Annotated in this window: 51 protein-coding genes and 1 pseudogene (2 of these 52 cut by a window edge); 26 read left to right on the top strand and 26 right to left on the bottom strand. The window is 62.1% G+C overall.

Annotated features, from left to right (window positions below; translation table 11 throughout):
• Positions 1–541, top strand: partial view of an IS630 family transposase gene (locus H2170_15705; GenBank protein ID MCS6301515.1) — the 3' portion only. Its footprint begins 527 nt before the window's first position; only the last 541 of its 1,068 coding nucleotides appear in the window; the start codon falls outside the window, past its left edge; its stop codon occupies positions 539–541.
• An 89-nt stretch (positions 542–630) separates the two neighbouring features.
• Positions 631–1,818, top strand: a complete 1,188-nt coding sequence (locus H2170_15700) for an MFS transporter (protein MCS6301514.1) — start codon at positions 631–633, stop codon at positions 1,816–1,818.
• A 14-nt stretch (positions 1,819–1,832) separates the two neighbouring features.
• On the opposite strand, the gene H2170_15695 is transcribed toward H2170_15700, so the two are convergent.
• The gene (locus H2170_15695) at positions 1,833–3,659 is read right to left on the bottom strand and encodes an IS1634 family transposase (GenBank protein ID MCS6301513.1); all 1,827 of its coding nucleotides are present in this window, start codon (positions 3,657–3,659) and stop codon (positions 1,833–1,835) included.
• A 537-nt stretch (positions 3,660–4,196) separates the two neighbouring features.
• Positions 4,197–5,252: a 3-deoxy-7-phosphoheptulonate synthase gene (locus tag H2170_15690; protein ID MCS6301512.1), complete on the bottom strand. Its 1,056-nt coding sequence runs from the start codon at positions 5,250–5,252 to the stop codon at positions 4,197–4,199.
• 445 nt (positions 5,253–5,697) lie between these two features.
• On the opposite strand from H2170_15690, the gene H2170_15685 reads away from it, so the two are divergent.
• From H2170_15685 to galK, 3 genes are all read left to right on the top strand, one after another.
• The gene (locus H2170_15685; GenBank protein MCS6301511.1) at positions 5,698–6,522 is read left to right on the top strand and encodes a folate-binding protein; all 825 of its coding nucleotides are present in this window, start codon (positions 5,698–5,700) and stop codon (positions 6,520–6,522) included.
• Positions 6,519–6,749 (top strand): hypothetical protein, encoded by a 231-nt coding sequence (locus H2170_15680; GenBank protein ID MCS6301510.1) that lies wholly within the window; start codon positions 6,519–6,521, stop codon positions 6,747–6,749. The genes H2170_15685 and H2170_15680 overlap by 4 nt, the downstream gene beginning before the upstream one ends.
• Before the next feature lie 153 nt (positions 6,750–6,902).
• Complete coding sequence (galK, locus tag H2170_15675) at positions 6,903–8,042, top strand: galactokinase (GenBank protein MCS6301509.1); 1,140 nt, start codon at positions 6,903–6,905, stop codon at positions 8,040–8,042.
• 197 nt (positions 8,043–8,239) lie between these two features.
• On the opposite strand, the gene H2170_15670 is transcribed toward galK, so the two are convergent.
• The gene (locus H2170_15670; protein ID MCS6301508.1) at positions 8,240–9,088 is read right to left on the bottom strand and encodes a hypothetical protein; all 849 of its coding nucleotides are present in this window, start codon (positions 9,086–9,088) and stop codon (positions 8,240–8,242) included.
• Between the two features lie 88 nt (positions 9,089–9,176).
• A complete protein-coding gene (locus H2170_15665; GenBank protein MCS6301507.1) occupies positions 9,177–10,046 on the bottom strand; it encodes a DUF475 domain-containing protein in 870 nt (289 codons plus the stop codon).
• Positions 10,047–10,201: 155 nt separating this feature from the next.
• On the opposite strand from H2170_15665, the gene ribB reads away from it, so the two are divergent.
• From ribB to H2170_15640, 5 genes are all read left to right on the top strand, one after another.
• Positions 10,202–11,317 carry a 3,4-dihydroxy-2-butanone-4-phosphate synthase gene (ribB, locus tag H2170_15660; protein MCS6301506.1) on the top strand — a complete coding sequence of 372 codons (1,116 nt, stop codon included), beginning with the start codon at positions 10,202–10,204 and terminating at the stop codon, positions 11,315–11,317.
• 68 nt (positions 11,318–11,385) lie between these two features.
• On the top strand, positions 11,386–11,916 hold the full coding sequence (gene msrA, locus H2170_15655) for a peptide-methionine (S)-S-oxide reductase MsrA (GenBank protein ID MCS6301505.1): 531 nt from the start codon (positions 11,386–11,388) through the stop codon (positions 11,914–11,916).
• Positions 11,917–12,815: 899 nt separating this feature from the next.
• A complete protein-coding gene (locus tag H2170_15650) occupies positions 12,816–13,175 on the top strand; it encodes a hypothetical protein (protein MCS6301504.1) in 360 nt (119 codons plus the stop codon).
• On the top strand, positions 13,172–14,638 hold the full coding sequence (locus H2170_15645; GenBank protein MCS6301503.1) for an IS21 family transposase: 1,467 nt from the start codon (positions 13,172–13,174) through the stop codon (positions 14,636–14,638). The genes H2170_15650 and H2170_15645 overlap by 4 nt, the downstream gene beginning before the upstream one ends.
• Positions 14,635–15,402, top strand: a complete 768-nt coding sequence (locus H2170_15640; protein ID MCS6301502.1) for an ATP-binding protein — start codon at positions 14,635–14,637, stop codon at positions 15,400–15,402. The genes H2170_15645 and H2170_15640 overlap by 4 nt, the downstream gene beginning before the upstream one ends.
• A gap of 293 nt (positions 15,403–15,695) precedes the next feature.
• Here H2170_15640 and gluQRS read toward each other — a convergent pair whose 3' ends face one another.
• Positions 15,696–16,526, bottom strand: coding sequence for a tRNA glutamyl-Q(34) synthetase GluQRS (gluQRS, locus tag H2170_15635; GenBank protein ID MCS6301501.1), 831 nt, complete (start codon positions 16,524–16,526; stop codon positions 15,696–15,698).
• 85 nt (positions 16,527–16,611) lie between these two features.
• Between gluQRS and H2170_15630 the strand changes: the two genes are divergently transcribed.
• Positions 16,612–17,184 carry a TIGR00730 family Rossman fold protein gene (locus H2170_15630; GenBank protein MCS6301500.1) on the top strand — a complete coding sequence of 191 codons (573 nt, stop codon included), beginning with the start codon at positions 16,612–16,614 and terminating at the stop codon, positions 17,182–17,184.
• 176 nt (positions 17,185–17,360) lie between these two features.
• Here H2170_15630 and H2170_15625 read toward each other — a convergent pair whose 3' ends face one another.
• The gene (locus H2170_15625) at positions 17,361–17,807 is read right to left on the bottom strand and encodes a creatininase family protein (protein ID MCS6301499.1); all 447 of its coding nucleotides are present in this window, start codon (positions 17,805–17,807) and stop codon (positions 17,361–17,363) included.
• 474 nt (positions 17,808–18,281) lie between these two features.
• On the opposite strand from H2170_15625, the gene H2170_15620 reads away from it, so the two are divergent.
• From H2170_15620 to H2170_15610, 3 genes are all read left to right on the top strand, one after another.
• A complete protein-coding gene (locus H2170_15620; GenBank protein MCS6301498.1) occupies positions 18,282–18,509 on the top strand; it encodes an addiction module antitoxin RelB in 228 nt (75 codons plus the stop codon).
• Entirely contained in the window at positions 18,506–18,802 is a 297-nt protein-coding gene (locus H2170_15615; protein ID MCS6301497.1) for a type II toxin-antitoxin system RelE/ParE family toxin, read from the top strand. The genes H2170_15620 and H2170_15615 overlap by 4 nt, the downstream gene beginning before the upstream one ends.
• 212 nt (positions 18,803–19,014) lie before the next feature.
• Complete coding sequence (locus tag H2170_15610; protein ID MCS6301496.1) at positions 19,015–19,266, top strand: PIN domain-containing protein; 252 nt, start codon at positions 19,015–19,017, stop codon at positions 19,264–19,266.
• Positions 19,267–19,546: 280 nt separating this feature from the next.
• Here H2170_15610 and H2170_15605 read toward each other — a convergent pair whose 3' ends face one another.
• Both H2170_15605 and H2170_15600 read right to left on the bottom strand, forming a co-directional pair.
• Positions 19,547–20,119: a GDYXXLXY domain-containing protein gene (locus tag H2170_15605; protein MCS6301495.1), complete on the bottom strand. Its 573-nt coding sequence runs from the start codon at positions 20,117–20,119 to the stop codon at positions 19,547–19,549.
• On the bottom strand, positions 20,116–21,444 hold the full coding sequence (locus H2170_15600; GenBank protein ID MCS6301494.1) for a DUF2157 domain-containing protein: 1,329 nt from the start codon (positions 21,442–21,444) through the stop codon (positions 20,116–20,118). The genes H2170_15605 and H2170_15600 overlap by 4 nt, the downstream gene beginning before the upstream one ends.
• A gap of 483 nt (positions 21,445–21,927) precedes the next feature.
• Between H2170_15600 and H2170_15595 the strand changes: the two genes are divergently transcribed.
• Complete coding sequence (locus H2170_15595) at positions 21,928–24,057, top strand: DNA gyrase/topoisomerase IV subunit A (GenBank protein MCS6301493.1); 2,130 nt, start codon at positions 21,928–21,930, stop codon at positions 24,055–24,057.
• Between the two features lie 205 nt (positions 24,058–24,262).
• On the opposite strand, the gene H2170_15590 is transcribed toward H2170_15595, so the two are convergent.
• The 5 genes from H2170_15590 to H2170_15570 form a co-directional block, all read right to left on the bottom strand.
• Positions 24,263–25,045: a tRNA threonylcarbamoyladenosine dehydratase gene (locus H2170_15590; GenBank protein MCS6301492.1), complete on the bottom strand. Its 783-nt coding sequence runs from the start codon at positions 25,043–25,045 to the stop codon at positions 24,263–24,265.
• Complete coding sequence (locus H2170_15585) at positions 25,042–25,845, bottom strand: Hsp33 family molecular chaperone HslO (protein MCS6301491.1); 804 nt, start codon at positions 25,843–25,845, stop codon at positions 25,042–25,044. The genes H2170_15590 and H2170_15585 overlap by 4 nt, the downstream gene beginning before the upstream one ends.
• A 136-nt stretch (positions 25,846–25,981) precedes the next feature.
• Positions 25,982–26,749, bottom strand: a complete 768-nt coding sequence (locus H2170_15580; GenBank protein MCS6301490.1) for an ATP-binding protein — start codon at positions 26,747–26,749, stop codon at positions 25,982–25,984.
• On the bottom strand, positions 26,746–28,212 hold the full coding sequence (locus H2170_15575) for an IS21 family transposase (protein ID MCS6301489.1): 1,467 nt from the start codon (positions 28,210–28,212) through the stop codon (positions 26,746–26,748). Before H2170_15575 ends, H2170_15580 begins: the two co-directional genes overlap by 4 nt.
• Positions 28,209–28,568 (bottom strand): hypothetical protein, encoded by a 360-nt coding sequence (locus H2170_15570; protein ID MCS6301488.1) that lies wholly within the window; start codon positions 28,566–28,568, stop codon positions 28,209–28,211. The genes H2170_15575 and H2170_15570 overlap by 4 nt, the downstream gene beginning before the upstream one ends.
• 1,954 nt (positions 28,569–30,522) lie before the next feature.
• On the opposite strand from H2170_15570, the gene H2170_15565 reads away from it, so the two are divergent.
• The 3 genes from H2170_15565 to H2170_15555 are packed head-to-tail and all read left to right on the top strand — an operon-like array spanning position 30,523 to position 33,109.
• The gene (locus H2170_15565; protein MCS6301487.1) at positions 30,523–30,882 is read left to right on the top strand and encodes a hypothetical protein; all 360 of its coding nucleotides are present in this window, start codon (positions 30,523–30,525) and stop codon (positions 30,880–30,882) included.
• Positions 30,879–32,345: an IS21 family transposase gene (locus H2170_15560; GenBank protein MCS6301486.1), complete on the top strand. Its 1,467-nt coding sequence runs from the start codon at positions 30,879–30,881 to the stop codon at positions 32,343–32,345. The genes H2170_15565 and H2170_15560 overlap by 4 nt, the downstream gene beginning before the upstream one ends.
• Positions 32,342–33,109 (top strand): ATP-binding protein, encoded by a 768-nt coding sequence (locus H2170_15555; GenBank protein MCS6301485.1) that lies wholly within the window; start codon positions 32,342–32,344, stop codon positions 33,107–33,109. Before H2170_15560 ends, H2170_15555 begins: the two co-directional genes overlap by 4 nt.
• Before the next feature lie 405 nt (positions 33,110–33,514).
• Here H2170_15555 and H2170_15550 read toward each other — a convergent pair whose 3' ends face one another.
• From H2170_15550 to H2170_15535, 4 genes are all read right to left on the bottom strand, one after another.
• On the bottom strand, positions 33,515–35,356 hold the full coding sequence (locus H2170_15550; GenBank protein ID MCS6301484.1) for a type IIA DNA topoisomerase subunit B: 1,842 nt from the start codon (positions 35,354–35,356) through the stop codon (positions 33,515–33,517).
• Positions 35,357–35,990: 634 nt separating this feature from the next.
• Entirely contained in the window at positions 35,991–37,343 is a 1,353-nt protein-coding gene (locus tag H2170_15545) for a cyclic nucleotide-binding domain-containing protein (protein MCS6301483.1), read from the bottom strand.
• Entirely contained in the window at positions 37,280–37,984 is a 705-nt protein-coding gene (locus H2170_15540) for a hypothetical protein (protein MCS6301482.1), read from the bottom strand. The genes H2170_15545 and H2170_15540 overlap by 64 nt, the downstream gene beginning before the upstream one ends.
• Before the next feature lie 327 nt (positions 37,985–38,311).
• On the bottom strand, positions 38,312–39,802 hold the full coding sequence (locus H2170_15535) for a succinate CoA transferase (GenBank protein ID MCS6301481.1): 1,491 nt from the start codon (positions 39,800–39,802) through the stop codon (positions 38,312–38,314).
• A gap of 142 nt (positions 39,803–39,944) precedes the next feature.
• Between H2170_15535 and H2170_15530 the strand changes: the two genes are divergently transcribed.
• The 3 genes from H2170_15530 to H2170_15520 all read left to right on the top strand — a co-directional run bounded on the left by H2170_15530 (position 39,945) and on the right by H2170_15520 (position 41,533).
• The gene (locus tag H2170_15530; GenBank protein MCS6301480.1) at positions 39,945–40,703 is read left to right on the top strand and encodes a hypothetical protein; all 759 of its coding nucleotides are present in this window, start codon (positions 39,945–39,947) and stop codon (positions 40,701–40,703) included.
• A gap of 303 nt (positions 40,704–41,006) precedes the next feature.
• Entirely contained in the window at positions 41,007–41,240 is a 234-nt protein-coding gene (locus H2170_15525; GenBank protein MCS6301479.1) for an addiction module protein, read from the top strand.
• A complete protein-coding gene (locus tag H2170_15520; protein MCS6301478.1) occupies positions 41,237–41,533 on the top strand; it encodes a type II toxin-antitoxin system RelE/ParE family toxin in 297 nt (98 codons plus the stop codon). The genes H2170_15525 and H2170_15520 overlap by 4 nt, the downstream gene beginning before the upstream one ends.
• Positions 41,534–41,975: 442 nt before the next feature.
• On the opposite strand, the pseudogene H2170_15515 reads toward H2170_15520, so the two are convergent.
• Positions 41,976–42,227 (bottom strand): annotated as a pseudogene (locus H2170_15515) (prepilin-type N-terminal cleavage/methylation domain-containing protein).
• 604 nt (positions 42,228–42,831) lie between these two features.
• Between H2170_15515 and ltrA the strand changes: the two are divergent.
• Complete coding sequence (ltrA, locus tag H2170_15510; protein MCS6301477.1) at positions 42,832–44,532, top strand: group II intron reverse transcriptase/maturase; 1,701 nt, start codon at positions 42,832–42,834, stop codon at positions 44,530–44,532.
• 523 nt (positions 44,533–45,055) lie between these two features.
• On the opposite strand, the gene rapA is transcribed toward ltrA, so the two are convergent.
• Both rapA and H2170_15500 read right to left on the bottom strand, forming a co-directional pair.
• Positions 45,056–47,911 (bottom strand): RNA polymerase-associated protein RapA, encoded by a 2,856-nt coding sequence (gene rapA, locus H2170_15505; GenBank protein MCS6301476.1) that lies wholly within the window; start codon positions 47,909–47,911, stop codon positions 45,056–45,058.
• A gap of 384 nt (positions 47,912–48,295) precedes the next feature.
• A complete protein-coding gene (locus H2170_15500) occupies positions 48,296–49,396 on the bottom strand; it encodes an ROK family protein (protein MCS6301475.1) in 1,101 nt (366 codons plus the stop codon).
• Between the two features lie 197 nt (positions 49,397–49,593).
• Between H2170_15500 and H2170_15495 the strand changes: the two genes are divergently transcribed.
• The 3 genes from H2170_15495 to H2170_15485 all read left to right on the top strand — a co-directional run bounded on the left by H2170_15495 (position 49,594) and on the right by H2170_15485 (position 53,363).
• A complete protein-coding gene (locus H2170_15495; protein ID MCS6301474.1) occupies positions 49,594–52,257 on the top strand; it encodes an ankyrin repeat domain-containing protein in 2,664 nt (887 codons plus the stop codon).
• A 25-nt stretch (positions 52,258–52,282) separates the two neighbouring features.
• On the top strand, positions 52,283–52,942 hold the full coding sequence (locus tag H2170_15490) for a hypothetical protein (GenBank protein ID MCS6301473.1): 660 nt from the start codon (positions 52,283–52,285) through the stop codon (positions 52,940–52,942).
• Between the two features lie 79 nt (positions 52,943–53,021).
• Positions 53,022–53,363 (top strand): hypothetical protein, encoded by a 342-nt coding sequence (locus H2170_15485; GenBank protein MCS6301472.1) that lies wholly within the window; start codon positions 53,022–53,024, stop codon positions 53,361–53,363.
• A 118-nt stretch (positions 53,364–53,481) separates the two neighbouring features.
• Here the strand turns inward: H2170_15485 and H2170_15480 are convergent, their stop codons facing one another.
• Positions 53,482–54,735, bottom strand: coding sequence for a type II toxin-antitoxin system HipA family toxin (locus tag H2170_15480; protein ID MCS6301471.1), 1,254 nt, complete (start codon positions 54,733–54,735; stop codon positions 53,482–53,484).
• Entirely contained in the window at positions 54,732–55,055 is a 324-nt protein-coding gene (locus H2170_15475) for a helix-turn-helix transcriptional regulator (protein MCS6301470.1), read from the bottom strand. Before H2170_15475 ends, H2170_15480 begins: the two co-directional genes overlap by 4 nt.
• A 210-nt stretch (positions 55,056–55,265) precedes the next feature.
• On the opposite strand from H2170_15475, the gene H2170_15470 reads away from it, so the two are divergent.
• Positions 55,266–56,063 carry an endonuclease/exonuclease/phosphatase family protein gene (locus H2170_15470; GenBank protein ID MCS6301469.1) on the top strand — a complete coding sequence of 266 codons (798 nt, stop codon included), beginning with the start codon at positions 55,266–55,268 and terminating at the stop codon, positions 56,061–56,063.
• A 453-nt stretch (positions 56,064–56,516) separates the two neighbouring features.
• Here H2170_15470 and H2170_15465 read toward each other — a convergent pair whose 3' ends face one another.
• The 4 genes from H2170_15465 to H2170_15450 form a co-directional block, all read right to left on the bottom strand.
• Positions 56,517–56,777 (bottom strand): hypothetical protein, encoded by a 261-nt coding sequence (locus tag H2170_15465; GenBank protein ID MCS6301468.1) that lies wholly within the window; start codon positions 56,775–56,777, stop codon positions 56,517–56,519.
• On the bottom strand, positions 56,761–57,057 hold the full coding sequence (locus H2170_15460) for a BrnT family toxin (protein ID MCS6301467.1): 297 nt from the start codon (positions 57,055–57,057) through the stop codon (positions 56,761–56,763). Before H2170_15460 ends, H2170_15465 begins: the two co-directional genes overlap by 17 nt.
• Positions 57,058–57,150: 93 nt before the next feature.
• Positions 57,151–57,396, bottom strand: coding sequence for a hypothetical protein (locus H2170_15455; GenBank protein ID MCS6301466.1), 246 nt, complete (start codon positions 57,394–57,396; stop codon positions 57,151–57,153).
• Positions 57,397–57,521: 125 nt separating this feature from the next.
• Positions 57,522–57,671, bottom strand: the 3' end of a protein-coding gene (locus tag H2170_15450; GenBank protein MCS6301465.1) for a site-specific integrase. 1,083 nt of this gene lie beyond the right edge of the window; only the last 150 of its 1,233 coding nucleotides appear in the window; the start codon falls outside the window, past its right edge; it ends in the stop codon at positions 57,522–57,524.

Raw genomic sequence — 57,671 nt, 5'->3', positions numbered from 1 at the left:
TGAAAAGCCTGGCATCCAAGCCCTAGAGCGCGCCACCGGTTACGTGGAGACCGACAATGGTAAAATCGTCCAGGGACTCAAAAGCACCTACAAGCGCCACGGTACACTCAACTTGTTCGCTGCCCTTGATGTGGCCACGGGCTTGATCAAGACGCAGAAAACCACCCTTAAGCGCCGGGAGGAGTTCCTGCTGTTCATGGACCAAGTGGTGGCGGATCACCCGCCCGAGAGAGAACTCCACGTGATTTTGGATAATTATTGCACCCACAAAAAGTGCGACGCTTGGCTCGCTCGGCACCCCAATGTCCACTTCCACTTTACCCCAACCTCGGCGAGTTGGCTCAATCAAGTTGAAATCTGGTTCGGCATACTAACAAGGAAGGCGCTACGGGGCGCGAACTTCAGAAGCGTCGCCGAACTTAGTCAGGCCATTGACGCTTTCGTCGCCGCCTACCTGCCCAATGCCAAGCCGTTCAAGTGGCGCAAGCGCGAGGTCAAGGGAAGCCAACTCAGAAATACTATCATTAATCTACGCAATTAAGCACTAGCAGCGCTCACCTTAACGCACCCAAAACGGACCGGCGACGGGTCCTGATTTGCGGCATCATCCTACTCGCCAGCTTGGGATCGGTGTATGCGTGGAGTTTTTTCACCAAGCCGCTGTGCGAAAGCTTCGGCTGGTCCAAGATGCAGGTCTCGTGGGTGTTTAGCCTCGCGGTCGCCGGCCTTGGTCTTTCCGCCGCGTACACCGGCCCCAAGGTGTCCAAACTGGGTTCGCGTAAACTCATGTTCCGCTCGGCCGCCTTTTTTGCCGGCGGCTATCTGGTTTCCGCCCTCGCGCTGTACCTCAAAAACCTGCCGCTGCTGTATGTCGGCTACGGCCTGATCGGCGGCATCGGCCTGGGCACCGGGTACGTCACCGGAGTGACGACCATCGCCGGCTGGTTTCCCGACAAAAAGGGGTTTGCGACCGGCTTGGTGGTAATGGGCTTCGGCATCGGCGCCCTGCTCATGAGCAAAGTCATCGCCCCCTTCGCGCTGAGCGCCGCCAACAACTCCCTGCCGCACACCTTCCTGTTCATCGGCCTGGCCTTCTGCTTGATCATGCCGCTGGCCTGCCTCGGTATCCAAAGTCCCCCCACCGCCACCGGCAACGGTAAGCCAGCCACCGTCGCTGAGACGATTCAACACGGCCCCGGCGTGCAGATTAAGCTCTGGGCGGTCTGCTTCCTCTACAGTCTGGCCGGCCTCGGCATCATCAGCCTGCAATCGCCACTGTTCCAAAAGATCGCCGGTGACGCCGACGCCTCCTTGGACAAAACGATGCTCGCCGCACTTGGCGCGACCCTCATTGGCTGGACCTCCTTTAGTAACAGCGTTGGCCGCCTATTCTGGGCGTCGATTTCCGACAAGATCGGCCGGGTCAACGCCTTCATTGTTCTGCTGGCCACGGCCAGCGCGGTGTTCCTCGTGTTGCCGCATGTCTCCTCGCCGCTGCTCTATGGAGTGCTACTGGCCTACACCATCGCCTCGTATGGCGGCGGCTTCGGCACGATTCCCTCGCTCATCAGCGACCTTTACGGCCCGAAGCGCATGTCGGCGGTGCACGGCAAAATCCTCACCGGCTGGGCGACCGCCGGGTTGATCGCCCCGCCTACCTTCGGCTGGCTGATGGACAAATACCCCAACGACGCGGCCAATTACGCCTTCTACGCCTGCGCCACGGTGCTGTTTTTAGCGGCAATCCTGGCGTCCACCTTTGCTTCGCTGCATTTAACCCGAGTTCCGCAGTTCGAAAGATGGTTTTGTTGTATTTGAGGCACTTGCGTAATTTAAGGGGCGATTTTCGGCACTACATTGCTGATTTCGCGGGTGCCTTTGGGCAGACGCAGGCCGAGGTGGGTGAGAAGCTGGGCGGTGGCCGGTTCTGGCTTGGTGACTACACGCAAGCGTAGTTCGGTCGTGATTTCGGCCCGGCGCACGGGCACGACAACATCGACGCTTTTGATTCCGCCCATTTCCTTGACCAATTGCCGTGCACAGGTGCCCAGCCCCTTCGAGTGCATCCACTGCTCAAGCGTGCGCCACAGCGCCAACGCTAGGAAGCAAACCAGGATATGCGCCTGGACGCGGTCCTCTTTATGGTGAAACACCGGTCGCAGTCCCAGGTCGCTTTTGGCTGTGCGGAACGCCGCCTCGGCCTGCGTGAGCTGGATATACCACTTCCACAACAAGACCGGATCGGTCTCCTCGCAGTTGGTGCGCAACAGATACGCGCCTTTTTGGCGGTGCGCCTTTTGTCCGGCGTCGAGCCGGCTGCTGATGCACAGGGCGCCGGCACGGCCTTCCCCATCGCGTAATACCTCCGCCATTACAATCGCGGCGGCGGCGGGATATTTACCCAGGTGCCGGCCGATCCGCCGGCCCACGGCTTCCTGATCGGCCTGCGGCGTGCGGCTGAGCCAGGCGTCGATCTTGATCAACTCTGCCGTCAGTCGCTCGCTCTGACGTTGGAGCATCGCGCGCTCCTTCTCGGCCCGCGCGCCGCTGCGACATAACACGTAACGCTCGCCCGGCTCGCCGTCGGGCTGTTCGACCAGGCGCACCTCCAGCCCGTCTTGCACGGTTTTCCAGTCGGATTGTTCGAGCAAAGTCTGCTCGTGGGCGCGCAGCCAGCTTTTCGGCGTGCCGACCAGGTAGCGCGCCTTGCGTTCGCGCAGGAAAGTAATGTTCGCCTCGGAGACCATGCCCCGGTCCATCACCCAGATCCGTTCGGCCTGGCCGTATTTGGTTTCCATTGCACGCACGATGTCCTCGACCGTGCTCACATCGGCGCGGTTGCCCGCAAACACCTCGAAGCTCAGCGGCAGGCCCTCGGGGGTGCAGACCAGGCCGATGCAAACCTGTTTATTGCCGCTGCGTTGATCTCGCGAGTAACCGCGTTGGGCCTGCGGATTGCGCTCCGCCTCGCCCTCGAAGTAGGTGCTCGTCACATCGTAGAGCAAAAACTCGAAGCGCACGCCAAACCACTCCCGGTAACGCGTCATCAGGTGGGCGCACAGAGCGTCCTTGTGCTCGCCGAGCTGATCGAGCGCGCGGTAGAGCCGGTCATCGTTGACCAGCCGGTTGTCCACACCGAGCAGATCATCGAGCGCGGTGGTGTCATACCAGTGCTCGGCCACTCCGAGTTCAGAGCGTTGCGCGCAAAACCGCGCGACGGTAAGCAGAGCGGCGGTATGCGCCCAGCCCACCGACTCGCGGCCCTCGGGCAAAAGCTCGCCGAGCAGCTCATTGAGCTTGAGACGGTGCCAAAGCGAGAGGGCGAGGTAACACTCGCCGAAGTCGCGGCTGCGTTCTACTCTCAGAGCGCGCAGATCAGCCGGCTCCCAACGCGGTGCGGTGTCACCTTCGGTCTGGCCCGGCAAACCGAGCCCGGGCAGAGGTGCGGTGTCCGGCTTGGGGATCGGAGTTTCCCCGCGCAACAATGCGGGTAAATCATCCCAGCCCCCGCGCAAGCCCGCCAGTTGCGCGTCGTCGAGTTTGCCCAGCGAGGCGACGACCTGCTGACGCGGCCCACGCGCGGTGCGCACCGTCCGGCACAAGTGCCAATAACTGTAACCGACCCCGCGCGCCGACTTGGTCTTACGTCGTAGGAACATGCCCGGCAGTATCGCAGAAATCCGAGCGCTCCTCAACGGGGTGTTCGGCACTACATGCCTCCAAAACCTCGTCTTCCCTCGTAGGCGCCCGCCGCCAAAAATCTGCTCTCCTCTGAAACTTTTTTTGCCGACTACGCCAACTGCGGAACTCGGGTTAAAAACCACGGCCCTTCCGGCCATCGACCACGCCGCCGACGATCCGGCTTAATGCGTTTTTTGCAAAGCCCGCGCTGAGGGCTGTCATCAACGATAGTCTGCTTTAGCGATCAGGACGAAGCTGAGGCTGAGCAGACTGGAAGTCTGCGCTACTTCTCGGCTCGGACGACACGGAGCTCGTCCCCTCCGCAATCGTTCTCGTTCTCCTACTCCTACTCCTACTCCTACTCCTACTCCTACTCCTACTCCTACTCCTACTCCTACTCCTACTCGTTCTCTCGTCCGCTACCTTTTCCCTCTGTCCGAGGGGGAGGGCCCACCGCCGTATGGGCTGGGTCGGAAAAGGTAGCGCCGGCTTACCGGCTTACCGGCGCTACCTCGTTAGGCGAAGTGCGGGGCTAAGGCGGCGTGGATTTCGCGCACCATTTTTTCGGTCGTGTCCCAGCCGATACAGCCGTCGGTGATGCTCACGCCGAAGCGGAGGCTTTCCTTGGGTTGCGGGAAGGATTGGCTGCCGCTCTCTAGGTTGCTCTCCACCATGGCACCCATGATGGAGGTGTTGCCCGCGGCGATCTGCTCAAGAAGGACGCGGATGACGTCGGGTTGCAGCTCGGGTTTCTTGGCCGAGTTGTCGTGGGAGGCATCGACCAAAATCGAGGGCGTGAGGCCGCCTTTGACGAGGGCTTGCTCGGTCTTGGTGATGTGCTCGGCGGAGTAGTTCGGGCCGGCCGAACCGCCACGCAGCACGATGTGGCAATTGGGGTTGCCGCGGGTGACGATCGCCGAGGCCGCGCCGTCCAGGCTCACGCCTAGGAAGGTCTGCGGCTGGCCGGCGGCCTTGATCGCGTTGACCGCAGTCTGCAGGTTGCCGTCGGTACCATTCTTGAAGCCGATGGCCATGGACAGGCCGGAGGCAAGCTGGCGGTGGGTCTGCGACTCGGTGGTGCGAGCGCCGATCGCGCCCCAGCAGACCAGGTCGGCGATGTATTGGGGGGTGATGGGGTCGAGAAACTCGGTGGCGGTGGGCAGGCCGAGGTCGAGGACTTCTCCCAGAAACGAGCGGCCGAGGCGCAGGCCGGCGGCGATGTCGTGGCTGCCGTCGAGATGCGGGTCCATGACCAGGCCCTTCCAGCCCACGGTGGTGCGCGGTTTTTCGAAGTAGACGCGCATGACGACCATGATCCGGTCGGAGACTTCGCTGGCGAGGGCGGCCAGGCGGCGAGCGTATTGGCGGCCGGCTTCGACGTCATGAATCGAGCATGGGCCGATGATGAGCAGGAAGCGGCGATCGCTGGTGAAAATGAGTCGGTTGATCTCGTCGCGGGAGCGGGTGATGAAGTCGGCTTGAGCCTCGTTCTTGGGCAGCGCGGCCAGCAGCTGGGCAGGCGAGGGGAGAGGGCGGGTCTCCACGACATTGATGTCGGAGGTCTTGTGCATAAAGGTAAGAACTTGGGGTAACGTTTGGCCGGAGCGCAAGCATCCAGCGCAGATGAGGCGGAGAGCAGCCTCATCTCCCTCGCAGGCGGGCAATAAAAAACCGCGTCAGGAAAAACGCGGTGTCGTCGTAAGGTCGGGGTGAGTAGTGCAGGTTTTTAAAATAAGTTGGCCGGTCGCCTACCCCTAAGCGACCGGCCATTTGCTTTCTTAGTTACCCCAAAAACTCCTGCTAATCAGGAGAAGTGTTTAAATCGAACGAGGTGAGAAGTAGCCGCCGATCGTCGGCCGTCAATAAAAAGTTATTGGAATTCCCTGCGCCCAATCTCAAACCACTCGCGTGCATTTGGATAAGAATAACAAAAACTTTAGCCCCGTTGCGGGGTGGCAACATCGCTATCAGCCGAGCGCCTGTTTACGGGTGAGCGGCGAAGATGCGTTAAGCTTTTTGCAGGGGCAGTTTACGCAGGAGTTGCGCCCCGCCGTGGCGCCTGCGGTGGCCTACGGGCTGTGGCTCAATCAAAAGGGCAAGGTTTTGGCCGACAGTTTTGTCCTGCGGGAAGCCGCTGATCTGCTTTGGGTTATCAGTTTTTCGTCGAGCGCGGCGGTGATCCGGGAGCGGTTGGAAGCGTACATTATCGCCGACGATGTGGTCATCGACGATGAGACCGCGGCCTGGCAAGGGCTGGCGCTGGGTGGCGACGGTGCGGAGGCGTGGCTCGGTGAAACCGCAGGAGCGGTGCCGGCGGCGGGCGAATTTACGCGAGCGGGCGAGGGCTGGGTGTTTCGCGGACGACGCGGCGGCGGCACGAGCTTTGAATGGCTCCGACCCACGCAGGCGCCTGCGCTTGGCGGGTTGGCCGAGATCGGGGCGGGCGAAGTGGAGCGGTTGCGGATCGCGGCGGGGATTCCGCTGGTGCCGCGTGATATCGGGCCGGGCGAGCTGCCCAACGAGGGCGGTTTGGACGCGGTGGCGGTTTCCTACACCAAGGGCTGTTATTTGGGGCAAGAGGTGATGGCGCGTCTCAAAGCTATGGGTACGGTGCGCCGGCGCTTGGTGCGGGTGAGGGCCGGCGCACGCCTGGCTCCGGCGGTGCCGACGGCGCTGTTGCAGGGAGAGAAGCGCGTGGGCGAGCTGCGTTCGGCGGTCGCCGACGGGGCGGGCGGCTTTATCGGGCTGGCACTGGTGAACAAGCTCGGGCTAGACCCGGCGCTGCCGCTTGCGCCCGAGCCCGGCGGCGATGGATATGTTGAGCTTATTGACCTGCCATGACCGAACACGAACAACTCAGCCAACTGTGTTTGAAATGGGGCGCGCCCACACCGGCAGCGGCCGCGATCATGGCCGAGCAGTTGAGCAAACGCTGTGACCAACTGGTGACGAAGCGCGGCCTGGGCCGGGTGGAGGCGATGGCCTACCTGTTGCAACTCGTGGCCAAGGGCGCGCAAGGCGAGGCACCTGCGGGTTTCGAGGGCGTCCCCAAGCCTAGTGGCGAATAAGGTGAGACTAATTGGCCGGGGACGGCCAACGCTACACGGAACCGGGCGTTATGGCCGGTTTAAGCCGCGCTGGCTAATTCTCCCGCAGGCTCGCGGGGCGACGAAGACCGTTGACGGCGCACAGCGTTTTGAGGCATTCCGGCAGGCTTCAATATGAAGCAAAAGATCGCCGCCCTCTTTCAACAAGTCCACGGCCGCGAGCCGTCTACCATCACTCGTGCGCCGGGTCGCATCGAGTTCATCGGTAACCACACCGACTACAACGGTGGCACCGTTCTGGGTGCATCCATTGACCGCGGTGTGGCCGTGGCCATCGCGCCACGCACCGACGGCAAGCGGGTGTTTTACAGCGAGTTCACCGGCAAGACCGTCACCCTCGACGCCTCGGTCAGTGAGAAGCAAACCGGCGAGGCCAGCTGGATCAATTACCCGCTCGGCGTGATTGCCGCGCTGCCTGCTTTCGGGCTGAAGGCGCCCCAGGGTTTTGACTATGTGGCCATTTCCGACCTGCCCACGGGCGCCGGCCTTTCCAGCAGTGCGGCCATCGAGTTGGCTTCCGGTTTGGCTTTTCTCGCGATCACCGGCCAGCACACCGACCGCGAGACCTTGGTGAAGATCGGTAAACACGCGGAAAATAACTTCGTGGGCGTGCCCTGTGGCATCCTTGACCAAGGTGTTTCCGGCTTCGGCAAGGGCGATCACCTGGTGTTCATCGACTGCCGCGGACCGCGCTTCGACACCGTGCCGCTGCCCAAAGGCGCCCATTTCTGGATTTTCAACACGCACCATAAGCATGCGCTGGTCGATGGGTTGTTTGCTGCCCGCCACCGTGAATGCATGGAAGTCGCCAAGGTGCTGGGCGTTTCCTTGCTGGTCGAGGCAACCTCCGAACAGGTCGAGGCCGCCAAAGACCGCACGAGCGCCGATGCGTATCAACGCGCCAAACACGTGGTCGAGGAGATCGCCCGGGTGGGGCAGACGGTCACGGCGCTAAATCAGGACGATCTGCCCGAGGTGGGGCGCCTGCTGACGGCCTCGCACCGCAGCTCGCAGCACCTGTTTGGCAACAGCACCGGCGAACTGGATTTTCTGGTGGATACGCTCACGGCGACCGACCACGTGTTCGGCGCACGTTTGACCGGCGGCGGTTTTGGCGGGGCGGTCATGTCGCTGACGAGTTCTGCGTTTGGCAAAGAGCAGGCCGACGCGGTTGCGGCGGCCTACGAGAAGAAATACGGCGCGCGCCCCGACGTCCTGCACATGCGCACCGGCGCAGGCGCCCAGCAGCTCTGAGCGGAAACGGAGCGCGGGGGCGAGAGAACGAGTAGGAGTAAGAGAACGAGAACGATTACGGCGGCACGACCTCCGAGTCGTCCAAAAGTAGCGCAGACTTCCAGTCTGCCTCCGTGGCTCAAACCCGCCGACCAACCCACGTGCCCGGAGCAGACTGGAAGTCTGCGCTACTTTCCGAGACCGAGCCCGCGCCAGCGTTAACGCAGAATCGGGTGGTCGGCCAGGGCCAGGAACTCGCGAATCCGGTCCTGCTGCGCTCGGCTGATGGTCTGCCCCACGGCGAGATCGCGGATGTTGGCGATGGCCTCGGTGAGGCGGTGGTCGAGCGTTTGGAGCGTGGGATCGTTGGCCAAAAGCCGTTTGGGCGGCAGGCTGGCGCGGATGCGCTCGAGGCCCTGGGCGGCCTCTTCGAGCAGGCGGGGGTTAACCTTGTTGAGTTCGAATAGCGCGCGGCGGTCGGAGGCGAGAACGCCTTCGGAGCGCGAGAGTTGGGTGAGCACACGGCGGGGAGTCGTGGTGATCTCGTCGGGCGTGAGTTGGCGCGTCTCAGTCGAGGTTTTGCTGCTCTGGTTGATCGTATTGACGGGTTGCGCCAGTACTAGGCCGTCCCAGACGGTCGGATACAAGGTGACCAACTGCGCCTGTACCACGGTTTCAGTGGTGGTGCGAAAGGCGAGCGGTACCTTAACGGTCGAGGGCACGTCGAGCATGCGGCGGATCTCGGTACCGACTTGGCTGGCGGTGAGGATTTCAGCGAACAGGCCGAGGTTGACCGGTTGGGTGCTGCGCAGGAACACAGCGCGCTGCCGGGCCGCTTCCAGCGCGGGCTGTTCCACCTTGAGTTTGGCCAAGTCGAACTTGTCCCAAGTGACGACGATGGGGTCGCTTTCGGCGGTGGTCACGACCACCAGGCCCTCAGGGCGCGCCTCCCAAATACCGACAAATTCAACCGATCTGCCGTTGGCGCCGGTGAGTTGGACCGAGGCGACCGTAAGCGTGGACAGGGCAATGGCGAGCAGCGGGGTAACGAGCAGCCGGAGGTTCATGGGGGGGGATTTAGGGGTTCCGGCTTTGGGACTGAACGCCCATGCCTGCTGCGGAGCGGTGGGGGAAGAATTAGGGAGCGGTAGAACCCTAGCTGCGCTCGCTGCCGGAGGAGGCGAAGGCGCGGAATCCTGCTTTGAATGGCCAGCAGACGGCGGCGAGGAGTGTGCCGACGATCGCGGAGACCGCACGCATCGGCCAGCGCAACCCGCCGATGATCGGTGCGAGGCCGCGTTGCAGGCCGGGGCGCGAAGAATAAGCCAGCGAAGCGGCGGTGATCAGCACGATGCCGATGAACTTTTGAAACGCGTTGATGTGGATCGGCTGGCCGTACTGCTGCGAGACGATCTCCACCACGAGGATCGCGCCCACGTAGCCGATGAGCAGGAAGGCGGTGTGTTCGAGCACGGGATGTTTTTCGAGCAGTTTGAGGCAGGCTCCGGCCACAAAGCGCAGCGCGAGAATGCCGATGAACACCCCGAGGCACACCACCCATATTTTTGGGCTCATGGCGACGGCGGCCACCACGTTGTCCACACTCAGGCTCAGATCCATTAACTCGATACTGGCGACCGTGGCCCAGAAGCCGCGCGCGGCAACGCGAGATGGGTTCAGCTTGTCGTCGTCGGCAGCGTGGCCTGCCGCGGTGAAGTGCGCGCACATCAGGTAAACGAGGTAGGCGGCGCCGAGGATTTTAAGCCACGGGTTGGCGATGATGTAGGCGGCACCGGCCAGGGCGATGCCGCGAAAGGCGTAGGCGCCGATGATTCCCCAACGTAGCGCCTTGCGCTTCTGGTTCTCCGGCAGGTGGTTGGCCATTGCGGCGATGGCCAGGGCGTTGTCCACGCTCAGCAGCCCCTCGATCAAGATGAGCGAAAGGATGATCGGAATCGCCTCCAGCCACTCGGCGGAGGTGGGCATCGCGAAGGCGAGAAGCGGGCAGAGTAGGGGACTAATCATGCGGGGAACCTTTCATGCTGATAAGCCCGAGGGCAATGCTGCAAGCGCGCCAACGTCGTAGGCGGCGCACTCTCTAAATGAGCCGCGTGGAGTTTTTTCGGCGAGCTTGCCCGGGTGGTCCTCGTCGCATAACAACCTGCCTCACTTAAATTTTTATGAACTCCCCTGCTTCCCCGTTTGATTCCGTCGAAGACGCCCTTGCAGCCATCGCGGCTGGTCAGATGGTCATCGTGGCCGACGACGAGGATCGCGAAAACGAGGGTGATCTCATCATGGCCGCCTCCAAAGCCACGCCCGAGGCCATCAACATGATGGTGCGCTATGGTAGCGGCATCGTCTGTGTGCCGATGCTCGGAACAAGCCTCGACCGACTCGGGCTGGGCCAAATGGTGACGCAGAACCGCGAGGTGCATCGCACCGCGTTTACGATCACCGTGGATGCCAGCGAGGGCGTGACGACCGGGGTGAGCGCTTCTGACCGTGCGGTGGCCATTAAACTTTTGGCAGATCCGCACACCACACCCGATAAGCTGGTGCAACCAGGCCACATTTTCCCGCTGCGGGCCCGCCCGGGCGGAGTGTTGGAGCGCGCCGGCCACACCGAGGCCGCAGTCGACCTTGCAGCCCTCGCCGGGCTCGAACCGGCCGGGGTTATTTGCGAATTGGTCAACGACGACGGCACCATGAAGCGGTTGCCGCAGCTCATCGAGTTTAAGGAGAAATTCGGGCTCAAAATCATCTCCATCGAGCAACTGATCGCCTACCGCCTGAAAGCGGAAAAGCTGGTCGAGAAGGTCGGTGAGAGCCCCTTCAGCTCGGCGTACGGCGAGTTCACGGTTCACGTTTTCCGCAGCCGGTTGGACAACCGCCATCACCTCGCGTTGACGATGGGCACGTTGGACGCGGTCACACCTGCGTTGGTGCGCGTGCACAGTGCGAACGTCTTGGCCGACGTGTTTCGCGGCCGCGACTGCGGCACGGCCAACGACATGCTCGACACCTGCCTCAAGGCCATCGCCAAGGAAGGGCGCGGGGCGATCCTCTACATGGAGCCGCTCGAAGCGGGCGCGAGCCTCTTGCAGAAATTAACCCCAGGGAAAGTCAGCGAGGCGGTTCCCGTCATGGGGCTGCGCGACTATGGCATCGGTGCTCAGATTTTGAATGCAATCGGGCTTAAGAAAATCCGCCTGCTGTCCAATAGCCGCCGCAAAGTGGTGGGCCTGGAGGCCTACGGCATCGAGCTGGTCGAGCAGGTCATCGTGCGCGGCTAAGGGTAAACCAAGCTCGCGATCACCCCGCCCACATTCGGCAACTCAATGCATCAGACCGTCGTTATTTTATGCCTAAACTTGAATCCCTAGTTGTTGGCGGTGGTTGTTTCTGGTGCGTGGAGGCAGCCTTTGAATTGTTGGCCGGTGTCGAGGCCGTGGTGAGCGGATACGCGGGTGGAGTGCGGCCGAATCCGACCTACGAACAGGTTTGCGCCGGCGTATCTGGCCACGCCGAGGTGGTACGTATCGATTACGATCCGGCGCTCATTACTCTGGATACGTTGCTCGACTATTTTTGGGTGATCCACGATCCGACGACGCTTAACCGCCAAGGCGCCGACGAGGGCACGCAGTATCGCTCGGTGGTTTTTTATGCGGATGCCGCGCAGAAGGCTGCCGCCGAGGCCGCGCTGGCCCGCGCCAACCCTGGCTGGGGCGGGCGGATAGTCACCCAGCTCGCGCCGCTGGAGACGTTTTACGAAGCCGAGGTTTATCATCAGGACTATTTTCGGCTCAACCCCCACGGGGGGTATTGCCAGGCGGTGATCCGGCCCAAGATCGACAAGCTGCGCCAGGCGCTCGGCGGGAGTAAGATTTAACGTGCTCGGGCTTGGTGGGGTTAAGGTCCCCTCAGAATCCGCGAGCCTCGATCCATTGGCCGCGAAAGAACGCAGAGAACGCATAGAAATGCAGGGGTTGTTCTTTGCGCTCCTTACGTTCTTTTGCGGCTAAACGGTCTTGGTTTCATCCGGCAACGCGCTTCTCCGCCGCCCAACTCGCCCACCGCTGATCCCTGTTCTTTACTGTGAGCGGCGAGCGGGAAAGCGTCTATTTCTGGCGGTTAGGAATGCACTTCTTCTTCGGTGGATCTTCTTCCCCTTAAAAAGAGTAATACTCTTCTTCCGTGGGTGGGTTTTCTTCCCTGTCCGGCTGGGGATATGAGGGGTGCGAATGGGTGGAGATTGAACCGGCGGGACGCTTGGCGGATGCACAGCGATGCATCCAACCGGTTCACGCAAGTGTTTGCACTGTGTCGATTTCTTTCTGCCCGACGCGCATAACCGCGAGCGTCAGCGCTACTGCGGGAAGCCGGGATGCCGACGGGCGAGCCGGGCGGCCAGTCAGGCCAAATGGTTGGCGAAGCCGGAGAACCTCGACCACTGGAAAGGCCCAGAAAATGTCCAACGGGTGCAGGAGTGGCGGAAGGCCAATCCGGGGTACTCAAGGCGGAGGGGGCCGCGACGGCGGGTGGCGTTACAAGACATCCCAACTACGCAATCCGTTGTGCACCAGCCTAAAGCCGAGCCGGTCGCCGAGGTGGCGTTACCGAATCCCTGCGTGCCGTTACAAGACAGATGGGAGTCGCAAAACCCTGTGCTCGTGGGGCTTATCGCGCAGTTCGCCGGAGTGACGTTACAAGAGGACCTCGAACCCATGCTGCGACACCTGCAATCCCGGGGGCGGGTGATCCTGGGCATCGACGTCCAGCCGCCCGATTATGCAAAAACAACCGATCGATCGCGAACAACTCCGGCGCACGCCGGCCCAGTTTAGCTGGCTGGACCACCGGCTGGTGCGGGGCAATTACCTGGGGCGGGCCAGTGCCCCCGCCTGGGGCCTCTATCTGGTCCTGGTCACCGTGGGCGACGCCGACGGGCTGAGTTACTACGCCACGCGCACCCTGGCCCGGCTGCTCACGCTCAGCGAGGACGGCCTGGTCGAGGCGCGCCGGCAGTTAATCGAGGCCGGGGTGATCGCCTACGCCGCGCCACTTTACCAGGTGCTCTCCTTGGACCGGGGCAGGCCAACGCACACGCTGGCGGCAACGCCGCCGCCGAGCCGGGAGGTGGGCGCGTGATCGATTACGAACTGTATTGCCGGATAAAACAGGCGGAGGCGGCCGGTCACAGTGCGCCGCAAATCGCCCGCTCGCTCCAGTTGCACGTGCAGACGGTGAGGCGCTGGCAGGCGCAGGAAAAGTACGTGCGCAGCCAGGCCGCGCAGGTGCCTAGGCCAAGCAAGCTCGACGTGCACAAGCCGGCGATCGCGCGCTGGCTGGAGGCCCATCCGTTCACCGCCATGCAGCTCTGGCAAAAGGTGCGCGAGCGGGGGTACACGGGCGGGTATTCAATTTTGAAAGACTACGTGCGGCGGGTGCGGCCGAGGAACCTGGAGGCGTTTCTTACCCTCAAGTTTGCCCCCGGCCAGACCGCGCAGGTGGACTGGGGCAGTTTTGGCGCGGTGGAGGTGGACGGCACCCGGCGGGCTTTAAGTTTTTTCGTCATGGTTTTGGGGTACAGCCGGTTCCTGCATGTGGAATTTACCCTCGGGCAGGGCCAGGAGTGGTGGCTGGGCTGTCACCGGCGCGCCTTTGAAAAACTCGGCGGGGTGCCGCGCGAGGTGATGGTGGACAACTGCAAGACGGCCGTCCTCTCGCATGTGCCCGGGACCGACCCGGTGTACAACGCCCAGTACCTGGACTTTGCCCGGCACTACGGGTTTACGATAAAAGCGTGCGGGCCGGGGCATCCGCAGTCCAAGGGCATGGTGGAAAACGCGGTGGGTTACGTGAAAAAAAGCTTCCTTGGCGGGCGGCAGATGAACGGGTTTACCGAGCTGGGGCCGGCCGCCAGCTTGTGGCTGGAAACGGTGGCCAACGTGCGCGTTCACGCTGAAACCCAGGGCCGGCCGGTGGACCGGCTGCCCGAGGAGCGCGCTGCGCTCCTGCCGCTTAACCCGGTGGCCAGTCCGGCGGTGCGCACCTTAAGCGTGCGGGCGTCGCGGCGGTGCCGGGTGAGTATCGAAACGAACCGCTACTCGGTGCCCACGAAGTTTGCCGGGGCGCTACTCACCGCGCAGATCGAGGGGGCGCAGGTGAGGTTTTATGCGGACCGCACCCTGGTGGCCGAGCATGCCCGCAGTTTTGCCCGCCGCGCCGATGTGGAAAACCCCGAGCATGTGCGCGAACTCGAGGAGCGCAAACGGCAGGGGGCGCGGCAGCGCCTGCGGCTACGGTTTTTGGAACTGAGCCCGGCGGCACCCGCCTACCAACGGGGGCTGGAGGAGCGCCGGCTCAACGCGGGACACCACCTGGCGACTATCGTGGGTTTGGTGGCCCTGTATGGAACGGAGGCAGTCGGCCGGGCGATCGAAAGCGCCCATGAACTCGGCGCCTACTCCAGCGATTACATCCTCAACTTGCTCGAACAACGCGCGCGGGCCTTGCCGCAAGCCGGGCCGATCCACCTCACCCGCGCCGACGCGTTGGCCGCACTGGAACTCGAACTGCGTCCCCCGGATTTAAGCCCCTATACCCAATGAAAACAGAACCCGAAAAAACCGATTTATTAAAAGATCAACTCAAGTACCTGAAACTCGGTTACCTGCTGCGCCACCACGGCGAACTCACGGCCGAGGCGGCCAAGGCGCGCTGTTCGCACGCCGAATTTTTACGCCGACTGGTGCAGGCCGAGACCCAGGACCGCCAGATCCGGGCGCTGGAGCGGCGCATCCAGGCAGCGCGCTTCCCGGTCAAGAAAACCGTCGACCAGTTCCAGTGGGACTGGCCCAAGGAGTTGAACGAAGCGCAGGTGCGGCACCTCTTCGAACTGGGCTTTGTCAAGGAGCGCACCAACGCGGTGTTTTGCGGTGGTGTGGGGCTTGGGAAGACACATCTCGCGAGCGCGTTGGGCTACGCGGCGTGCCAGGCGGGCTACACGGTGCTGTTTACGACGGCGGTGGACGCGATCAACGCTTTGGTCACCGCCCAGTCCCTGCACCGGTTGCAAGCCGAGTTGAAGCGTTACATGACCCCTGCGGTGCTCGTGCTCGATGAGGTCGGCTACCTGCCGCTCGACAAGTCGGGGGCCGACCTGCTCTTCCAGATCGTCAGCCAACGCTACGAACGCGGCTCGCTGATCGTCACCACCAACAAGGCCTACAAACACTGGGCAGGGATCTTTAACAACGACGCTGGCATCACCGCGGCGATCCTGGACCGCCTACTGCACCGGGCCCAGACCGTCGTCATCGAGGGCAAATCCTACCGCATGAAAGACCGCCTGGCCGACGAACCTGCAAGCTGACCGGGCCTGATGATCGGCCCCTGGCGGGGCCGGTCATCGGCTTTTACGACAGGTGATTTTGTAACCGCCAGAAATAGACGGTGTTCGCGCCGCCGCTCACACGCAGACTTCGCAACAGCCACCCTCACGTCAACGAACTCATCGAAACCCATGCCGTTGCTACCTGCGGTACGATTCTACCTTAGCTGGGGGGGGGATCTCAACTCGTTTTGGGGCCAAACTCCAGTGAGCAGACTGGAAGTCTGCGCTACTTTTTGCGCCGGTTGCGCCTCTTTGCGGTCACCCTCCCGCCTTCATGCGAGCAGCTTAGCGGGCGCGACGCCTTGGGCGCGCAGCGTTCGCAAGGCCAGCGCGTCGTGGCGCTTCGCTAGGCGCTCACCGCGCTCGTCCAACACCAGCGGACAATGATGATACGCTGGCACCTCATGACCCAACGCGCGAATCAGCAGCAGTTGGCGGAAGGTGGATTTTATCAGGTCGGCGCCGCGCACCACCTCGGTGATGGCCAGTTCCGCGTCGTCCACCGCGCAGGCCAGTTGGTAACTGGGAACGCCGTCTTTGCGCCACACCAAGAAGTCGCCAAAATCCCGCCCTGCCACCGCCTCCTGCGCGCCGAAATGCCCGTCGGTGAACGATAAAACTTCGCCGTCGGGGACACGAAAACGCCAATTGGTGCCCCACCCTGCGGCGTCAAGGGGTGGCAATGGCTCGCCCACGGCCGGACGAAACGCGGGCGGATACAGCGGCTCGTCGAGGTTCGCGCCTTCGTGGGGCGCGGAGACGGACGCCTCGGCGAGTTCGCGGCGCGAATGGGCGCAGGGGAAAATGAGCCCCGCTGCATGCAGTTTAACGAGGGCGGCGCGGTAATGCGGCAGGCGCTCGCTTTGGGTGATCATCGGCTCCTCCCAAGTGAGGCCGAGCCAGCGCAGATCTTCGAGCATCGCGGCGACGAAATCACGGCGGATGCGTACGGCGTCGAGGTCGTCGTTGCGCAGGAGGAGACGGCCCCCGGCGGCCTGGGCGCGTTGGTGGGCGACCCAAAAGGTGCGCGCATGGCCGAGGTGTAGGAGACCAGTTGGCGAAGGTGCCAAACGGCCAAGGTAACTGGAGCGGGAGTTCACCACGAAGAACGCCTACTGGGCACGAATTCGTTAAAAAAAACAGCCTTAATTGCTATCCAAGGCGGATTGAAAAAGGTTAGAAAAAGCCATGACCAAGCTCCTGTGTGTTTACTGTTCGTCCAGCGCCCGGCTCGACCCGAAGTATTACGAGGTCGGTGAACGTTTGGGGCGCGAAATGGTGGCGGAGGGCTGGGGCTTGATTTACGGGGGCGGCAACGTCGGGCTCATGGGCGCGGTGGCCCGCAGCGTGAAGGAGGCTGGCGGAGTCGTGGTGGGCGTGATCCCTGACTTCATGCAGTTGCGCGAACTCGCCTACGCCGAATCGACCGAACTGGTGATCGTGCCCACCATGCGGGAGCGCAAACGCATCATGGCGGAACGCGCCCATGCGTTCCTCACCCTGCCTGGCGGTATCGGCACACTCGAAGAAATGACCGAGATCATGAGCGAGCGTTACCTCAACCTCACGCAGAAGCCGTTGGTGTTGCTCAATCAGGATGGGTTTTACGATGACTTGCTGCGCTTCTTCGAGCGCATGGTGGAGGAGAAATTCAAGTCACACGGCTTGGCCGAACTGCTCGCCGTCGCCCCGACCGTCGCCGAGGTGTGGCCGCTGTTGAACCAGCCCAAGGACTACCAGACCGACCCGATCTGGAAATAAGCCGAGCGAGTAGTAACGGCAAACCTGACTCCACCAAGGCAGTTTAGCCGCAAAAGAACGCAAGGAGCGCAAAGAACAAACCATGTATTTCTATGCGATCTCTGCGTTCTTTCGCGGCTAAAAGGATCGAAGTATCCCAGTGATTTTTGAATGTTAATGGCGGCAACGGGTAACACCTACCCGGCGAGTAGCGCCGTGAGTTTGCGGGCGAGAGCCGCCGCGGCTTCGTCGAGCCAACGGGCGCCTTTTTCGGCCGTCGCGCGGGTGGCGTCACCCATCACGCCGCTTTTGGAAATATCCGCGGTTTTCCACGCAAACACCGCCGCCCCGCCTTCAGGTCGCAGGCCGCCGGGCGCATCGAGTTGAGCCGGGTATTCGCAGACTGCGCGGTCCATACGCACCCACTCGGGCGCGCCGGCCAGCATGAGCGAGGTTTCCCACTCGCCGGCATGAAACCCAAACGCCGCCTCCTGCGGCTCCTGCACGGGTTGATAATACCCACTCAACATGCCGGCGCGCACGCCAGCCATGGCCTGAATCTCGCGCAGCGTGGTCACGACAACCGGGGTGTTGCCACCATGGGTGTTTAACACCGCGAACTGCCGGAAACCGAGCGCCTGCAGGTGGGCGACCTGGGGGGGGTAAAAAAAGGGGGCGGGACGTTACATGGATACATCGAGGGTCGGATTTCACGTTTTTTAACTTTGGGTTATTGTCTTATGTATCCATGTAACGTCCCGACCCCTTTTTCAGAACGCCCTTTTTCAGAACGCCCTTTTTCAGAACGCCGACCCCTTTTTCAGAACGCCCATGATTCCTAGGGCGTTGCCCTAGGCTGTGGTAGAGAGCCCCGTTGGGGCGGTCTTGCCTAACTAAGTGCCATTCCGTCCCGACCCCTTTTTCAGAACCGCGGTGATCAAGTGCAGGCAATCCGCCGTGCGCACCCACACGTCGGATGGGCAGAGGAAAATTCCGCCGGGGGCCAGCGGTTTTCCCGCAAGCGCCGGTGTAAAACACCCAAAAGCTCCGCGCGGGCAGGCGAAAACAACAGTGGACTTGCCCAGCGGCACGAACGCAGCATTTTAGCAGGTATGAGCATGACCATTGATCAAATCGTGGAGGAGATCCGCTCCCTGCCGCATGACGTGGTGGCCGACTTGGTGGACCGGGTCTTGTTTGAATCGCACGGGGGCCAAGACAGCGCACTCACTCGCGACTGGTCAGCCACGGTGCAGCACCGCATCGAAGAAATCCGCAGCGGTGCCGTTGTTGGTATCCCAGGTGAGGTGACGGCCGCGAAGATTCGCCGGATCGTAGGCCGGTGAAGCCGCATCTGTTCCATCCCGAGGCGGACGCGGAATACGCGGATTCGGCCCTTTATTACGCCGAACATGGCGAGGACTTAGGCGGTAGGTTTTATGACGAGATCGAGCGGGTGATCGCCGAGATAGCTGCCGCGCCCCATCGCTTCCGCCAGTATGACCCTCCTGCGCGTCGCAATCTAGCCCGCGACTTCCCTTATGCCGTGGTGTACCTCGACGAGCCGGATCGTATCTGGATTGTTGCCGTCATGCCCTTGCGACGCGCCCCCGACTACTGGAAGCATCGCCTGGAATAACCCCAGGCCACTTATTTTATTAACAACTGAATCATAAACTTAAGCACGCACCCTAGACACAATTCCTGTAAGGCATCCTTTAAGTATCACAACCGCCACAGCACCAATCCCACGGGCGGGACGCCCATGCTACATCAGGACGGGGCTGAGTGCCTTGGGCGGGGCATCCTTTAATCGGCCCGTAACGTTGAAAACGCCCCGATCTCGCCCAGCTGATCGCCCGCCTAGACCGGTTGCGGGTCGTCATTCCGGAATTGGAACCCTTCGACGAGGAGGCCGCTTGGCATGCCGGCCGGTTGCGCGCCTATCTGGAAACCCTCAAGCCCAACGCCCAGCCCATAGGACCTTATGACGTGCTCATCGCAGGCCAAGCCCTGAGCTTGGGCGCTATGCTGGTCACCCGTAACCTCGATGAATTCAGGCGCGTCCCCGGACTCCTCATCGAAAACTGGGAAACCGATTGAGTAGCTAGAAGACGCAATTTAGCCCAAACGGTGCAGCCAGTAGTCAGGGGGCATGCCTCCAGCCACGCCCACACCTTCAGGGGGAAAAGGAATATTTAGCCGCAAAAAAGCGCAACGTTCGCAAAAACCAACCCCGAAGCCAAAAAGCTCCGTTTTTGCGCCGTTTGCGTCTCTTTGCGGCCACCCTCCGGCCATGGGGTTGGTGGATTGCGGTCCACGGCTTGGCTTTTCGGCCTTTACGAGCGATTGGCGATCTTTGCGTTAAACCTCAACTCCCCCCTCAGCGGACTACCCCTCTAGGCTTACTCTCCCGTTCCTTGAGAATCTCGCGGAAGGATTTACCGTCGAAGCTGAGATCGGCCAGCACGGCGCGGCCGTTGAGCACGCGCACCTCGGCGATAATGCCTTTGGAACTGCGGAGGTTTTCGGCAAACCAGCGGTCGGCTTCAGGGGCGAGTTTTTCGTTGAGGTAAAAGCGCGAGAAGGGCCACTCAAGCTGGGTCTTTTCGTTATGCACGTAGCCCGACTTCAAGCGGATAAAATCACCGCTCTTGGGTGGCTCGAGGGATAAATGGCTGACACTCGCCAGGCCATCGGTGCCGATGCTCAGTGATGCATAAACCTGCATGCCACGTTTCAATTTCGCGCCCGCAGGCACGCTGACCTCGCGCTGTTCAGGCCTCACGGCGAGATACCGGCCGCGCAGCGGATCGTAGGGATCGGGGGCGCTGCATTTGAGTTTTACGAGCGTGCCTTCGGCCAGGGTTTGCTCGTGTTGCATAATGCCCGTGAGCGGCACCAGCCATTGCGCGAGTGCGGCGAGGCCGAAGATGATAATGGAGAGGGTTTTCATGCTTGGGCGGCGTGTTGCTGGCGATGCTGGCGACTCATGAAGAAGTTAAAGGCGAGGAAGGCGACGCCCACGGCGATGAAGGCCAGGCCTTTGGCGAGCAGCGAAAAATGGCTGTCCGCCATGCGGGCGATGATCAGCACCGACAGCAGCAAGGCACCGAGTCGGGAGGCGCCGCGTTTACCGATAAAATCGAGCAGGATGAGCGTGATGCCGATACCGGAAAGGTGCAGCGTGGCCAGCCACGACAACAGCGAGCTGCCGGTTTTGGCTTCATCCACGAATGGAACCGAGATCAGCGGCAGCAACGCCACCGACGCGATGGCCAAAACGGCCCAGCGGCGACGCACCCCGGCATGCAGCGCAAACCCCGCGAGCACGGCCAGCAGCCCCCAGCACCATGGCAGTTCCAGCGCATGAGAAGCCCCCTTAAGAATGTCGTTACTCGCATCGCGGAACGTGGCCGCCACGCCGTAACCGAGCAGCCAAAGTGAACCCAGTACGACCTGCGGCTTGCGACCGCTGGCTTCTTCAATGCCGGCTTGATTGAGCGGAAACAGGGCGATGGCCGCGGCGGTCAGCGTCCATAACCAGAGGAAGGCCCCGGAATGGTAACGGGAGTAATCACCGGACTGTTGAGTCACGAACACTGCCGCGCTTGCCAGCCCGATGAAGGCGCTGAGCGTCATCACCCAGCGCAACGAAATCGAGGGCGCTTCCTTGCGTGGCCAGCCCGGCCAGTAAGGCAGCAGACCGAGCAACAACAGCGGATAAATCAGCGGGCTATCCTGCCAAGGCCTGCCGGGCACGACTTGATTCACGCTCCAGATCGCGGTGGTAACGAGGTAGAAAATGGCCACCGCATGCGAGCGCAGCACCCAGGTTAGCGGAAGACTCAGCAGGAACCACCAGAACAGAAAGTCCGGCCACTCCCCGCCGAGATTGTAAATTTGCGAGACCAAGGCGATGGACGCCCCGGCTGCAAAGGCCTGAAGCACGGGCGCCGTTTCGCGTACCCATGCCGCGCCGGCATCGCCGCGTTGCAGCACACGAAAACTGAAAACCTGGGTCAGCAACAGCGGTAAAAATGCGAATAACAAACGCACCGGGAGGGAGAAATCATCCCAGTTGTAGCCGATCACGGCGATCAGTCCGGCACCGATGAGCAGCGCCCCGAGCGAACCCATGACGAGCTGCGCCAGCCCCAGCTGCGAGGCATCCGGCGCATGCCGTTCGCGCAGGGTACGCGCCGCGTCGGCAGTGAGAAGTCCTTCACGCTCCCATTGAGGGAGTTGTTCAAGCAGCCAACGGTGGCGGGAGTTGTTCATGGGTTGAAAATGGGCGGTGCCGCCGAAGGGTTCTGGCCGCTATTGGCTTTACCCACAACGATCTTGAGCGGGTTAAAAAAAAAGGTTCCGCAGCCGCAAAGAGACGCAAACGGCGCAAAACCGGGGTTCATTAGGTTCGGATCTGGCTTTTGCGACTTCTGCGCTTTTTTGCGGCTAAATCATCCGTTTTTCACCACCGAGGGTGTGGGCGGGGTTGGAGCCGTTTTTGTGTCATTTCGTGTTTTTTGTGGCCAATGGATTGGAGGCCAACCACCGAAAACGTCGAGGAACCCAAATGCATGACTGTATGCCTTTGCGGTCTTCTTCGGCCTTTGCGCCTTTGCGTTAAAAAAACGCCGTTGAAGGATCAGTGTTCAATATCTGAGTCGCCCCTTTTAACGCCTCCCCGATTTTCCCGCTTCCCATCCGCGCAATCCGTGCCTCTTTTGGCCCCTTACCGATTTCCCTCAGCTTTTCCCGCAGATGCCTAAACGCCAAGATCCCCACGACGACCAGCCCGAGCTGCCGCTCAACACGCCCGCTGCCCCCGACTCCGGCCTTCCTGTCGATGCTGCCGGCACCACGCCTGCCGCCGCCGATGAGCCCGCACCGGGCGCAGCCGAAGCCTCCGTCGAACTCGTCGCCGCCGAACCCGAGGCGCCCAAGACCAACGAAAACGCCCCGCTCGCCCACTCCTACCAGAAGTGGTTTCTGGAATACGCCAGCTACGTCATCCTCGACCGCGCCGTCCCCCACATCGACGACGGCTTAAAACCCGTCCAGCGCCGCATCCTTCACACCTTCTGGGAGCAGGACGACGGGCGTTTCCACAAGGTCGCCAACATCGTTGGCGCCTGCATGCGTTTCCATCCCCACGGCGACGCCTCCATCGGTGCGGCGCTGGTCGGCATGGGCCAACGCGCCTACCTGGTCGAGCCGCAGGGTAACTTTGGCAACGTGCTCACCGGCGACGACGCGGCCGCCCCGCGTTACATCGAGGCCCGCCTCACGCCCTTCGCCCGCGAGGTGTTGTTCAACCCCAAGACCACGATCTGGCAGGCCAGCTACGACGGCCGCGCCAAGGAGCCGGTCACGCTCCCCGCCAAGTTTCCCATCGTGCTGCTCGACGGCGCCGAGGGCATCGCGGTCGGCCTTTCGACGAAAATCCTGCCGCACAATTTCAACGACCTGTGCCGCTGCGCGATCAATCACCTTCAGGGTAAACGCTTCAAACTCGTTCCCGACTTCCCCTCCGGCGGCATCGCCGACTTCTCCGGCTACAACGACGGCGAGCGCGGGGCCAAAGTAAAAGTCCGCGCCAAGATGGAGACGCGCGGCAAATACCAGATCGCCATCACCGAGCTGCCCTACGGCACCTCGACCGTGTCACTCATCGAGTCGATCCTCGCCGCCAACGCCAAGGGTAAGATCAAGATCAAACACGTCGACGACAACACCGCCGACACCGTCGAGATCCTCGTCCACCTGCCGCAGGGCGCCGATGCCGACCAGGTGATTAACCAGCTCTACGTTTTTACCGACTGCCAGGTGTCCCTCTCGCCGGCGGCCTGCGTCATCGACACTATCGACGGCCAGGACAAACCGGTATTCCTCGGTGTATCCGAAATCCTCCGCCGCTCGGTGGACCGCACCGTGCAGCTCCTCAAGCAGGAGCTCGACATCAAGCTCGGCGAGCTCGAGCAGCAGTGGCACTGGGACAACTTGGAGCGCATTTTCATCGAGGAGCGCATCTACCGCCGCATCGAACAGTCGAAGACCTGGGAAAGCGTGCTGGCCGAGATCCACGCCGGCCTAAAACCCTTCATCGCCAAACTTCGCCGCGCCGTCACCGACGAGGATGTTACCCGCCTGACCGAGATCCGCATCAAGCGCATCTCCGCCTTCAACCGCTTCAAGGCCGACGAGGCGATCAAGGCGATCGAAGACGAGATCAAACAAACCAAGTTCGACCTGGCGCACCTCACCGAGTTTGCGATCAAGTGGTTCGAAACCCTGCACGAGAAGTACGGTAAGGGTCGCAAGCGCCGCACCACCTGTGACGAGGTCGAGCAGATCAGTGCCGCTCAGGTGGTGGTCGCCAACCAGAAGCTCTACGTGAACCGCGACGAAGGTTTTGTGGGCCTGAACTGGCGCCAGCACGAGTTCGTGGTCGAGTGCACGATCTTGGACGACGTGGTCTGCTTTATGGCCGATGCGACCTGCAAAGTCGTGAAGGTGGCCGACAAGGTTTTTGTCGGCAAAGACATCCAGCACCTACACGTCGTGGCGAAGGACGGCGACGACCGGTTTTACACGGTGGTTTACCAGGACAAGGAAAGCGGCAAGGCCTTCGCCAAACGCTTCCAACTCGGCGGCACCACGCGTGAAAAAGCGTACAACCTCGCCGCCAGCGAAGGTTCGAAACTGGTGTTCTTTGACGAGACGAAGAACATCGAATCGATGCCGAAAAAACTGCGCATCGAGCTGAGCGGCCGCTGCACGGCACGGGTTAAAGACTTCGAGTTCGACCTCTCGGAGCTGACGGTGGGAAGTCGTAACGCCAAAGGCGCGACAGTCACGACCTACCCGGTAAAAGCGGTCAAGCGGGCGTAATCGCCCAGGGGAGGGTCCACCTCCGTGTGGACTGGTTCGGGAAAAAAGTAGCGCAGACTTCCAGTCTGCTCCGGGCGCTTGTCGGAACGGACACGGAGCAGACTGGAAGTCTGCGCTACTTTTTCGATCCCGGACGACACGGAGGTCGTCCCTCCGCAATCGTTCTCGTTCTCCTACTCTTACTCGTTCTCTCGCCCGGCCCGAATCAGGCTTGCCGACTCACCAGCAATCCCACCGCCTCTTGAGCGGCGGCCAGACCGAACGCGCCAGTGACCCACACCGCCGTGCCAAAGCCGCTCGCGCAGTCCAGCTTGAGCCGTCCACCCGGCTCGGGCGCGGCCTGACAGGTGCCGTCCGCCCAGGGGAACACGGGGCGCTCCATCGAAAATACACACCGAACCTGGTAACGGTTACCCGCCCCTGCCGCGAAACCGTGATCATCGCGCAGTTTTTTGCGCACTAGCCGCAGCAGGTCGTCGCCTTGTGCCTCGCCCAGATCCGCCGCGCGGATACGGGTCGCGTCGCGTTTACCGCCCGCGCCGCCCACCGTCACGCAGGGGAACCCGCGCCGCACGCACTCGGCGATGAGCAACGCCTTGTTGCCGGTGTGATCAATCGCATCCACCACGCAGTCAAAACCGGGTGCCAGCATCGCCTCGGCCGTCGCCGCAGTGAAAAACTCCGTCAGCGCCGTGACGCGGCAAGCCGGGTTGATCAAGCGCACCCGGTCGGCGAGCACCGCAACCTTGGGCCGGCCGATTTGGCCGTCGAGCGCGGGCAGCTGGCGGTTAACGTTGGTCACACAGACGTCGTCGAGATCGATGAGCGTGAGTGCCCCCACGCCGCTGCGAGCCAGCCCCTCGACCGTCCACGAGCCGACCCCTCCCACGCCGATCACACACACATGCGCATCGTGCAGGCGGGCCAACGCCTCGCGCCCGAGCAGCCGTCCGACGCCCCCAAATCTCTCGTTGTAACCGTCGCTCATGGGGCTTTGGCCACAAACGCCTCCATCGCTTCGCGCGTGATCACATGGCGCGCCGTGCAGCGCGGGCAGCGCATCTCGATCGTCTCGCCCTCGCCAAACAGATCAGCGGCGTCCTGCCGATAAACCGGGGCGAGCACTTCAAGCATGCGCTTCTGGTTGCACCCGCAATGCCAGCGGTAAACACGCTTTTCGAGCTCACCGAGCGTCTCCGTTTCGGGAAGACGCGCCACTTGCTCCGTGGTGAGCGATTCGAACCAAACCTCGTCGAAGTCGGGGTGCGCGGAGACGAGCGCAAACTCCTCCTCGCCGGTCTGAAAAAACCGCGCAGGGCGCTGCTCGCTTTGGCGATAGTAAGCCTCCACCGCGACCAGCGGATCGGCTCCGGTAAACTCGACCGAGCTGCGCCGCTTGGGCTGCTGGCCGCGGATCACGTCGGCATAAAACAAGTTGGTGGGAAACGTCTTCACGTTTTCGCCAAACACACGTCCCGTAACCGAGCCATCGGTGTTATCGGCGGTGACGAATACATTCATCAACGGCTGCTGAAGGTTGATGGTCCACGCGGTCAGTTCGTTCCAAGGACGCGAGACGGCGTGCAGCACCAAAGCCGCCAGCGTGCGTTTGAAAATCTCGTCATGCTCGGGCGTCACCTTGATGGCGTGGTCGGACAGGTGCAGGTAGTAATCGACGAACAGCGGACTGAAGTCCGCCTTGGCGAACAGGGCGTTGCGGCTGCGCACAAACCAGGTGGTCACTTCCAGGCCGGAGTTGGCGGGGTTTACGGGCGTCGAATCGGTCATGCCCGCAGCGTTAGCGGTGCGGGCCGGAAGTAAAGTGTGAGCGGCGGCGCGAACACCGTCTATTTCTGGCGGTTACAAAATCACCTGTCGTAAAAGCCGATGACCGGCCCCGCCAGGGGCCGATCATCAGGCCCGGTCAGCTTGCAGGTTCGTCGGCCAGGCGGTCTTTCATGCGGTAGGATTTGCCCTCGATGACGACGGTCTGGGCCCGGTGCAGTAGGCGGTCCAGGATCGCCGCGGTGATGCCAGCGTCGTTGTTAAAGATCCCTGCCCAGTGTTTGTAGGCCTTGTTGGTGGTGACGATCAGCGAGCCGCGTTCGTAGCGTTGGCTGACGATCTGGAAGAGCAGGTCGGCCCCCGACTTGTCGAGCGGCAGGTAGCCGACCTCATCGAGCACGAGCACCGCAGGGGTCATGTAACGCTTCAACTCGGCTTGCAACCGGTGCAGGGACTGGGCGGTGACCAAAGCGTTGATCGCGTCCACCGCCGTCGTAAACAGCACCGTGTAGCCCGCCTGGCACGCCGCGTAGCCCAACGCGCTCGCGAGATGTGTCTTCCCAAGCCCCACACCACCGCAAAACACCGCGTTGGTGCGCTCCTTGACAAAGCCCAGTTCGAAGAGGTGCCGCACCTGCGCTTCGTTCAACTCCTTGGGCCAGTCCCACTGGAACTGGTCGACGGTTTTCTTGACCGGGAAGCGCGCTGCCTGGATGCGCCGCTCCAGCGCCCGGATCTGGCGGTCCTGGGTCTCGGCCTGCACCAGTCGGCGTAAAAATTCGGCGTGCGAACAGCGCGCCTTGGCCGCCTCGGCCGTGAGTTCGCCGTGGTGGCGCAGCAGGTAACCGAGTTTCAGGTACTTGAGTTGATCTTTTAATAAATCGGTTTTTTCGGGTTCTGTTTTCATTGGGTATAGGGGCTTAAATCCGGGGGACGCAGTTCGAGTTCCAGTGCGGCCAACGCGTCGGCGCGGGTGAGGTGGATCGGCCCGGCTTGCGGCAAGGCCCGCGCGCGTTGTTCGAGCAAGTTGAGGATGTAATCGCTGGAGTAGGCGCCGAGTTCATGGGCGCTTTCGATCGCCCGGCCGACTGCCTCCGTTCCATACAGGGCCACCAAACCCACGATAGTCGCCAGGTGGTGTCCCGCGTTGAGCCGGCGCTCCTCCAGCCCCCGTTGGTAGGCGGGTGCCGCCGGGCTCAGTTCCAAAAACCGTAGCCGCAGGCGCTGCCGCGCCCCCTGCCGTTTGCGCTCCTCGAGTTCGCGCACATGCTCGGGGTTTTCCACATCGGCGCGGCGGGCAAAACTGCGGGCATGCTCGGCCACCAGGGTGCGGTCCGCATAAAACCTCACCTGCGCCCCCTCGATCTGCGCGGTGAGTAGCGCCCCGGCAAACTTCGTGGGCACCGAGTAGCGGTTCGTTTCGATACTCACCCGGCACCGCCGCGACGCCCGCACGCTTAAGGTGCGCACCGCCGGACTGGCCACCGGGTTAAGCGGCAGGAGCGCAGCGCGCTCCTCGGGCAGCCGGTCCACCGGCCGGCCCTGGGTTTCAGCGTGAACGCGCACGTTGGCCACCGTTTCCAGCCACAAGCTGGCGGCCGGCCCCAGCTCGGTAAACCCGTTCATCTGCCGCCCGCCAAGGAAGCTTTTTTTCACGTAACCCACCGCGTTTTCCACCATGCCCTTGGACTGCGGATGCCCCGGCCCGCACGCTTTTATCGTAAACCCGTAGTGCCGGGCAAAGTCCAGGTACTGGGCGTTGTACACCGGGTCGGTCCCGGGCACATGCGAGAGGACGGCCGTCTTGCAGTTGTCCACCATCACCTCGCGCGGCACCCCGCCGAGTTTTTCAAAGGCGCGCCGGTGACAGCCCAGCCACCACTCCTGGCCCTGCCCGAGGGTAAATTCCACATGCAGGAACCGGCTGTACCCCAAAACCATGACGAAAAAACTTAAAGCCCGCCGGGTGCCGTCCACCTCCACCGCGCCAAAACTGCCCCAGTCCACCTGCGCGGTCTGGCCGGGGGCAAACTTGAGGGTAAGAAACGCCTCCAGGTTCCTCGGCCGCACCCGCCGCACGTAGTCTTTCAAAATTGAATACCCGCCCGTGTACCCCCGCTCGCGCACCTTTTGCCAGAGCTGCATGGCGGTGAACGGATGGGCCTCCAGCCAGCGCGCGATCGCCGGCTTGTGCACGTCGAGCTTGCTTGGCCTAGGCACCTGCGCGGCCTGGCTGCGCACGTACTTTTCCTGCGCCTGCCAGCGCCTCACCGTCTGCACGTGCAACTGGAGCGAGCGGGCGATTTGCGGCGCACTGTGACCGGCCGCCTCCGCCTGTTTTATCCGGCAATACAGTTCGTAATCGATCACGCGCCCACCTCCCGGCTCGGCGGCGGCGTTGCCGCCAGCGTGTGCGTTGGCCTGCCCCGGTCCAAGGAGAGCACCTGGTAAAGTGGCGCGGCGTAGGCGATCACCCCGGCCTCGATTAACTGCCGGCGCGCCTCGACCAGGCCGTCCTCGCTGAGCGTGAGCAGCCGGGCCAGGGTGCGCGTGGCGTAGTAACTCAGCCCGTCGGCGTCGCCCACGGTGACCAGGACCAGATAGAGGCCCCAGGCGGGGGCACTGGCCCGCCCCAGGTAATTGCCCCGCACCAGCCGGTGGTCCAGCCAGCTAAACTGGGCCGGCGTGCGCCGGAGTTGTTCGCGATCGATCGGTTGTTTTTGCATAATCGGGCGGCTGGACGTCGATGCCCAGGATCACCCGCCCCCGGGATTGCAGGTGTCGCAGCATGGGTTCGAGGTCCTCTTGTAACGTCACTCCGGCGAACTGCGCGATAAGCCCCACGAGCACAGGGTTTTGCGACTCCCATCTGTCTTGTAACGGCACGCAGGGATTCGGTAACGCCACCTCGGCGACCGGCTCGGCTTTAGGCTGGTGCACAACGGATTGCGTAGTTGGGATGTCTTGTAACGCCACCCGCCGTCGCGGCCCCCTCCGCCTTGAGTACCCCGGATTGGCCTTCCGCCACTCCTGCACCCGTTGGACATTTTCTGGGCCTTTCCAGTGGTCGAGGTTCTCCGGCTTCGCCAACCATTTGGCCTGACTGGCCGCCCGGCTCGCCCGTCGGCATCCCGGCTTCCCGCAGTAGCGCTGACGCTCGCGGTTATGCGCGTCGGGCAGAAAGAAATCGACACAGTGCAAACACTTGCGTGAACCGGTTGGATGCATCGCTGTGCATCCGCCAAGCGTCCCGCCGGTTCAATCTCCACCCATTCGCACCCCTCATATCCCCAGCCGGACAGGGAAGAAAACCCACCCACGGAAGAAGAGTATTACTCTTTTTAAGGGGAAGAAGATCCACCGAAGAAGAAGTGCATTCCTAACCGCCAGAAATAGACGCTTTCCCGCTCGCCGCTCACAGCGACTCATCATCCAACCTTAAAACAACCGGATTTTTAACCACTAATGAACACTAAGATACACTAATCCAGAAGCGGCGAATCCCTTGTTTTTATTAGCGGAAATTAGTGATCATTAGTGGTTAAAACCAATGCCTGTAAGGCATGGCCAAGATGGATTTAATCACCTCTAAATCAAGACCATGGGCGAGACGCCCATGCCACGTTACGAGCCGATGAAAGGGCGGGACGCCCAAGGCACTCGGCCCCGTCCGGACGTAGCATGGGCGTCCCGCCCATGGGATTGACGTGGCATGGGCGTCTCGCCCATGGGATTGCTGCTGTGTCGGTTATGGTACTTTTAGGAATGCCTTACAGGCATTGTGGTTAAAACGGTTCGTTTGAATTTCTTTGAACGCGAAATGGTATGACACAAGAAACCTGTGTTGGTTCAATGGCTGGCTTGATGCAGAAGTGCCTGCAAGGCGTTGCCTTAGTCGTTATTATGCCCTACACGTTTCGATTTTAGGCTTTAACGCAAAGGCGCAAGGACGCGAAGAAGCGCAATGAAATCACTCCTTTGTAATATGTGAGCGGCGAGCGGGAAAGCGTCTATTTCTGGCGGTTAGGAATGCACTTCTTCTTCGGTGGATCTTCTTCCCCTTAAAAAGAGTAATACTCTTCTTCCGTGGGTGGGTTTTCTTCCCTGTCCGGCTGGGGATATGAGGGGTGCGAATGGGTGGAGATTGAACCGGCGGGACGCTTGGCGGATGCACAGCGATGCATCCAACCGGTTCACGCAAGTGTTTGCACTGTGCCGATTTCTTTCTGCCCGACGCGCATAACCGCGAGCGTCAGCGCTACTGCGGGAAGCCGGGATGCCGACGGGCGAGCCGGGCGGCCAGTCAGGCCAAATGGTTGGCGAAGCCGGAGAACCTCGACCACTGGAAAGGCCCAGAAAATGTCCAACGGGTGCAGGAGTGGCGGAAGGCCAATCCGGGGTACTCAAGGCGGAGGGGGCCGCGACGGCGGGTGGCGTTACAAGACATCCCAACTACGCAATCCGTTGTGCACCAGCCTAAAGCCGAGCCGGTCGCCGAGGTGGCGTTACCGAATCCCTGCGCGGCGTTACAAGACAGCTGGGAGTCGCAAAACCCTGTGCTCGTGGGGCTTATCGCGCAGTTCGCCGGAGTGACGTTACAAGAGGACCTCGAACCCATGCTGCGACACCTGCACTCCCGGGGGCGGGTGATCCTGGGCATCGACGTCCAGCCGCCCGATTATGCAAAAACAACCGATCGATCGCGAACAACTCCGGCGCACGCCGGCCCAGTTTAGCTGGCTGGACCACCGGCTGGTGCGGGGCAATTACCTGGGGCGGGCCAGTGCCCCCGCCTGGGGCCTCTATCTGGTCCTGGTAACCGTGGGTGACGCCGACGGGCTGAGTTACTACGCCACGCGCACCCTGGCCCGGCTGCTCACGCTCAGCGAGGACGGCCTGGTCGAGGCGCGTCGGCAGTTAATCGAGGCCGGGGTGATCGCCTACGCCGCGCCACTTTACCAGGTGCTCTCCTTGGACCGGGGCAGGCCAACGCACACGCTGGCGGCAACGCCGCCGCCGAGCCGGGAGGTGGGCGCGTGATCGATTACGAACTGTATTGCCGGATAAAACAGGCGGAGGCGGCCGGTCACAGTGCGCCGCAAATCGCCCGCTCGCTCCAGTTGCACGTGCAGACGGTGAGGCGCTGGCAGCCGCAGGAAAAGTACGTGCGCAGCCAGGCCGCGCAGGTGCCTAGGCCAAGCAAGCTCGACGTGCACAAGCCGGCGATCGCGCGGTGGCTGGAGGCCCATCCGTTCACCGCCATGCAGCTCTGGCAAAAGGTGCGCGAGCGGGGGTACACGGGCGGGTATTCAATTTTGAAAGACTACGTGCGGCGGGTGCGGCCGAGGAACCTGGAGGCGTTTCTTACCCTCAAGTTTGCCCCCGGCCAGACCGCGCAGGTGGACTGGGGCAGCTTTGGCTCGGTGGAGGTGGACGGCACCCGGCGGGCTTTAAGTTTTTTCGTCATGGTTTTGGGCTACAGCCGGTTCCTGCATGTGGAATTTACCCTCGGGCAGGGCCAGGAGTGGTGGCTGGGCTGTCACCGGCGCGCCTTTGAAAAACTCGGCGGGGTGCCGCGCGAGGTGATGGTCGATAACTGCAAGACGGCCGTCCTCTCGCATGTGCCCGGGACCGACCCGGTGTACAACGCCCAGTACCTGGACTTTGCCCGGCACTACGGGTTTACGATAAAAGCGTGCGGGCCGGGGCATCCGCAGTCCAAGGGCATGGTGGAAAACGCGGTGGGTTACGTGAAAAAAAGCTTCCTTGGCGGGAGGCAGATGAATGGGTTTACCGAGCTGGGGCCGGCCGCCAGCTTGTGGCTGGAAACGGTGGCCAACGTGCGCGTGCACGCTGAAACCCAGGGCCGGCCGGTGGACCGGCTGCCCGAGGAGCGCGCTGCGCTCCTGCCGCTTAACCCGGTGGCCAGTCCGGCGGTGCGCACCTTAAGCGTGCGGGCGTCGCGGCGGTGCCGGGTGAGTATCGAAACGAACCGCTACTCGGTGCCCACGAAGTTTGCCGGGGCGCTACTCACCGCGCAGATCGAGGGGGCGCAGGTGAGGTTTTATGCGGACCGCACCCTGGTGGCCGAGCATGCCCGCAGTTTTGCCCGCCGCGCCGATGTGGAAAACCCCGAGCATGTGCGCGAACTCGAGGAGCGCAAACGGCAGGGGGCGCGGCAGCGCCTGCGGCTACGGTTTTTGGAACTGAGCCCGGCGGCACCCGCCTACCAACGGGGGCTGGAGGAGCGCCGGCTCAACGCGGGACACCACCTGGCGACTATCGTGGGTTTGGTGGCCCTGTATGGAACGGAGGCAGTCGGCCGGGCGATCGAAAGCGCCCATGAACTCGGCGCCTACTCCAGCGATTACATCCTCAACTTGCTCGAACAACGCGCGCGGGCCTTGCCGCAAGCCGGGCCGATCCACCTCACCCGCGCCGACGCGTTGGCCGCACTGGAACTCGAACTGCGTCCCCCGGATTTAAGCCCCTATACCCAATGAAAACAGAACCCGAAAAACCCGATTTATTAAAAGACCAGCTCAAGTATCTGAAACTCGGTTACCTGTTGCGTCACCACGGCGAACTGACGGCCGAGGCGGCCAAGGCGCGCTGTTCGCACGCCGAATTTTTACGCCGACTGGTGCAGGCCGAGACCCAGGACCGCCAGATCCGGGCGCTGGAGCGGCGTATCCAGGCGGCGCGCTTCCCGGTCAAGAAAACCGTCGACCAGTTCCAGTGGGACTGGCCCAAGGAGTTGAACGAAGCGCAGGTGCGGCACCTCTTCGAACTGGGCTTTGTCAAGGAGCGCACCAACGCGGTGTTTTGCGGTGGTGTGGGGCTTGGGAAGACACATCTCGCGAGCGCGTTGGGCTACGCGGCCTGCCAGGCGGGTTACACGGTGCTGTTTACGACGGCGGTGGACGCGATCAACGCCCTGGTCACCGCCCAGTCCCTGCACCGGTTGCAAGCCGAGTTGAAGCGTTACATGACCCCTGCGGTGCTCGTGCTCGATGAGGTCGGCTACCTGCCGCTCGACAAGTCGGGGGCCGACCTGCTCTTCCAGATCGTCAGCCAACGCTACGAACGCGGCTCGCTGATCGTCACCACCAACAAGGCCTACAAACACTGGGCAGGGATCTTTAACAACGACGCTGGCATCACCGCGGCGATCTTGGACCGCCTGCTGCACCGCGCTCAGACCGTCGTCATCGAGGGCAAATCCTACCGCATGAAAGACCGCCTGGCCGACGAACCCGCAAGCTGACCGGGCCTGATGATCGGCCCCTGGCGGGGCCGGTCATCGGCTTTTACGACAGGTGATTTTGTAACCGCCAGAAATAGACGGTGTTCGCGCCGCCGCTCACAGTAATACTTTGCTAACTTTGCGTCTCGGCGGCTTTGCGTTGAAAAATAGCCCCGTTCGTTTAAGCTATTGGTGTAACTGCCGCGCGGTCAGACTCATGGGCGAGACGCCCATGCCACATTACGGACCACCCAAGGGGCGAGACGCCCAAGGCACCACGCCCTGCGCACACGCTCAAGGCCACTGGAAATCAGCGGCCCTTGGTTTTAGCAGCAAGGGCTTCTACGTTAGCCTTTTTCGGGTCATTTCGTGTGTTTCGTGGGCAATCACTTGGCGGGTGCCCACCCGAAAACGTCGAGCTACCCCTTACGCCTCGATCAGGTCCTTCTCGGCGCGCAGGTTGCTGATGATGAAATCCTGCCGCGTGGGTGTATTTTTGCCCATGTAGAAGGTGAGCAACCCCTCGACGTCGTGCAGGCGGTCGAGGGTGACTTTCTCGGCGCGCATGTTCTCGCCGATGAAATCCTTGAACTCGGCCGGGCTCACTTCGCCCAAACCTTTGAAGCGCGTGATCTCGGCGGCCTGGCCGAGCTTCATCATCGCGGCCTGCTTTTCCGCTTCGCTGTAGCAGTAACGCGTTTCCTTTTTGTTGCGCACGCGGAACAGCGGCGTCTCCAAAATGAACAGGTGGCCTTGGGTGATCAGCTCGGGGAAAAACTGCAGGATAAACGAGAGCAGCAGCAGGCGGATGTGCATGCCGTCGACGTCGGCGTCGGTGGCTATGATGACCTTGTTGTAACGCAGGCCGTCCATGCCGTCCTCGATGTTGAGCGCGCTTTGCAGAAGGTGAAATTCCTCGTTTTCGTAAATCACCTTCTTGGTTAACCCAAAGGTGTTAAGCGGTTTGCCCTTCAGGGCGAAGACGGCCTGGGTCTGCACGTCGCGGCAGGAGGTCAGCGAGCCGGAGGCGGAGTCGCCCTCGACGATGAAGATCGTGCTGGCTTCGGCGCGTTTGTCCTTGGTGTCGAGGTGCACGCGGCAGTCGCGCAGCTTGCGGTTGTGCAGGGAGGCTTTTTTGGCGCGCTCGCGGGCGAGGTTGCGGATGCCGGAGAGCTCTTTGCGCTCGCGCTCGCTTTCCTCGATCTTGCGCTTGAGGGCGTCGGCCGCCTCGGGGTTGCGGTGCAGCCAGTTGTCGAGGTGAGTTTGCAGAAATCCGCCGATGAATTGGCGGATCGTCGGGCCCTTGGGCCCAAGGTCGTTGGAACCGAGTTTGGTCTTGGTCTGCGACTCGAACACGGGCTCCTGCACGCGGATCGAAACCGCAGCGATGACCGATTGGCGGATGTCGGCGGCGTCGTAGTCTTTTTTGAAAAAGTTGCGCAGGGTGGCGACCAGCGCTTCGCGGAACGCGGCGAGGTGGGTGCCGCCCATGGTGGTGTGCTGGCCGTTGACGAACGAGTAGTACTCCTCGCCGTAGTGGGCGCCGTGGGTGAGGGCGACCTCGATGTCCTCGGCCTCGATGTGGACGATCGGGTAAAGGGTGTCGCCGGTGAGTTTTTTAACCAGCAGGTCCTTGAGGCCGTTTTCGGATTTGTAGGCCTTGCCGTTGAACGTGAGGGTGAGCCCGCGGTTGAGGTAGGCGTAGTTCCAGAGCATCTCCTCGATGAACTCGGGGCGGAACTTGAAGTCTTGGCCAAAGAGCGCCGCGTCGGGGGTGAACGAGATAATCGTGCCGTTGCGCTCGGCGGTTTTGTGGTTTTTGCGGTCCTTGCTCAGCTTGCCCTGCTCGAACTCGACGACGCGCGTCTCGCCCTCGCGGATGGCCTGGGCGGTGAAGGAAAGCGACAAGGCGTTGACCGCTTTTTGGCCGACGCCGTTGAGACCGACGGATTTTTGGAAGGTCTCGCTGTCGTATTTGGCGCCGGTGTTGATGATCGAGACGCAGTCGATGAGTTTGCCCAGCGGGATGCCGCGGCCGTAGTCGCGCACGCGGATGGAGCGGTCGTTGAGCTCGATTTCGATCTTTTTACCGTGGCCCATCGTGTACTCGTCGATCGAGTTATCGATGGTTTCCTTGAGCAGCACGTAGATGCCGTCCTCGACGTTGGAGCCGTTGCCCAGGCGCCCGATGTACATGCCGGGGCGCAGCCGGATGTGTTCGAGCGGGGAAAGGGTTTTGATCGAATCTTCGGTGTAATTGGACGCCATGGGGAGAGGGGGAGGGAACTCGGGTTCGGTTGGGAGGGTCAAGGCAGAGCCGTGTCTTCGGACTGACAAGGTAAAAGTGGTCGTAGCTTCGGCGACGGGCGTGGAGGGCGAGGTCGGGGGCGGGGGGCGGAACCTTGAGCTCACGCTCAAGGCCACGGGAACGGAGGCATGAAGGTAAACGAAGGTAGGCGGGGCGGTGCAGGGGTGCGGATGTGGTGGCTGGAATGAGGATGTGGCCTTGAGCATGAGCTCAAGGTTCTGGGGGCCGGATCTGGGGCCGGGTTCCGCTGTGGCCTTGAGCGTGAGCTCAAGGTTCCGCCAGGCGCGCCGCGCCAATTAATCGCGCAGCGCGGTTCGGAACCTTGAGCTCACGCTCAAGGCCACGGGAACGGAGGCATGAAGGTAAACGAAGGTAGGCGGGGCGGTGCAGGGGTGCGGATGTGGTGGCTGGAATGAGGATGTGGCCTTGAGCTCACGCTCAAGGCCACGGGAACGGAGGCTTGAAGGTAAACGAAGGTAGGCGGGCGGTGCAGGGGTGCGGATGTGGTGGCTGGAATGAGGATGTGGCCTTGAGCGTGAGCTCAAGGTTCCGCCAAGCGCGCCGCGCCAATCAATCGCGCAGCACGGCGGCGGATTACCCGTTGAGGGGGAAGATCGGGTGGCCGAGGCGCTTCGAGCTGATCTCCTCGAATTGGATGCCGATCAGAAAATCCTGGGTGATGAAATTGAGGAAGTCGGTTTTGGACAGGATCAGGTTTCGGCAAGGCGAGTGGGCAACGATGGTCGCCGTCGCGATGCTGTTTTGCAGCAGGCTGATCTCGCCGAAAAACTGCCCCGAATTCAGCGAGGCGACTTCTTTGTCCTGCTTGAGGACGCGCATCTCACCCTCGTGGATGAGGTGGAAAAAACCGTTTTCACGGCCTTCGGTGATGACGATTTCGCCGGGGCGGAAGTCTTGAAAAATGCTACGTCGGGCGAAGGAGGCCACCGCATGCGGGCTCCAGTGGCGCGACAACGGGATGCGCTGCAGAAAGGCCATTTTTTGCACCGTCTGCTCGATGGTGTCGCGGGAAAGGCGCGTGAGCACGAGTTGCTCAAACTCAGCCCGGCCCAGCGAGAGCAGAACGCTGTCGGTGAGGCAACGCACCGAGCGGCGGCGGGTGCGATCGAGCGCCAGAAGGGCGATTTCGCCAAAAATGTCCGCCTCCTGCAGGGTGGCAATCGCTTCGGTTCGACCTACGGCGAGTTCGCGCACCACCTCTACCCGGCCGGAGAATACGATGTAGAGTTTTTCGCCCAGTTCGGCTTCACGCACCACGAGGCTGCCGGCGGAATGCTCCTCGGCGACCACCGCCGCGGCCAGAACGGCAATGTCCGCCGCAGCCAGACCACGGAAGAGCAAGGTGCGGCTCAACAGGGTTTTGATACGCTCCGGGTCGACCGTCATCGACTGGGGGTGGAGCGTCGTGGCGGTCCTCAGACGCAACCACGCGCGTAGGTGTTTCCATGCAAACCAGCCGAGCAGGCTCACGGTGACGGCTACCATCAGGCCGAAGGTCGTGAGCAGGGCCAGTGCGGTGAAATGGAGGCCGCCGGAGTCCCGGAAGCGTTGCAGCAACTCGAGTGCGTTGACCTGCAGAAGTGCGCAACCGCCGAGGAATAAAATCACCAGCCATAACACCGTGTAGCTGGTGGCGATGAGCAGAAAGCGGCGGTCTGCGAACTTGAGCCGGGCGTGCAGCAGGACGTTAAACAACTGGTTTTGGATGAACTTGAAGTCGTAGGTGATGGCGAGGCGCACGTCGCCGTAGAGGGCGTGCAGCAGGTCCAGCATGGGCGATTTCCAAAGCGGGGAGAGCAGGGCGATGAGTCCGCAAAGGAGTGGGAAAACAGCGCCTGGCAGGTAAACGGCGGCCAGTGCGGTCAGAGCAAACTGCGGGGCGAGGCGAACGAGGGCGACGTTGATTTGGGCGTCCCGACTGCCCATAATGTGTCGTCCAGATCGGCTCGGAAGCGGGGGTGAATCGTGCGCCGCCAGAGCAGTTGCGGGTGATAAACCTCGCAGCCGGCACCGCGCACCACGCAGGCGGCGAGCAGGTAGCCAAGGCTGATGGCCACACAGGTGAGTAGCCAGCCGATGGCCAGGTGCCCGGCGTGTTGGGGCAGGGGAAGGGGACGCAGGATAATCGTAATGCTGGCGGCGGCCATGGCGAGCAGGGCCAGCCAGCGCGCCGGTTTGCCCTGGGTGCTACCGCGCCAAACCGCCGGGGCCACGGCCGGCGGGACCGGCTGTTGGCTCATCTGGAGGATCCCCGCATCGAAGGCTTTGACCACGATCTCGTAGAACTCGCGCAACGGTATCGTGCGGCGCTGGCCGATGAGTTCGAGCAGTACGCCTGGCACGGTGCGGCCCTCGGCGAAGGTTTCCAGTGCCTGCCATTGTAGCGGGGTGAGCACCAAGTAGCGCCGGCCGGGTTGGTACTTTACAATCACCCGATCGGGGCGGGTGTGGGCGATCCTCAGTTGGTTGGAAAGCCTGAGGGTAGACGCGGTCAGCAGCGTGCGTTGGTCGACCAACGCGATTGCGTAAGGTGCGGCTCCGGTGCCGGGGGCCAATTTCATGGACACAGTGCTATGCGGCCGATTTGCCGGACGGAAGTTTTAAACCGCGTGCGCCAATGGGGGTTGAGCGGAGGGGGGGGGCGGCGCTCGAATCATTCTCGTTCTCTTACTCTTACTCGGATAGAACGATCCAACGTCGGGAACGAGTAGGAGTAAGAGAACGAGAACGATTGCGGCGGGACGACCTCCGTGTCGGCTGTGGCCAAAAAGTAGCGCAGACTTCCAGTCTGCTCGGGGAAAGCTCCGGAAAGCGCCCGAGGCAGGCTGGGAAGCCTGCGCTACTTTTTCGGAGCCGGGCCACACGAAGGCGGGCCGGCGCCTGAGGCATGGGCTTTAGCCCAACGGGGTCTGGCGCATGTCGCCGGTGCGCAGGAACTGTTCGTGGAAGGCGAAGGCGCGGCTGAGCGTCTGCGGGGTTTGGCCCTGCTTGGACATCTCGTAGTAGTGTTGGAGCAGGTCGTGGAACTGGGGATGCGCGCACTTTTGGATGATCAACTGGGCGCGCTCGTTGGGGGTCTTGCCGCGCAGGTCGGCCACGCCGTTTTCGGTGACGACGACCTGCACCGAGTGCTCGCTGTGGTCCATGTGCGAAACCAGCGGCACGATGGTGCTGATCTTGCCGCCCTTGGCTGACGACGGACAGGTGAAGATGGAGATGTGCGCGTTGCGGGTGAAATCTCCCGAGCCGCCGATACCATTCATGAGGTTGCTGCCCATGATGTGCGTCGAGTTGATGTTACCAAAAATGTCCACCTCGATGGCGGTATTGATGGTGATAATGCCCAGACGGCGGACGATCTCGGGGTTGTTGGTGATCTCCTGCGGGCGGAGAAGAATGCGGGAGCGGAAAAACTCCAGGTCGTCGTAGAACTTGAGCAACACGTCCTTGGCGATGGTGAGCGAGGTGCCGGTGGCGAACTTCACCTTACCGGAGCGCACCAACTGGATGACCGAGTCCTGGATGACCTCGGAGTACATTTCGAAGGCGGGAATGCCGGGGTGCGCGCCGAGGCTGCCGAGGACGGCGTTGGCGATGTTACCCACGCCGGATTGAATGGGCAGAAACTGCTTCGGAATGCGGCCGGCGTGCAGCTCACCGGCGATGAACTCGGCGACATTATTGCCTATACGCTCGGTGGTATCGTCGGCGGGCTCGAAGCCACCGTTTTCGTCGGGCATATCGCTATAGACGATGCCCACGATTTTGTTCGGATCGACCTTCACGGTCGGCGTGCCGATGCGATCGGACGGGCGCAGAATCGGGATGGGCTGGCGGAAGGGCGGGTCCATCGGCTCGTAGATGTCGTGGAAACCGCGCAGGTTGGGCGAATGGAAGCGGTTGACCTCGATGATGACCTTCTTGGCGCAACGCAGGAAGGTGGGGGAGGCGCCGACCGAGGTGGTCAGGGTGATCTCGCCGGAGGGGGAAACGTCGCTGGCCTCGACGACGGCCCAATCGATGTCGCCCAGGAAGCCGCTGCGCACCTGTTGGGGCAGGTGGGAAAGGTGCATGTCAAAAAACCGCGTGCGGCCCGCGTTGATGCTTTCGCGCAGGGATTTGTTGCTCTGGTAAGGGGTGCGCCAGGAGATGGCGTCGGCGCGGGCCAATTCGCCGTCGAGCGAGTCGCCGGTGGAGGCGCCGGAGACGATCGCGACCTTGAAGGGGCGGCCGGCCTCGTGTTCGGCGCGGGCACGCGCGGCAAGGGCGCGGGGCACGACTTTGGCGGCACCGGCGGGAGTGAAACCACTCACGCCAAGGGTCTGGCCATTTTGGATCAGGGCAGCGGCCTCATCGGCCGTCAGGGTAACAAAGGGAATGCTCATGGGACTGCGAAGAGCCTACCTACTTCGCTTAATTAGAGCCAATCGCACCTTGGCAATGCCTGCGCATCAATTGCGTCACGAAGCGGACGGGAGGCTTGCGGCAGAGCCAAATGGCGGCACGTTTGCCCGCTTTACGCGCATCATGAAAAAACTCCTCATCATTCTGGGCAGCTTGCTCGCACTCGTGTTGATCGGCGGCGTCATCGCCTCCTTTTTTCTCGGCTCCATCGTCACCAAAGGGGTCAATACCTTCGCGCCGAAGGTCACCGGCACGCCGGTCACGCTGGAGAGCGCCTCGATCTCGCCGTTCACCGGCTCGGGCACGCTCAACGGCCTGGTCGTGGGCAACACCCCTGCGTGGAAAAGCCCCAAGGCATTCTCCTTTGCCAAGGTCTATGTGAGTGTCGCCCCGCTGTCGTTGGTCGGCGACCACATCATTGTTAAGGAGGTGCTCATCGACGGCCCTGAGTTCGTTTACGAGACCAACTTCGTTCGCGACAACATCAAGGACCTGCTCGTCAACATCGACAAATTTACCCGTGAGCTGACCGGCGGAACGCCTGCGACTCCGGCTGAACAACCCGCACCCGCCGGCGGTAAACCGCTCAAGTTTGAGGTGAAGAAGTTCCGCCTGCAAAACGTCAAAGTCACCGTCGGAGTCGGTGGTGCGGCGCTGACCTTGCCCCTGCCGCCGATCACCTTGACCGACCTCGGCACCGCCGAGGGCGGCATCACCCCCGATCAGATTGCCACCAAGGTGCTGACGAATGTGTTGGGTAACATCACCACAGCGGTGGGCGATTCGTTGCTCAAGGGCGGCACCAAGGGCGGCGAGGCCGCCACGAACGCGGCCAAGGCTGCGACCGAGGGCCTGAAAAAAATCTTCGGCGGTAATAAATAAGCTGAACGTCGAGGGGCAGCTGGCGGCGACCTGAAGCAAGGTCGTCGCTAATCTCGATTACGGAGGGACGACCTCCGTGTCGTCCAGGGTTTTAAGAGTAGCGCAGACTTCCAGTCTGCTCCTCATCGGCTCCGGCAAGCGCCCGAAGCAGACTGGAAGTCTGCGCTACTTTTTCCGAGCCAGTCCGAACGGCGGTGTCGATCACCCAGCTGCGTAAAGTTCGCGCCTGCGGTAACCCGTGCGGGAGGGGGAGAAAACGACAGCGGACTTGCCCAGCTGCACGAAACCAGCAGCGTTGCAGGCATGCCCATGACCGTTGAACAAGTGATCGCGGAGACGAAAAATTGGCCGGCGGAGCAGGTCGAGGCGCTGTTCGAGCGCTTCCTGATGTCCAACTATCGTCTGCCAGACCCGGAGTATGACGCCGCTTGGGGGGCCGAGATCCAGCGCCGCCTTGATGACATCGAAAGCGGGCGCGAAGTGGGCGTCCCCGGCGAGGAAGTCATGGAGCGCGTGCGCAAGATTGTCGGCCTGTGAAGCACTACCGCTTCCATCGGCAGGCCGAGGCCGAGTTTGCCGAGGCGGCGCAGCATTACGCCGAGAAAAGCCCGGCTCTTGGTGTGCGCTTCTACATCACGATCATGGAGCTGATCCACGAGGTCCGTGAGTCCCCGCAGCGTTATCGAGTGATCCAGTCGCCGTGCCGTCGCCACTTCCGTCTGCCCTTCCCTTACGCGGTGATCTACATTGAGCGGCCCGACGACGTCTTCATTGTGGCGGTATCGTCGTTCAAGAGGGAGCATGGCTACTGGCGCGACCGTTTAAAGTGAGCGAGTCTCTTCCCCTGGCGACCGAGGGCCTGAAAAAACTCTTCGACGGCAATAAATAAGCCGCTCGGAGATGTGAATCGGACCGCGGAGGCGGGAACGATTACGGAGGGACGACCTCCTTGTCGTCCGTGGCCGCCAAATGAAATCGGGGCCGTCTTTCGCTCGTCGATTTTTCAGCGCCCTGTGGCTAGCGCACGCGGAACCCGTACCCTCCACCGCTGAGCGAAGAGAATTCGCCCGTCGTCAAATCACCGTCATCGAGAATTTGATCCACTTGTTGCATGACGGCATCGGTTTCCCGGCCGCTGCGCACGATGATGTTCTGACTCGGCCCCGACCAACCGTATAACCCGCCCATGGCCCCGCCGTTTGCATACGCGACCGGCAGGTAGCCGCTCATCCCGGTGGGCGTTACCCCGTTGATCGCCGCCGGCGGCCAATCTCCCGTTTCTAGCGCAAAGCGCTGAAACGCGGATTCAAACTGGCGGAAATCGGTGGCGTATCTCGTAGCCTGGGAGCGCATCCGCACCCGCTGAAACGCCGGAATGGCCAACGCCGCCAGCAGTCCGATAATCACCACCACGATCATGATCTCCACGAGGGTAAACCCATCGACTCGCACGACCCGGGGAATTGAACGACGTCCCAAGCGATTTTGCGGTTCCGTTGCCACCGGATGTAGTCGCTGAACCATGCGCCGAAACTGCCCGCTCCAGTTGGGCGGGTCAAGGGGCGAGAGGGCCCAGGCACGCCGGTAAAGCAAAGGCGCTGGGTTGAATGGCACTTAGTTAAGGGGTGTTATCGTCAGTCCTGTTTAGATCGCCCCTTCAGGGCTTGGGCGCTTTACCCCATGATTCCTAGGGCGTTGCCCTAGGCCTGGAGTTTGGCCCCTGACTAGTCGAACGAAGATCAGCCGAATCCTTGAGCTCACGCTCAAGGTCTGGAGTTTGGCCGTTTAACCTGAATTCCGAAGTTCAAACCAACCACAGATTACACAGATTGCACAGATACAATCCCTTAGGAGGTAAACGGACTCAGCTTGATCCCCTTTTTTTCATCCTGTCTTCAAATTCAGTAACACTCTGTTATCTGTGCTCATCTGTGAATTCCGTGGTTAAAACTTCGGCGTTCGGGTGTGCGACCATGAAACTAACAACCATAACAGTGAAAGTCTGTTCGACCGAATTTAACGATTCGCGGTCGAAGGGCCCGGTCACGGATGCAGGCCGCGAGGCCTCGCCGGAAAGCACGACCGTGTGCCCGAACCAGTCAGCCGCAACGAAGGTGAACCCCATCCAATGAGCTCCGTTACCGAAACAACCGACGAGTCCAGCCGCTACCTGAACGGTGAAGACTGCAAGGATCGGAAAAGGCAGTCTCGCAAAGACGTAGGACCTAAATCGTTGATTTCCGATCAACACGTCGGCGGAGTCAGCGGGGGCGGCGGGGTGGGAAAGGTCGTTAGGTTAAGTGGTGAGACCTGCGGCGGTGGGGCGTCTTGCGATGCCTCAACCACCGGCACAAGCGCGGCAAAACCTCGTAAGGCCGGACGGGCCGTGGCAGGAGTCGGAGACCTCCATAGTAGTGATGATCTAGCGGACATTAAAACCGCCGGGGAGCGAAGGGAGGGCACTTGTTCCCACGCATCACAGAGCGGCAAAGGACCCGACGATGGCTGGGGTGATGAACTCTGGATAAAAACGTCACCGAAGGTTCGGAAGCTGCAACGTGTGCTATATCGGAAAGCAAAAGCGGAGCCGCATTGGCGGTTCTATAGTTTGTATGGAGAGCTGTATCGGCAGGACATTCTGTCGGATGCGCTCGATCAGGTGATCGCCAATGACGGCGTGCCGGGAGTGGACGGGTTCGAGGTGGAAACGCTCGCAAAGAACGAAGCCTATCGGGCGGCATGGCTGCTTGCGCTGGCGGAGGAAATGCGAACGAAAACCTACCGACCCAGTCCGGTCCTGCGCGTCTATATATGGAAGGATCAGGCCAGGACCAAACGTCGTGCGCTGGGCATCCCTACGGTGAAAGACCGGGTGGTGCAAAGCGCGGCGGTGATCGTGTTGCAGCCAATCCTAGAGGCGGACTTCCATGACCATTCCTACGCCTACCGGCCGAAACGTCGGACCCATCAGGCGATGGATAAGGTCAAGGAAGCCATGCTGAGCGGAAAGGTGGAGGTGGTGGACGCGGATTTATCGAGCTACTTCGATATGATCCCGCACCGCGAACTCCTGCAATTGGTGGCCAAACGGGTGAGCGATGGGAGCGTGTTGCGTTTAATAAAAACGTGGCTGCGCGCACCCATCGTGGAAGAGGACCGGGACACGGGGTGCCGCAAGGTGAGCGCGAACCGGTGTGGCACGCCACAAGGCGGAGTTATATCGCCTCTGCTGGCGAACCTCTACCTCAACGACCTCGATCATGCGGTGAATGAGAAGTGCGAACAAAAGCCGACGATGGTGCGTTACGCCGACGACCTCCTGATCCTGTGCAAACCGGGTCAAGGGGCGGGGCTGCAAACGCGACTGAAACGGTGGCTGGAGGCACGTAAGTTAAAGCTCAACGAAGAGAAAACCCGACTGGTGGATACACGAAAGGAAGGCTTTGAGTTCCTCGGTTTTTCCGTCGCATGGCGGCAAGGCATGAAGAGCAAACGAAGGTATCCGCACGTGGACCCCAGTGCGAAAAGTCTGGCCAAGTTACGCGACAAAGTGCGGATGGAGCTAGATGTGCGAACGCGCAACCAACCGGCGGTGGCGGTGGTCCGCAAGGTCAACCAAATCACTCGCGGTTGGGCGACGGCGTTTCATTACGGCAACAGCACGCACGTGTTTAGTAACCAGCAGGCTTTTGTGCGCAACCGGTTGCGGCGGTGGCTGTGGCGAAAGTATAGCCGCACCCACGGACTCTTCGAGTTCTTCACCGACGACCGTTTGCATGGTCAATACAAACTATGGCACTGGCCGCTTACGGCGGCTTGGAAGCAATGAACTCCGCTGAAACCAAACCGAAAGAATGGGGACTCGGTAAGCCGTGTGCGGGAAAACCGCTTGCACGGTTTGACGAGGGGGAGGGTCGCGCTGACGGGTTGCCGACGCGCGGCTCTCTCTACTCTACTTAACTCGTGCCAAGAACCATACAGGTGCTGCGCATCATGTATGGCGATCTGAGCTGATCACTCCGGAGAGTTTCGCAGACTTCGCAACAGCCACCCTCACGTCAACGAACTCATCGAAACCCATGCCGTTGCTACCTGCGGTACGATTCTACCTTAGCTGGGGGGGGCGGATCTCAACTCGTTTTGGGGCCAAACTCCAGAGCGCAGACTTCCAGTCTGCTCCGCATTGATTTTGTCGGATTGGCGCTGAGGTAGTGCGGTGCTTTAGCCCGCAGGTTTGCACCGGTTTCCCTTCTGCAATTTCCGATGCGGGCTGAAGCACCGCACTACTTTCGGGGCGATGCCTGCAGACTGGAAGTCTGCGCTACTTTTTCGGCCCCCAGCCCAAAACCAGCTCAATCCAGGTCCACGCCTTCGACGATCAAACGCAGGCTGTCCAAACGCAGCCGTGCTTGCTCGATCGCGGTGCGCACTTGCAACACCTGCTTCTTCGCCAGTTCGAGCTCTTCGGGCCGCACGTTGTCGTTTAACTTCCCCAATTCGACCAGCCGTTGCAGGTCGGCGGTGAGCGTGGCGGCGGCCTGCTCCCGCGCCGTCTTTTTGATCGTCAAGGTGCGCGCTGTCGCCCGCTCGGTGGCCGCGGTAACCAGGTTTTTTAACAGCGTGCCGTTAAAGCCGGGCCGCTCCAAGAAACTCGCCAGCGGGGCGTCTTCCACGTCGGCGTTGAGCCGTGAATACAGCACGTCGTCGGTCAGGTCACCGCCGTGGATGTCGACCAAGACGCGCACCGGGGTCGGCGCTAGGAACTGGTCCACGTGCCAGCGGGCGTCGGCAACCGTTTCTAAAACGAAGACGGCTTCGAGCAGCAAGTTGGGCTTGTCGGCTTCGAGCACGCAGAAAGCCGTGGTGCCGGCGGGCGAATCCACCAGCAGGTCGATCGTGTCTTGCACCAGCGGGTGATCGGCCGAGAGGAATCGAATGTCTTCGCGTGCAATCGCGCGCTTGCGCTGGTAGGTCGCCAGAATGCCGTCGCGCGGGATCGACGGGAAACCTTCAACGTAGGCGCGGTCGGCGTTGAGGTTGAAATCTCCGTCCTCGTGCTCCTTGATTTCGACCCCGAAGTGTTCGAGCAGGTCGGTGAGGATTTTTTTCAGCAGCGGATCGGCGTCGGCGGCACGCACGCGGTCGATCACGGCTTTGGCCACCTCGCCGTTGAAGGAGTTTAACTCCAGCAGGCGATCGCGGCCTTGCTTGAGCTTGAGCTGGAGGGCGTCGCGGAAAACTTCGGTTTCGGCGATGAAGGCGTCGAGCTGCGGGCGGGCCTTTTTCTTGAGTTTACCTTCGCCGTAAGACGTCGCCAGTTCCAGCAGGCGGGTGCGGAAGGCGTCGGCGTAATCGTTGCCACCGTGCAGCGGCGCTTCGAATGAATTCAGGCCCAGGTGATACCACTGGGCCACGGCTTCGTCGGCACCGCCGACGAGGTAGGGCACGTGAATGCGAATGGTCTCCGTTTGGCCGATACGGTCGAGGCGGCCGATGCGTTGCTCGACGAGGCCGGGGTTGAGCGGCAGGTCGAACAGCACGAGGTGGTGGGCGAACTGGAAGTTGCGCCCCTCGCTGCCGATTTCGGAGCAGAGCAGGAGTTGGGCTCCGGCGGGTTCGGCAAACCAAGCGGCCTGGCGGTCGCGCTGAATCAGCGGCAGGCTCTCGTGAAACAGGCCGATGTTGAGGTTGAGCTTTTCTTTGATGGCGGCCTCCAGCGCGAGCACCTTGCGCTCCGAGCGGCAGATGAGGAGGACTTTGGCGGGGGCGTTTTTTTGCAGGAAGCCGACCAGCCAATCCAGGCGCGGGTCTTCCTTGTAGGAGAAGCGCAGCGTGGCGATCTCGCCGGTTTCCTCGGCCTGCAGTTCGCGGCCAACGCGGGCCAGCAGCGTGGGCGTGGCGTCGGCGATCGCGACCGGGCAATACTGGCGCTTGGGGAAGCCGGTCATGGCGGCGCGGGTGTTGCGAAACACCACGCGGCCGGTGCCGTGCTGGTCGAGCAGGGTGCGCAACAGGGCGTCACGCGCGCCGGCTTTTCCAGCGGAGAGCGCGGCAAGGTGGGTGGCGAGGGTTTCCGGATCGCGGTCGAAGAGCTTGCGCAGCGCGGTGTGGTCGGCGGCCGTGAGGGTTTTACCGTCCACGATCTTTTCGGCGATGGCGGCGACCTGGCCAAAGTCGGCGGCTTCGTCGACGAAGCTCTCGAAGTCGTCGTAGCGGTGCGGGTCGAGCAGGCGCAGGCGCGCAAAATGCCCGGCTTGGCCGAGCTGGGTCGGGGTGGCGGTCAGCAGGAGCAGACCGGCGGTTTTGCGCGCGAGTTGCTCGACGAATTTGTATTCGGGGCTGGCCTCTTCGGGCGTCCAGCCAAGGTGGTGCGCTTCGTCGACGATGACGATGTCCCAGCCGGCCTCGACGACCTGGGCGCGGCGGTTATCCATGCCGGACAGCAGGCTGACGCTGCCGAGTGCCAATTGGCTGGAGAGAAACGGGTTTTTGCCCGGTTCGCTGCCTTCGATGTCGGCGCAACGCGGCTCGTCAAAGATCGTGAACCACAGGTTGAAGCGGCGCAGCAGTTCGACGAACCACTGGTGGGTGAGCGACTCGGGCACGAGGATGAGTGCGCGTTTAACCCGGCCGGTGGCGAGCAGGCGCTGGAGAATGAGACACGCCTCGATGGTTTTGCCCAAGCCGACCTCGTCGGCGAGCAGCACACGCGGGATTTGGCGGCCGGCGACCTCATTGAGAATGTAAAACTGGTGCGGGATCAGGTCGATGCGCCCGCCGAGAAAGCCGCGCACCGGGGACTGGCGGAAGCGGGCCCGGGCCTGGAGCGCGCGTAGGCGGAGATCGAATACGGTGGAGGGTTCGGCCTGGGCGGCCATCAGGCGCTCGGCGGGGGAGGCGACGCTCGTCAGGTCGGAGATGACGTCCTCGCGCACGCGCTGGCCGGCTGGGCCGACGTAGGTGAGCAGGCCGGCGAGCTCGTCGACGGAGGCGACGGTGAACTTTTCGCCGGCGCGGGTGGCGACGGTCTCGCCGACGGTGAACTGCACGCGTTTGAGCACGGGAGTGCCGCGGGCGTAGATGCGTTTTTCCCGGGTGGCGGGGAACTCGATTGTGATGCGGGTGCGATCAAGCTCCGCGACCAGGCCAAGGCCCAGCTCGGGCTCGCGTTCACTCAGGCAGCGTTGTCCGACAAAACCAAGAGACATAGCGGGACATCACACGGAGCGGGAGCGGGCTGGGCAAATGCGTTTTCAAAAAACCGCGATTTCGCGGTTGGGGGGGGGCGGGGGGGGGACACCTTGAGCTCACGCTCAAGGCCACGGGGAGTCGATGAAGCGTGTGTTCACGAGGAGTGTGTTCGCGAAGCGTGTGGCCTTGAGCGTGAGCTCAAGGATTCGGCTGATCTGCGTTCGACTAGTCAGGGGCTAAACTCCAGACCTTGAGCTCACGCTCAAGGCCACGGGGAGTCGATGAAGCGTGTGTTCACGAGGAGTGTGTTTACGCCGAATGTGGCCTTGAGCGTGAGCTCAAGGATGCCAACGACCCGTGCGGCTGCCCATTGGGGGGGGGGGGCAACGCGGGCATCAGCTTCAGCCGAGCTGCTGCAGGGCGAAGGCGTACGCACCGAGGGCGACGGCCTCGCTGGTTCCTAGGCGCGACATGCCCACGCCGAGTCGTTGCAACGGGTCGTATTGCAGGAGGCGCTCGCTGCCCGGCACCTTGATGATACGAGACTCGCCCTTGAGGAAGGTCTCAAGCTGCGCGGGGTCTTCGAGGTTGAACGTGGGCTGGTTGAGGCGGCGGTAGGTTTTGCCGCCCACTCCGGTGTAGTTGGAATTTACCTCGTCTACCAACGCCGGCAGGAACAGCGGCCACGCGCCTGAGACGCCGCCGCCGATCACGGCGAGGCCGTCGATGAGCGTGAGGGCGTTGGCCAAGGCATCGCCGGCCACTTCGCCGAGGCAGCGGAAGGCTTCCTTGGCGGCAGCCTGGTTGCCGGGCTGTTGGCCGCAAGCGATCGCGTAGATGTCCTTGGGCTCAGGGGATTGCTCAAAGGGAATGCCGGTTTTTTCGGCAAAGACGCGGCGCACGGCGCGGATGCATGCGCCCTCTTCGGCATCCATGGACGGGTGCATTTTGTTGCGCAGGGAGTGGATTTCCCCGGCCATGGAGTTGTCGCCTGTAAACAGTTCGCCGTTGCGCACGATGCCAGCGCCGAAGCCGGTGCCCAGGGTGATGCCAAAGAGGTTTTTGTAACGCTTCGAGCTGCCGGCTTTTTCCAGCAGGGAGTTCACGTGGGGGAGCAAGCCGCCGATCGCCTCGCCATAGACGAAGAGGTCGGCGTCGTTGTTAATATAAACAGGGATGCCGAATTTGTCCTGGAGCATCGGGCCGATCGCCACGCCGCCGCGGAAGCCGGGCAGGTTGTGCAAATCGCCGATGATGCCGTTCGGGTAGTCGGCCGGCCCGGGGAAGGCGAAGCTGATGGCCGACGGGGGCTCGGGGCAGAGCGCTTTCACGCGCGAAAAGCCGATGATCAGGTTGTCCAGGCACTGCTGTAAATCCGCGCCGTTGGAGGGCAGGGCGACTGTTTCGGTGACGGGCTTGCCGCCGCGCGTGGCGGCGAAGCGGAAGTTCGTGCCGCCCGCGTCGAGCGTCATGACGATGCGTGAGTCGTGATATAGGTTCATGGTACGGGTGCGCTTAGGATTAAAGGCGGTGAGACCAACCGAATCTAGGCGAAGGGTAAAGCCATGCTTTTGGCGGTGGGATCCCGAAGGGGTGCGAGCGGAGGCGGATGCGGAGCGGCTGGGCAGGGCCGGCCGGGCGCTGAAACCAGTTGGCATGCGTGACCAAGTCGTTAACCCAGTCCCTTTTCTTTTCGTTTATGCTTACCCCCTTCAAAATGAGTGCCTGCACCCTGCCTCGGTTGACGCTGTTTGCCCTCGCCGGGCCGCTGCTACTGGTGGCCGGCTATTCGATGCCGGAAACCCCAGCGCAGCCGCCGCTCCCGAAGGCCGTGAACGAGTCCGATGCGCCGCTCCCGGTGCCGGTCTCCTCTGTGGCCCAGATCGCTCGCGAGCGCTTGGCGGCGGGTGAGCAAAACATTGCCGAAGCCCTGCTGGCTTCTGCTTGCGCGGTCAACGACGCGCCCCCGGATGTCATTTTTCTTAATAGTGTCTGTTTGCGCAGCCGCTTTCAGACCAAAGAAGCATTGCGTGGCTGGTACCATCTGGTGGTCCACGCACCCGATAGCCCCCAGGGCCAGGTCGCTGCCTGTATCATAGGTCAAGATCTGGCGACCAACCTGCCGACCCGGTTGCACTATTTCAGTGGCTTGATGGTGGTGGCCTGTATGCACCCCGACGACCCCATGATCCAGTGGATGGCCGCGGTGATGGCGCGCGATCTGACTCGTGACACCGATTCCCCTATGTCTCATGCGACGCGCCAACGCATTGTCGCCTACGGGATCGAGCGCTATCGCTCCGTGCTCACCCAGTTTGCACCCGGGCCCGGCCCCACGCTGGTCCACCAAACCTTCGCCAACCTGCTCTCGGCGATGGAAGACCACACCACGGCCTTGCAGCACTACCGCATCGTGATGGAGCGAGAGCCTAAACCGTGGTCGCTGTACGCCGCCGCTGGAAGTTTGCGCGACCTCGGCCAGTGGACTGAAGCCCTCCGCCTGTGCGATGCCGCGCTGGCTCAAGACCCAAGCCACGAGGGCGCTCAAAAGGTTCGCGCCGAATGCCTTTGGGCGCTGGATCGCAACGAGGAGGCGCTCGCGTTGTGGATCTCCCGCATGCCGGATTATAGCGCCGGTAATTGTAGTTATTACGGCGAACTGGCACTGGCCGCCGGCTACCTGCCCCAGGCCCGCATCTTTCTAGAACAAGCCGTGCAACTTGACCCCAAGCACCAGGTCGCCGCCATCCGGCTCGCCCGTTTGAACGTCCATGAAGGTGCGCCGGGTGCCAGTGCGGCGTTGGCTAAATTAGGTACCCTCGATTGGCGCGGCCTGCACGTCCCCGTCGGCAAGCTCTCACCCGACGCCGACAACAGCCCTTGGTTTACCGCCCTCGACAGTGGCGATATCACCGCCGTGCGCGAACGGCTCGCCACCACCCCGATCGAAACCCGCAGTACGACCGATCAGGCGAGCGCTCTCATGATTGCCGCCCGCTGTGGCTGGACGGAGCTGATCCCGGTGCTGCTGGCCGCCGGGGCTCAACTCGATGCGCAGGATGCCAACCGCGACACCGCGCTTCACTATGCTGCGCAATTCAAGCAACACGCCTGCGTGCAACTGCTGCTGAATGCCGGGGCCAATCCCAACCTGTTGGACAAATGGGGCCAGTCTCCGCTCACCATGTCGGTGAGTTCTTATCAGTGGAAAACTGCCCGCCTGCTGATTAACCACCCGGGGATCGACCTGAATGTGTGCGCCAATAACCGCGGCACCGCCCTGCATACCGCCGCCGGTTATGGGCAGACGGATATTGTTCGCACCCTGCTTGCGCACCACGCCGAGTTTAATCGCGCCAGTCCGCAGACCGGCACCACCCCGCTCATGATGACCTGCACGGAGTGGCACCACCCCGATGCGCTCACGGTTCTGCTGGAGGCTGGCGCTGAGGTGAATCAGCAAGACCGCCAGGGCCGCACCGCGCTGCGACGCGCCATCCAACCCTTCCCCGCCCCGCAACTCACCGACGGCCTACTGCGCCATGGGGCAGACCCGCTGATTGCCGACCAGTCCGGCATCACCCCGCTGGCCGCCGCGCACCTGCTCGGCTATGGCGAACTCGCCACGCGCATGGAGGCCACCTTAAAAACCCCGGCCCCGGCATTGCCCTGGAATTTACCCCTGCTGACCCGCCCTGCCGATCCGACTAACGCCGAGGCCCTGGGCAACGCCTTTACCTTGCCCATCGCGCTCAGCCACGGACTGTCGCTAGAACCCGCTCGTACCTTGCCGCCTGAAAAGGCCGGAAAACAGGCGCGCGACGCCCTTTGGTCCCAATTCGCGCTCGCCGACGCCACCGCCTTCAAGGCCGCTCTGCTCGCGACCGACCGCCTGCTTCCGCTCAACCACACTGGCCAATTGGTGACCCTTGTCGACGGACAGTTTCCCCGATTCGCCGCTGGCTTGGAGCGCCTGCTCAATCGGGTGTTTTACGTAGGGCGGTCAGCCTCGGTCACACCGCTGGCCTGGCGTAAGAGTCACCTTATCTACTTGGCCCGCCTTGGTGCCGCCGCCGGCTACTTGCCGGCTAACGAAGCTGAGGAAATCGCCGCCGCCGCAACCGAAACGCTGCGCGGCAGTTTCACATCCTGGACCGAGTTTGCTGACAGTTTTATCTTCGGTGCGGTCCAATACGCCGGCTGGGAACACACACGCCACGAACACCTCTGCCGGCTCCTGTTGGGTTGTCCGGAGTTAACCACCCCTTGGCAGAACACGATTTGGCGGCCCACCCCGGTCGGTTCCGATCCCGTAGCGCCGGGAGGCCCCGTGCATATTCCGGTAACCTACATCGCGCCCTGAAAACGCGCCGCCTGCGTCCAACGCGATGGGCTGCGCAACGAGTGCTATATCTAAGGAGCCCCTGAGCTCCAGCGACGACCGCCGTGAACCCGGCGACAGGCGGCAGTTCGATGTGGTAGTCGGTGGAGAGGATGCTGACTTGGTGGCCGTGGGCTTCGCGGTGGCGCACTTCGCGCAACCAGAGGCCGTTGGGCAGGCAGGTGCCGCGTTCGGCCAGGGACATGACTACGCTTTCGCCGTGGTGGAGGGTGACGGTGCGGGGCGCGAACTCGGCCTCGGGCCAGTCGGCGGCGGGGAACTTATGGTAGGTGAGGATGGCCACACCGAGGGCTTTGAGCTCGGCAAAGAGCGCGGGCGAGTAGCCTTCGCGATCAAAGACGATGGTCAGGCGCGGGGGCGGCGGCATGGAGGCGAGCGCTCCGGTCTCTGGAGTCGGGGCGGGAGTGACGGCGGGTTCGGTATGATCAAGGGCGATGGGGTCAACGGGAGTGGCGGCGGCCACCGGATCCACCGGGACGAGGGCGAGCAGGCGGGGGACGATTTGTTCGCGCAGAACGGTGCAAAGGCCGGGGTCGATAGGGTGGGTGACCACGAAGAAGGGTTGGCCGCCAAGGCCGTTGACCCAGTAGTCGGTGGTGCCGGCCGAGCCGGGCGGACTTTTTTTGGAGCGCGGGGCGGGCGCTGAGGCGTCCGGATCGGATCGCCTTGTGCAGAGTGTTGGTCAATACGCCGGTCTTTACACTGACCTCTGGCACGCTCAGGCCTTGGTCAAGCAGCGCCTGCACTTGAGGCTTCAGCTCAAGCGTGAGTTTGCTGCCCGACCGCGGCTCGGCCGGCTTGAAAAACGCCGCCGCGCCCGCCGTGCGATAAAGCTTCGCCATGCGTTTTACCGTGCCCAGCGGCACCCCGAAGGCGCGCACGATCTGGCTCTGCGTGGCCGTGCCGTTCACGATCAGTTGCGTGGTAAAGAGCCGGAAGGCCGCCAAATCGCCCTCGTCATGGCTAAAGACGGGCAAATGACCGTTCAGATACACCACTTTCCCATCCCGGCACTGCGCGCCGATCGAATCATTAATCGCGATCACTCCTGCCGGAAACACCGGTAATTACACTTGAGGCATGGCCGCATCTTCAGCGTTTCCGGCGCTCTGCCAAGGCCCGGCTCATACCGTAATTTAGGGTGATAGCCGGCTCATCTCAATTCCTCGCCGTCTACACTTTCCCTCATGGAGTCAGGATGTCTGAGCCTACCAGTCCCGCGATCCGCGTATGGGTGGAGGCGATCTCGTTGATCTGAGCGGATGGAACCCCGTGGGCGCGGGCGATTTCGGGCCAGCTTTCCACGGCGCAGTGCACCGCCTCCCGTGCCTCAGTGATCTCCAGTGGCTTGATACCGCCTGCTTTTAGCCATGCCTCCAGTCGCGCCCATTCAGGGACGACCTCACCGGCAATTTTCATGCCTCGGTCCAAGCCGGGCGAATGCGTGAGGTCAAAGGCGGGGGCGAGACGCCAGGTGCGCGTGCTCTCGTCGTAGATGAAGGCGTGGTTCTTACCGTGGTCGTCTTGGTTACCGGCGATGAGGTTAAACAGGAGTCGTCTCGCGGCAGCCAACAGGTCGGCCCGAGGGCAGGCGAGGCGGGTGCAGGCGACAAAAAGATCGGCGTAATCGAGTCCCGCTTTGGGCCGATGCAATAACCCGGAGAGGCTCTGGAAGTGGCGGCGGTTGCCTTGGGCACTCACGTCGAAGCGCTCGATGAGCAGGTGGTCGCGCCCGTTTTCGTCGGTGAGCAGGCGCGCTGCTGGCACGGGGATCCCGGCGCGTGCGGCCATCGCAAGGTAGGCGAGTTCGGCGCGGTGCCGGGACTGGCCACTCACATCGAGTTTGAGCAAGGCCGCTTTCTCACCGGCAGCCAGCGAGGTAACCTCACCGCGAATACGCAGCGTGTTGTCGGCTTGGGCGACCACGAGCACCTTGGGCTGTGCACCACCACCGGTAATGCCACCGCTCGCCATCAGGTGCGGCATGAGGGTCTTCAGATCACCCTCCTGCACGGCGCGGGCTTCGCGGGCCAACGCCGAGGCTTGGATACGTTCAAGGACGGACGCCCGATCAGCCACTTCCATGGATGGAGCGAAACCGATGCAGCCGAGCCCGCGTGCGCCGACCCACGCGAGGAGTTTGAAGGTCGTCGGCCGGCCCAAGCTGGAGCGCGCAAAGACGGTTTCCGCTACCCGTCGTCCCCATGAATCGGGTAGGGCGTCGGAGATGAGTCCCGGTACGCCGTCCTCGCTGTCGTGGGCATTCACCGCCTGGGTGTCGAAGGAGAGCTTGAGCGGCGACAGGTTGTGGCCGGTGGCAATCCACTCAGGCGTATAGCGGAAGTAGATCGGGCCGGAGTGGAGTAACTCGCCGACGATACGACCATCCGGCCAGACGACGTTCAGTCGGTGCGGCTCTGTGCGGGTTTTTGTTTTCATGGAGACTCTCCGACTGGCTTTCCGGGACGGGCTCGCTGCCTGCGGGCGAGGCGCTCGACCGTATCGAAATCAACCGGTGGTGCGATGTCCGGCACAAGTTCCCCGAGCCCATCGACCAGCCCCAACAGGCCGAGCACCCGAGCCAATACCTGTAACTGGACGCTGCCATCGCCCGCCTCTAATTTTGCGTAGGTGCTACGGGTGACGCCCGCGAGTTCGGCTAATTGCTGCTGGGTTTGGTTGCGACGTAGCCGGGCCCGCTTGAGGCGCGTGCCTAAGCGTTCCAGCGCCTCACCGTCTCCAAATGGTGTAATGTTCATTTAAATTAACCCAGTGCTTATTTAATTTCGTTAGTGAGTGCTAAAATAGGCCTTAAGTCAATTGATTGATTGCCCTTATTTTCGCGAGGGGGCGAACCCGTACTGGTAATACCCCATTGAAATCCACACGCTGTCCGCTATGCCGATACCGGACGATCACAACGACACCTTGGGCTCACGAGCGCGGGTTGCACGGCAGGCGAAGTGACCATGATCCCGTCGCTCCTCCGCCTCTTCGCCTTGATGCTGGCACTGGCCAGCTCGCTTTCAGCGGCGCTCAAAATCGGCACGCTCAATTGCTTCTTCCTGGTTGATCCGGCTCGACCGGCCGAAGGACGCTTGAGCGACAAGGCTCCGCCCCCTGAAATCTACGAGACGAAGATTGAGAATCTTGCGGGCCTCATCACGGGTCTCGACGTGGTGGGCATCCAAGAGGTCGGAAGCGAGCGGGAGGCCAAGGCGCTCGCCAGCAAAGCCGGATACCGCGCCCGCTTTGTCCAAGGCAAAGACACCTTCACCGGCCAGGATGTCGCCACGTTGGTTTCACCACGGCCGAGTCTTGTGGTGCTTGGTGCAACCCGCGTCCGCGAGCTGGAAAACCTCTCGAAGCACCTGCTTGTCACTCTCGTGGAGTCGGGAACCCGCTACGCCATTCTCAATGTTCACCTCATCCGGCCCATCGGCAGGAATGCGGAAAAACACAGCCAGCAACTCGCCGCCATCTCCGCTTGGGTGGCGGAGGTGAAAGCACGTGAACCGGCCACGGTGATTGTCGTTCTCGGGGATTTTAATGACCCGTCGCCCAACCTTCTACCACTCGCTGATTCCGCAGTGGCCACCGGATTCACGCCTACCCATTTGGACAAAAAGCCCTTCGACCGCATTTTCACCACCGGCGTCATTGAGCAGGTGATTGTGGTTCGCCCGCCCTATCCCAAGCGCCCCAACGACACGCTCAAAGCGGAGTGGACTGATCACTACCTGCTAAAGGCCATGGTGGAGTTCTGAGGCCGGGCGGCTCCGACGAGCGACTTAAGTGGTGCGGGCAGAGGGAGTCGAAGAATGCCCGATGCGGCAGGAAAAACCGGTGGAGCAGTGCGGCCGGAATGGAGCGCAGCAGGCCGAGTGAGGTGAACGTGCGAGGATTGTAGTTCGACATGAGGTGGAGGTGCCGCGGGGGAGCGGGCGCGCACCTCGCGATAAGCAGGGAAAACCCGCAAATCCGCGTTGCCGTTAGCCCAGACAACCCTCAAGCGGGCATGGGGTGTGCCCGCTTCTATGCATGGCTCAATTGATTACGCGTTTACGGCGGTTTTATGAACGGCCGCTAAGGGTGCGCAGTTAATTTGCGATTAACTTGGGTTTTGAGGGAACCGGACGCGGGTCTGGGTTACTGTGGTTGCCCAAAAAAGCCCGCCGGTAAGGGCGGGCTGGAGGGGGCGGCACGGGTGAGGTGGAGGCCTACGCGGCTTTTTTGATTTTCCGTTTTTCGGCCAACGGGGCGGCGGGTAAGGATACAGCGTCGGCCAAGATGTTTTTGATCAGCGACTGGTAGGGTACGCCCCGGCTGTGCGCGGCGGACTTGATGCGGTCGAGCACGGAGCAGGGCAGGCGCAGGGAGATGGGCGTCGCAGTGGGCTTTAAGTTGGCGAACACCACGCGGCTGGCTTTGCTGAAATCAGCGGAGGTGGTGGAGAGGTCGGGCTTAACAAACTTTTTCATATTGGATTCTTTCTTTGCGACTGGCGGGGCGGGCGGAGATGACGCGGATTTTGTGGCCTCGGATCGTGAAGACGATGCGGAGCACGCGCCCGCGTTCACTGTGGCCAAAGATAAACCAGCGAGGTTCTTCGTCCTCGGGTCGGGTGGCGTCCATGACGACGGGGGCTCGAAAAAACACCTCCTCGGCCTCTTCGTTGCCGATGTGGTGCTTTCCGGGGTTTTTGTCGGTGTTGCCCCCGTCCCAATCAAAGCCGGTTAGTTTTGAGAAGTCGGGGAGCATGTAGCGTTTTTGATATACAATGTATTGAGGTGAACAAGTCAAATAGGGGGAGCGGGCGGCGCCGGAAATCGACGCGATGCCACGGAATTCGAATCAGGCGCGGGCGGGTATTTTCAGTTTGGTGCGGATGTGGAGTGCGACCTCGGAGACGTCGTAATAAACGAAATGGCCGACACGGTGATGGGGGATGCGGCGGAGTTTTGACCATTCGCGCAGGGTGCGGATGGAGGGCTCGCGACCGGCGGGGAAAATTCCGCAGGTGCGCAGGCCGACAATGTCGGTGAGTTGCGCGTGGATCGGCGGTTGAATGCAGGGAGCGGAAACGGCGGGTGGGTTCATACGCTCAAGGCGGGGTGTCAACGTGGCGGGGCAAAAAAGCCCGCACCGGTGAGGGTGCGGGCGGTGAACCAAAAACGACACCTGTGTCGTTTTTGGGGAGGGGGGTGGCCTGCGATGCCTACCGACTAGGCTGCAATGGGCAGGGGGCTCGTTTCGGTCGGCGTGACCGTGGCGGTGGCGACGGGTGAAGTGGCGGCGGTAGCGACCGGCGTCGGCAGGATGCCGAAGAACTGATCGGCCTCGGCGGGGGTTTTGAGGTCGAGGTAGTGCTTGCG

Source organism: Opitutus sp. (assembly GCA_024998815.1).
Classification (GTDB): Bacteria; Verrucomicrobiota; Verrucomicrobiia; order Opitutales; family Opitutaceae; genus Rariglobus.
Note: the sequence above shows the minus strand (reverse complement) of the source record. Positions and strands in the feature narration are given on the sequence as shown.

Coding starts and splice junctions, on each gene's coding strand:
- H2170_15695 (MCS6301513.1), bottom strand. CDS start 3,659: ATGTTCCTACGACGTAAGACCAAGTCGGCGCGCGGGGTCGGTTACAGT.
- H2170_15690 (MCS6301512.1), bottom strand. CDS start 5,252: ATGCACAAGACCTCCGACATCAATGTCGTGGAGACCCGCCCTCTCCCC.
- H2170_15680 (MCS6301510.1), top strand. CDS start 6,519: ATGACCGAACACGAACAACTCAGCCAACTGTGTTTGAAATGGGGCGCG.
- galK (MCS6301509.1), top strand. CDS start 6,903: ATGAAGCAAAAGATCGCCGCCCTCTTTCAACAAGTCCACGGCCGCGAG.
- H2170_15670 (MCS6301508.1), bottom strand. CDS start 9,088: ATGAACCTCCGGCTGCTCGTTACCCCGCTGCTCGCCATTGCCCTGTCC.
- H2170_15665 (MCS6301507.1), bottom strand. CDS start 10,046: ATGATTAGTCCCCTACTCTGCCCGCTTCTCGCCTTCGCGATGCCCACC.
- ribB (MCS6301506.1), top strand. CDS start 10,202: ATGAACTCCCCTGCTTCCCCGTTTGATTCCGTCGAAGACGCCCTTGCA.
- msrA (MCS6301505.1), top strand. CDS start 11,386: ATGCCTAAACTTGAATCCCTAGTTGTTGGCGGTGGTTGTTTCTGGTGC.
- H2170_15650 (MCS6301504.1), top strand. CDS start 12,816: ATGCAAAAACAACCGATCGATCGCGAACAACTCCGGCGCACGCCGGCC.
- H2170_15640 (MCS6301502.1), top strand. CDS start 14,635: ATGAAAACAGAACCCGAAAAAACCGATTTATTAAAAGATCAACTCAAG.
- H2170_15630 (MCS6301500.1), top strand. CDS start 16,612: ATGACCAAGCTCCTGTGTGTTTACTGTTCGTCCAGCGCCCGGCTCGAC.
- H2170_15620 (MCS6301498.1), top strand. CDS start 18,282: ATGACCATTGATCAAATCGTGGAGGAGATCCGCTCCCTGCCGCATGAC.
- H2170_15605 (MCS6301495.1), bottom strand. CDS start 20,119: ATGAAAACCCTCTCCATTATCATCTTCGGCCTCGCCGCACTCGCGCAA.
- H2170_15600 (MCS6301494.1), bottom strand. CDS start 21,444: ATGAACAACTCCCGCCACCGTTGGCTGCTTGAACAACTCCCTCAATGG.
- H2170_15595 (MCS6301493.1), top strand. CDS start 21,928: ATGCCTAAACGCCAAGATCCCCACGACGACCAGCCCGAGCTGCCGCTC.
- H2170_15590 (MCS6301492.1), bottom strand. CDS start 25,045: ATGAGCGACGGTTACAACGAGAGATTTGGGGGCGTCGGACGGCTGCTC.
- H2170_15585 (MCS6301491.1), bottom strand. CDS start 25,845: ATGACCGATTCGACGCCCGTAAACCCCGCCAACTCCGGCCTGGAAGTG.
- H2170_15580 (MCS6301490.1), bottom strand. CDS start 26,749: ATGAAAACAGAACCCGAAAAAACCGATTTATTAAAAGATCAACTCAAG.
- H2170_15570 (MCS6301488.1), bottom strand. CDS start 28,568: ATGCAAAAACAACCGATCGATCGCGAACAACTCCGGCGCACGCCGGCC.
- H2170_15565 (MCS6301487.1), top strand. CDS start 30,523: ATGCAAAAACAACCGATCGATCGCGAACAACTCCGGCGCACGCCGGCC.
- H2170_15555 (MCS6301485.1), top strand. CDS start 32,342: ATGAAAACAGAACCCGAAAAACCCGATTTATTAAAAGACCAGCTCAAG.
- H2170_15550 (MCS6301484.1), bottom strand. CDS start 35,356: ATGGCGTCCAATTACACCGAAGATTCGATCAAAACCCTTTCCCCGCTC.
- H2170_15545 (MCS6301483.1), bottom strand. CDS start 37,343: ATGGGCAGTCGGGACGCCCAAATCAACGTCGCCCTCGTTCGCCTCGCC.
- H2170_15535 (MCS6301481.1), bottom strand. CDS start 39,802: ATGAGCATTCCCTTTGTTACCCTGACGGCCGATGAGGCCGCTGCCCTG.
- H2170_15530 (MCS6301480.1), top strand. CDS start 39,945: ATGAAAAAACTCCTCATCATTCTGGGCAGCTTGCTCGCACTCGTGTTG.
- H2170_15525 (MCS6301479.1), top strand. CDS start 41,007: ATGCCCATGACCGTTGAACAAGTGATCGCGGAGACGAAAAATTGGCCG.
- ltrA (MCS6301477.1), top strand. CDS start 42,832: ATGAGCTCCGTTACCGAAACAACCGACGAGTCCAGCCGCTACCTGAAC.
- rapA (MCS6301476.1), bottom strand. CDS start 47,911: ATGTCTCTTGGTTTTGTCGGACAACGCTGCCTGAGTGAACGCGAGCCC.
- H2170_15500 (MCS6301475.1), bottom strand. CDS start 49,396: ATGAACCTATATCACGACTCACGCATCGTCATGACGCTCGACGCGGGC.
- H2170_15495 (MCS6301474.1), top strand. CDS start 49,594: ATGCTTACCCCCTTCAAAATGAGTGCCTGCACCCTGCCTCGGTTGACG.
- H2170_15490 (MCS6301473.1), top strand. CDS start 52,283: ATGGGCTGCGCAACGAGTGCTATATCTAAGGAGCCCCTGAGCTCCAGC.
- H2170_15480 (MCS6301471.1), bottom strand. CDS start 54,735: ATGAAAACAAAAACCCGCACAGAGCCGCACCGACTGAACGTCGTCTGG.
- H2170_15475 (MCS6301470.1), bottom strand. CDS start 55,055: ATGAACATTACACCATTTGGAGACGGTGAGGCGCTGGAACGCTTAGGC.
- H2170_15470 (MCS6301469.1), top strand. CDS start 55,266: ATGATCCCGTCGCTCCTCCGCCTCTTCGCCTTGATGCTGGCACTGGCC.
- H2170_15465 (MCS6301468.1), bottom strand. CDS start 56,777: ATGAAAAAGTTTGTTAAGCCCGACCTCTCCACCACCTCCGCTGATTTC.
- H2170_15460 (MCS6301467.1), bottom strand. CDS start 57,057: ATGCTCCCCGACTTCTCAAAACTAACCGGCTTTGATTGGGACGGGGGC.
- H2170_15455 (MCS6301466.1), bottom strand. CDS start 57,396: ATGAACCCACCCGCCGTTTCCGCTCCCTGCATTCAACCGCCGATCCAC.